The organism is Enterococcus sp. 1001283B150225_161107_E12, from assembly GCF_015556925.1.
In the GTDB taxonomy this organism is placed as follows: domain Bacteria; phylum Bacillota; class Bacilli; order Lactobacillales; family Enterococcaceae; genus Enterococcus_B; species Enterococcus_B mundtii.
Map to the genome: position 1 here is coordinate 1 of NZ_JADNNI010000020.1, position 57671 is coordinate 57671.

At 38.8% G+C, this 57671-nt stretch carries 55 protein-coding genes, 1 pseudogene and 1 riboswitch (1 of these 57 running past the window's edge); of the genes and pseudogenes, 40 read left to right on the forward strand and 16 right to left on the reverse strand.

Annotated elements, in window-relative coordinates; translation table 11 throughout:
• Window positions 1-505 precede the first annotated feature (505 nt).
• Window positions 506-739 (forward strand): type II toxin-antitoxin system RelB family antitoxin, encoded by a 234-nt coding sequence (relB, locus tag I2F89_RS13150; RefSeq protein ID WP_071868045.1) that lies wholly within the window; start codon window positions 506-508, stop codon window positions 737-739.
• Window positions 736-1002, forward strand: coding sequence for a type II toxin-antitoxin system RelE family toxin (locus tag I2F89_RS13155; RefSeq protein ID WP_071868044.1), 267 nt, complete (start codon window positions 736-738; stop codon window positions 1000-1002). Before relB ends, I2F89_RS13155 begins: the two co-directional genes overlap by 4 nt.
• 410 nt (window positions 1003-1412) lie before the next feature.
• Here I2F89_RS13155 and I2F89_RS13160 read toward each other — a convergent pair whose 3' ends face one another.
• A complete protein-coding gene (locus tag I2F89_RS13160; RefSeq protein WP_086335311.1) occupies window positions 1413-2147 on the reverse strand; it encodes an MIP/aquaporin family protein in 735 nt (244 codons plus the stop codon).
• A 433-nt stretch (window positions 2148-2580) separates the two neighbouring features.
• Between I2F89_RS13160 and I2F89_RS13165 the strand changes: the two genes are divergently transcribed.
• The 4 genes from I2F89_RS13165 to I2F89_RS13180 are packed head-to-tail and all read left to right on the forward strand — an operon-like array spanning window position 2581 to window position 5755.
• A complete protein-coding gene (locus I2F89_RS13165) occupies window positions 2581-4110 on the forward strand; it encodes a helix-turn-helix domain-containing protein (RefSeq protein WP_195514500.1) in 1530 nt (509 codons plus the stop codon).
• A complete protein-coding gene (locus tag I2F89_RS13170; protein ID WP_195514484.1) occupies window positions 4100-4321 on the forward strand; it encodes a DUF2829 domain-containing protein in 222 nt (73 codons plus the stop codon). Before I2F89_RS13165 ends, I2F89_RS13170 begins: the two co-directional genes overlap by 11 nt.
• Window positions 4318-5079 carry a 3-oxoacyl-ACP reductase gene (locus I2F89_RS13175; protein ID WP_195514485.1) on the forward strand — a complete coding sequence of 254 codons (762 nt, stop codon included), beginning with the start codon at window positions 4318-4320 and terminating at the stop codon, window positions 5077-5079. The genes I2F89_RS13170 and I2F89_RS13175 overlap by 4 nt, the downstream gene beginning before the upstream one ends.
• 28 nt (window positions 5080-5107) lie before the next feature.
• Window positions 5108-5755 (forward strand): DUF998 domain-containing protein, encoded by a 648-nt coding sequence (locus tag I2F89_RS13180; RefSeq protein WP_195514486.1) that lies wholly within the window; start codon window positions 5108-5110, stop codon window positions 5753-5755.
• Between the two features lie 118 nt (window positions 5756-5873).
• On the opposite strand, the gene I2F89_RS13185 is transcribed toward I2F89_RS13180, so the two are convergent.
• Window positions 5874-6416, reverse strand: coding sequence for a biotin transporter BioY (locus I2F89_RS13185; protein ID WP_071868039.1), 543 nt, complete (start codon window positions 6414-6416; stop codon window positions 5874-5876).
• A 1236-nt stretch (window positions 6417-7652) separates the two neighbouring features.
• On the reverse strand, window positions 7653-8264 hold the full coding sequence (gene rpsD / locus I2F89_RS13195) for a 30S ribosomal protein S4 (RefSeq protein WP_010734406.1): 612 nt from the start codon (window positions 8262-8264) through the stop codon (window positions 7653-7655).
• 323 nt (window positions 8265-8587) lie between these two features.
• On the opposite strand from rpsD, the gene I2F89_RS13200 reads away from it, so the two are divergent.
• From I2F89_RS13200 to I2F89_RS13240, 9 genes are all read left to right on the forward strand, one after another.
• Window positions 8588-9385, forward strand: a complete 798-nt coding sequence (locus I2F89_RS13200; RefSeq protein WP_010734405.1) for a formate/nitrite transporter family protein — start codon at window positions 8588-8590, stop codon at window positions 9383-9385.
• A 33-nt stretch (window positions 9386-9418) separates the two neighbouring features.
• Window positions 9419-10051 (forward strand): DNA alkylation repair protein, encoded by a 633-nt coding sequence (locus I2F89_RS13205; protein ID WP_195514487.1) that lies wholly within the window; start codon window positions 9419-9421, stop codon window positions 10049-10051.
• Window positions 10052-10065: 14 nt separating this feature from the next.
• Window positions 10066-10839, forward strand: coding sequence for an HAD family hydrolase (locus I2F89_RS13210; RefSeq protein WP_071866085.1), 774 nt, complete (start codon window positions 10066-10068; stop codon window positions 10837-10839).
• A gap of 448 nt (window positions 10840-11287) precedes the next feature.
• A complete protein-coding gene (locus tag I2F89_RS13215) occupies window positions 11288-12085 on the forward strand; it encodes a TIGR00282 family metallophosphoesterase (RefSeq protein WP_023518925.1) in 798 nt (265 codons plus the stop codon).
• A 15-nt stretch (window positions 12086-12100) separates the two neighbouring features.
• Entirely contained in the window at window positions 12101-12475 is a 375-nt protein-coding gene (locus I2F89_RS13220; protein ID WP_071866086.1) for a YlbF family regulator, read from the forward strand.
• 13 nt (window positions 12476-12488) lie between these two features.
• Entirely contained in the window at window positions 12489-15077 is a 2589-nt protein-coding gene (gene mutS / locus I2F89_RS13225) for a DNA mismatch repair protein MutS (protein ID WP_373865789.1), read from the forward strand.
• A 17-nt stretch (window positions 15078-15094) separates the two neighbouring features.
• Entirely contained in the window at window positions 15095-17203 is a 2109-nt protein-coding gene (gene mutL, locus I2F89_RS13230) for a DNA mismatch repair endonuclease MutL (RefSeq protein ID WP_071866088.1), read from the forward strand.
• Window positions 17204-17231: 28 nt separating this feature from the next.
• A complete protein-coding gene (locus I2F89_RS13235; RefSeq protein ID WP_195514488.1) occupies window positions 17232-17798 on the forward strand; it encodes a Maf family protein in 567 nt (188 codons plus the stop codon).
• 174 nt (window positions 17799-17972) lie between these two features.
• Window positions 17973-18917, forward strand: a complete 945-nt coding sequence (locus tag I2F89_RS13240) for a tocopherol cyclase family protein (RefSeq protein ID WP_195514501.1) — start codon at window positions 17973-17975, stop codon at window positions 18915-18917.
• 123 nt (window positions 18918-19040) lie between these two features.
• Here the strand turns inward: I2F89_RS13240 and msrB are convergent, their stop codons facing one another.
• Both msrB and treR read right to left on the reverse strand, forming a co-directional pair.
• Complete coding sequence (gene msrB / locus I2F89_RS13245) at window positions 19041-19487, reverse strand: peptide-methionine (R)-S-oxide reductase MsrB (RefSeq protein WP_010734395.1); 447 nt, start codon at window positions 19485-19487, stop codon at window positions 19041-19043.
• Window positions 19488-19876: 389 nt separating this feature from the next.
• Window positions 19877-20590 carry a trehalose operon repressor gene (gene treR / locus I2F89_RS13250; protein WP_071866091.1) on the reverse strand — a complete coding sequence of 238 codons (714 nt, stop codon included), beginning with the start codon at window positions 20588-20590 and terminating at the stop codon, window positions 19877-19879.
• A 232-nt stretch (window positions 20591-20822) separates the two neighbouring features.
• On the opposite strand from treR, the gene treP reads away from it, so the two are divergent.
• The 6 genes from treP (at window position 20823) to I2F89_RS13280 (ending at window position 26245) form a co-directional block, all read left to right on the forward strand.
• Complete coding sequence (treP, locus tag I2F89_RS13255; RefSeq protein ID WP_071866092.1) at window positions 20823-22802, forward strand: PTS system trehalose-specific EIIBC component; 1980 nt, start codon at window positions 20823-20825, stop codon at window positions 22800-22802.
• Between the two features lie 151 nt (window positions 22803-22953).
• On the forward strand, window positions 22954-23556 hold the full coding sequence (ruvA, locus tag I2F89_RS13260) for a Holliday junction branch migration protein RuvA (protein WP_071866093.1): 603 nt from the start codon (window positions 22954-22956) through the stop codon (window positions 23554-23556).
• 12 nt (window positions 23557-23568) lie between these two features.
• Complete coding sequence (gene ruvB / locus I2F89_RS13265) at window positions 23569-24570, forward strand: Holliday junction branch migration DNA helicase RuvB (RefSeq protein ID WP_071866094.1); 1002 nt, start codon at window positions 23569-23571, stop codon at window positions 24568-24570.
• 48 nt (window positions 24571-24618) lie between these two features.
• Window positions 24619-25221, forward strand: a complete 603-nt coding sequence (locus I2F89_RS13270; RefSeq protein ID WP_229078138.1) for a TetR/AcrR family transcriptional regulator — start codon at window positions 24619-24621, stop codon at window positions 25219-25221.
• A gap of 47 nt (window positions 25222-25268) precedes the next feature.
• A complete protein-coding gene (locus I2F89_RS13275) occupies window positions 25269-25739 on the forward strand; it encodes a low molecular weight protein-tyrosine-phosphatase (RefSeq protein ID WP_195514489.1) in 471 nt (156 codons plus the stop codon).
• Window positions 25740-25870: 131 nt separating this feature from the next.
• Window positions 25871-26245 carry a hypothetical protein gene (locus I2F89_RS13280; RefSeq protein WP_019724219.1) on the forward strand — a complete coding sequence of 125 codons (375 nt, stop codon included), beginning with the start codon at window positions 25871-25873 and terminating at the stop codon, window positions 26243-26245.
• Window positions 26246-26540: 295 nt separating this feature from the next.
• Here I2F89_RS13280 and brnQ read toward each other — a convergent pair whose 3' ends face one another.
• The 4 genes from brnQ to I2F89_RS13300 all read right to left on the reverse strand — a co-directional run bounded on the left by brnQ (window position 26541) and on the right by I2F89_RS13300 (window position 31598).
• Complete coding sequence (brnQ, locus tag I2F89_RS13285; RefSeq protein ID WP_071866097.1) at window positions 26541-27905, reverse strand: branched-chain amino acid transport system II carrier protein; 1365 nt, start codon at window positions 27903-27905, stop codon at window positions 26541-26543.
• Window positions 27906-28286: 381 nt separating this feature from the next.
• Window positions 28287-29027, reverse strand: a complete 741-nt coding sequence (locus I2F89_RS13290) for an amino acid ABC transporter ATP-binding protein (RefSeq protein WP_010734385.1) — start codon at window positions 29025-29027, stop codon at window positions 28287-28289.
• Between the two features lie 12 nt (window positions 29028-29039).
• Window positions 29040-30635, reverse strand: coding sequence for an ABC transporter permease subunit (locus tag I2F89_RS13295; protein ID WP_074800068.1), 1596 nt, complete (start codon window positions 30633-30635; stop codon window positions 29040-29042).
• Between the two features lie 212 nt (window positions 30636-30847).
• Window positions 30848-31022, reverse strand: a riboswitch (Lysine riboswitch).
• A gap of 279 nt (window positions 31023-31301) precedes the next feature.
• Window positions 31302-31598, reverse strand: coding sequence for a hypothetical protein (locus I2F89_RS13300; protein ID WP_071866101.1), 297 nt, complete (start codon window positions 31596-31598; stop codon window positions 31302-31304).
• Between the two features lie 176 nt (window positions 31599-31774).
• Here I2F89_RS13300 and I2F89_RS13305 point away from each other — a divergent pair, with 176 nt between their 5' ends.
• The 5 genes from I2F89_RS13305 (at window position 31775) to I2F89_RS13325 (ending at window position 38242) form a co-directional block, all read left to right on the forward strand.
• Window positions 31775-32491 (forward strand): NAD-dependent protein deacylase, encoded by a 717-nt coding sequence (locus I2F89_RS13305; protein ID WP_195514490.1) that lies wholly within the window; start codon window positions 31775-31777, stop codon window positions 32489-32491.
• A complete protein-coding gene (locus tag I2F89_RS13310; RefSeq protein ID WP_086335322.1) occupies window positions 32488-33324 on the forward strand; it encodes a chorismate mutase in 837 nt (278 codons plus the stop codon). The genes I2F89_RS13305 and I2F89_RS13310 overlap by 4 nt, the downstream gene beginning before the upstream one ends.
• 4 nt (window positions 33325-33328) lie before the next feature.
• Complete coding sequence (locus I2F89_RS13315; RefSeq protein ID WP_071866104.1) at window positions 33329-33856, forward strand: transcription repressor NadR; 528 nt, start codon at window positions 33329-33331, stop codon at window positions 33854-33856.
• Window positions 33857-34007: 151 nt separating this feature from the next.
• Window positions 34008-35441, forward strand: a complete 1434-nt coding sequence (locus I2F89_RS13320; protein ID WP_071866105.1) for a hypothetical protein — start codon at window positions 34008-34010, stop codon at window positions 35439-35441.
• 323 nt (window positions 35442-35764) lie between these two features.
• Complete coding sequence (locus tag I2F89_RS13325) at window positions 35765-38242, forward strand: hypothetical protein (RefSeq protein WP_195514491.1); 2478 nt, start codon at window positions 35765-35767, stop codon at window positions 38240-38242.
• A gap of 174 nt (window positions 38243-38416) precedes the next feature.
• Here the strand turns inward: I2F89_RS13325 and def are convergent, their stop codons facing one another.
• Window positions 38417-38980: a peptide deformylase gene (gene def / locus I2F89_RS13330; protein WP_010734376.1), complete on the reverse strand. Its 564-nt coding sequence runs from the start codon at window positions 38978-38980 to the stop codon at window positions 38417-38419.
• A gap of 242 nt (window positions 38981-39222) precedes the next feature.
• Here def and rpsO point away from each other — a divergent pair, with 242 nt between their 5' ends.
• The 4 genes from rpsO to I2F89_RS13350 all read left to right on the forward strand — a co-directional run bounded on the left by rpsO (window position 39223) and on the right by I2F89_RS13350 (window position 44313).
• Window positions 39223-39492 (forward strand): 30S ribosomal protein S15, encoded by a 270-nt coding sequence (gene rpsO, locus I2F89_RS13335; RefSeq protein WP_010734375.1) that lies wholly within the window; start codon window positions 39223-39225, stop codon window positions 39490-39492.
• A 177-nt stretch (window positions 39493-39669) separates the two neighbouring features.
• Window positions 39670-41781: a polyribonucleotide nucleotidyltransferase gene (pnp, locus tag I2F89_RS13340; protein ID WP_071866107.1), complete on the forward strand. Its 2112-nt coding sequence runs from the start codon at window positions 39670-39672 to the stop codon at window positions 41779-41781.
• Window positions 41782-41957: 176 nt separating this feature from the next.
• Window positions 41958-42215: a GlsB/YeaQ/YmgE family stress response membrane protein gene (locus tag I2F89_RS13345; RefSeq protein WP_065096493.1), complete on the forward strand. Its 258-nt coding sequence runs from the start codon at window positions 41958-41960 to the stop codon at window positions 42213-42215.
• A 100-nt stretch (window positions 42216-42315) separates the two neighbouring features.
• Window positions 42316-44313: a KUP/HAK/KT family potassium transporter gene (locus I2F89_RS13350; protein ID WP_115357113.1), complete on the forward strand. Its 1998-nt coding sequence runs from the start codon at window positions 42316-42318 to the stop codon at window positions 44311-44313.
• 137 nt (window positions 44314-44450) lie between these two features.
• Here I2F89_RS13350 and I2F89_RS13355 read toward each other — a convergent pair.
• Window positions 44451-44528: pseudogene (locus I2F89_RS13355) on the reverse strand (putative holin-like toxin); the annotation flags it as partial.
• 193 nt (window positions 44529-44721) lie between these two features.
• On the reverse strand, window positions 44722-44865 hold the full coding sequence (pepG1, locus tag I2F89_RS13360) for a type I toxin-antitoxin system toxin PepG1 (RefSeq protein WP_086335327.1): 144 nt from the start codon (window positions 44863-44865) through the stop codon (window positions 44722-44724).
• A 259-nt stretch (window positions 44866-45124) separates the two neighbouring features.
• Here pepG1 and I2F89_RS13365 point away from each other — a divergent pair, with 259 nt between their 5' ends.
• The gene (locus I2F89_RS13365; protein ID WP_071866222.1) at window positions 45125-46423 is read left to right on the forward strand and encodes a hemolysin family protein; all 1299 of its coding nucleotides are present in this window, start codon (window positions 45125-45127) and stop codon (window positions 46421-46423) included.
• Window positions 46424-46469: 46 nt separating this feature from the next.
• On the opposite strand, the gene I2F89_RS13370 is transcribed toward I2F89_RS13365, so the two are convergent.
• The 3 genes from I2F89_RS13370 to I2F89_RS13380 all read right to left on the reverse strand — a co-directional run bounded on the left by I2F89_RS13370 (window position 46470) and on the right by I2F89_RS13380 (window position 49324).
• A complete protein-coding gene (locus I2F89_RS13370) occupies window positions 46470-47846 on the reverse strand; it encodes an MATE family efflux transporter (protein ID WP_010734370.1) in 1377 nt (458 codons plus the stop codon).
• Between the two features lie 218 nt (window positions 47847-48064).
• Window positions 48065-48388: a DUF960 domain-containing protein gene (locus tag I2F89_RS13375; RefSeq protein WP_071866112.1), complete on the reverse strand. Its 324-nt coding sequence runs from the start codon at window positions 48386-48388 to the stop codon at window positions 48065-48067.
• A 327-nt stretch (window positions 48389-48715) separates the two neighbouring features.
• Window positions 48716-49324 (reverse strand): 50S ribosomal protein L25/general stress protein Ctc, encoded by a 609-nt coding sequence (locus I2F89_RS13380; RefSeq protein WP_195514492.1) that lies wholly within the window; start codon window positions 49322-49324, stop codon window positions 48716-48718.
• Window positions 49325-49645: 321 nt separating this feature from the next.
• Here I2F89_RS13380 and I2F89_RS13385 point away from each other — a divergent pair, with 321 nt between their 5' ends.
• The 9 genes from I2F89_RS13385 (at window position 49646) to I2F89_RS13425 (ending at window position 56270) form a co-directional block, all read left to right on the forward strand.
• Complete coding sequence (locus I2F89_RS13385; RefSeq protein WP_071866114.1) at window positions 49646-50362, forward strand: 16S rRNA pseudouridine(516) synthase; 717 nt, start codon at window positions 49646-49648, stop codon at window positions 50360-50362.
• Between the two features lie 71 nt (window positions 50363-50433).
• Window positions 50434-50640: a hypothetical protein gene (locus I2F89_RS13390; protein WP_229078136.1), complete on the forward strand. Its 207-nt coding sequence runs from the start codon at window positions 50434-50436 to the stop codon at window positions 50638-50640.
• Window positions 50637-51332, forward strand: coding sequence for a YjjG family noncanonical pyrimidine nucleotidase (locus I2F89_RS13395; RefSeq protein WP_074799587.1), 696 nt, complete (start codon window positions 50637-50639; stop codon window positions 51330-51332). Before I2F89_RS13390 ends, I2F89_RS13395 begins: the two co-directional genes overlap by 4 nt.
• An 83-nt stretch (window positions 51333-51415) precedes the next feature.
• The gene (gene udk, locus I2F89_RS13400; protein ID WP_010734363.1) at window positions 51416-52045 is read left to right on the forward strand and encodes a uridine kinase; all 630 of its coding nucleotides are present in this window, start codon (window positions 51416-51418) and stop codon (window positions 52043-52045) included.
• Between the two features lie 331 nt (window positions 52046-52376).
• Complete coding sequence (locus I2F89_RS13405; RefSeq protein WP_010734362.1) at window positions 52377-52979, forward strand: TVP38/TMEM64 family protein; 603 nt, start codon at window positions 52377-52379, stop codon at window positions 52977-52979.
• 25 nt (window positions 52980-53004) lie between these two features.
• Entirely contained in the window at window positions 53005-53493 is a 489-nt protein-coding gene (locus I2F89_RS13410; RefSeq protein WP_177187663.1) for a GNAT family N-acetyltransferase, read from the forward strand.
• Between the two features lie 434 nt (window positions 53494-53927).
• A complete protein-coding gene (locus I2F89_RS13415; protein WP_074799589.1) occupies window positions 53928-55301 on the forward strand; it encodes a hypothetical protein in 1374 nt (457 codons plus the stop codon).
• Entirely contained in the window at window positions 55282-55728 is a 447-nt protein-coding gene (locus I2F89_RS13420) for a YaiI/YqxD family protein (protein ID WP_071866118.1), read from the forward strand. The genes I2F89_RS13415 and I2F89_RS13420 overlap by 20 nt, the downstream gene beginning before the upstream one ends.
• Window positions 55729-55904: 176 nt before the next feature.
• Window positions 55905-56270, forward strand: a complete 366-nt coding sequence (locus I2F89_RS13425) for a DUF2512 family protein (RefSeq protein WP_071866119.1) — start codon at window positions 55905-55907, stop codon at window positions 56268-56270.
• 180 nt (window positions 56271-56450) lie between these two features.
• On the opposite strand, the gene I2F89_RS13430 is transcribed toward I2F89_RS13425, so the two are convergent.
• A protein-coding gene (locus I2F89_RS13430) for an ABC1 kinase family protein (protein ID WP_195514493.1) crosses the window boundary here: on the reverse strand, window positions 56451-57671 show its 3' portion. It continues 525 nt past the right edge of the window; the window shows 1221 of its 1746 coding nt (coding positions 526-1746); its start codon lies off the right edge, out of view; it ends in the stop codon at window positions 56451-56453.

Sequence of the window (57671 nt, forward strand, 5' to 3'; positions counted from 1 at the left end):
TATGTTTTTTAATACCTAAAATGAAAATGGGACTGAAGAATCAATTTTGATTCATCAGTCCCATAAATTATAGAGCCCGATTTAGATGACACTTGGTGGTTTTTCATATATTTTTTGGTTTTACTTCATCGATCATTCCCATTCATTCTTGATCTCCGCTACTTTATTCCACCAATCCTGTCCGGCAACTTCATCGATCGTGTAATCTAGCGATGTATCAGACAATAAGCTGCCAACTTCTTTTTACAATTCACTTGTCTAAATGGACACTTAATCGTTCCTTTGTCTTATTTGTGTCCATAATGAGTTGAATTCTCTCTTTGATGTACAAGCTACGACCCTATTCTACACTTATTTAGGGGGATAGACGATAAGAATATTCTTTGTTTCTCTATGGATGAGTAGATGAAAAATCATCTCGATAAATGAACACAATTGTGTTCTTTCGTTCGAAGGTATGTTATAATTAAAATGCCTATGAATTAAATCAGAGGAGGGGAATATTATGGCAACAATTACAGTTCGTGTGACAGAAGATGAGAAAAAATTTTTGGATGAAATGGCTAAGTTTGAAGGAAAGAGTCTCTCTGAATTACTTAAAACAAAAACATTAGATGCTTTAGAAGATGCGTATGATGCAAAGATAGGAGATTTAGCCTATGAAGAGTATTTGAAAGATAAAAAATCAAATGATTTATCTGTTCTTTTAGAGGAGTATGATATAGGTGAAAAAAAATGAGCTACTCGGTAAGAACAACTCCTACCTTCGATAGGCAAATAAGAAAACTAGACAAATTCGAAGCAACAACTATATTAAGATGGTTACATAAACAGATCGAAGGCACAAAAAATCCTAGATATACAGGTAAGCCACTTGTGGGGAACTACGCAGGTAAATGGCGATACAGAATAGGAAATTATCGCGTCATTACAAAGATTGATGATGAAAAGTTGATTGTTTTAGCATTAGAAGTAGGACATAGAAAAAATATATATCTATAGTAGAATCTACTCCGAAGTGAATAGTTATACACTTCGGTTTTTTGTATTCAAATATTTTTCACCAAGTCAAACCAAAAAGCACCTTATTCAAAAAGGAATGAGATGCCTTTGTATTGAGTTATCTAACCGAGATTTTATTCTTATTTTTGATAAAGATAAAACTTATCACGCCGAACACGAAGAGTACCAAGCCGAAAAGTAAAGTATGAGTCATGCCGATTGGGTAAGGTGCTACCTGGCCTTGATTAAAAACAAGTATTGAAGATATCCGATAAACAAAGAAACTGGCATAAAGATGATTCAAAGGATATTAAGCCAATCAGAGGATGATTTTAGCTTTGAAATCAATAAAAAACGGAAATCTAAGGAATTGCTTCCAAAGATTTCCGTTTTTATAGTATTCATTAATTTTATGCCATAAATAATGCTTTGTAGAGAAATACTGCTACAATACCGGCACAAATCGGTGCCACAACTGGAACCCAAGCGTAATCCCATTGTGAAGAACCTTTATGTTTCAATGGTAACAACGCATGAACCAAACGAGGTGCAAAGTCACGTGCTGGGTTCAATCCAGGACCTGTAGGACCTCCTAGTGAAGCGACCAATGTCCAAACTAAGAAACCAAGAGCTAAGTGAGCTGTTCCTAAGTTATCTTGGAAGAAAGGTGCTTTTGTGATACCTAATGCGCCAAAGAATAAGACGAATGAACCGAAGAATTCGTTGACGAAACCATTGAATTTAGAACCAACACTGTTGATAGTTGAGAAAGTTCCTAAGACATGGTTTACATCTTCAGTTTGATCGTAATAAGGTTTGTAACAAGCGACCACGATCAATTGTCCAAGAGCTGCTCCAAGTAATTGTGCAACGATATAAGGTACGACTTCTGCCCAAGGGAATAAACCATTAGAGGCTAAAGCAATCGTAAATGCCGGATTGATATGATTTCCGCTAATGCCACCAAAAATCATTGCTGGCATCATCACACCAAAACCATAACCAACAGCAATCAGCATCCAGTCACTGCCATATCCTTTTGTTCCTTTTAAATCTACGTTTGCGACAGCACCATTACCTAAAACGATCAATAATGCTGTACCAAGTAGTTCCGCCGCTAGACGGGTCATAAGTGAATAATCCATAATACCCTCCATAAATTTATTGAAATATAAAAAAGAAACAACAACACAGCGGGTGAAGTGTTCCGTAAGAGGTGTACTTCTGTTGTCGTGATAAGTGCAAAATAAAAAACGACTTCTTTATAGAAAGAAATCCGAGCAACAGTCGACACATTGATAAAACCCTATGACACAAAACACCAACCCTAACTATAAATATATCAAAAATAAATAGTGAATTTTATCAAATATTGTCGCTATCAACAAACATTTTTTGAAAATTTCAGAAAAAATGAAACTGAAATGGAACGAATAATCGCACGATGCACTGTGAGTGAATCGTCTACAAAAAGAAGGGAATTACTTTAATTGAATGCCTCCTTAGCTTGTCTGTTTTGGTGTTTCAATAAGGATTATATGCTACAATGAGGAAAATAGTCGATAAGGGGTGAAGTCGTTGTATTTGTCTTCTGAGTACTTAAAACGTTTTGACAAAGACTTATATTACAAAGTGCTCTTACTCGAAAGCTTTGAGGATCAGGTAGGGCACACAGCGGCACAACTTGCACAAAAGGTTCAACTAGACGCACGAAGTGTAACCAGATATTTAGTTGAATTGATCAAAAATTATCAATTATTCAGTGGAAAAGAGCAATCTTTATTCACGAAGAATCATCGATCGGGTTATCATTTTTATGATTCTCTGGATCCTATTGAACGTGAACGCTTTTTGATTTACCTCGTGCAAAGTACGCTTAAATACCAGCTGTTGCACGACATTTTTTTTGAAGAATTTCATACGCTCTATCAATTCTCACAAAAGCATTATATCAGTGAGTCAACTGCTCATCGGAAAATCAATGATTGGAAAGAACAATTTTCGAGGTATGGTATCCAACTCAAAAGAGGAAGCTATATTGCGTGTGGGGAAGAAGAAATCATTCGATTATACCTACATATGACTTTTTGGCAGTTATTTCGTGGTAAAGTTTGGCCCTTCGAAACTATTCCACAACAGGACGTCAAACAAATTGCGGACCAGATTTTACAGTTTTTTGATGTTCGGTTGAATGAGATCAAGAAACGGCGATTAGAGTATATGTTAGGTGCATTTTTCTTACGTAAATCCCAAAAACATTTTGTGGTTTTAAATAATAAAAAACGACAGTTGATTGAAAAAAATCCACTCTTTGAAGCATTTAGTCAGTGGATGGCGCCTTTTTTTCCAAACTATTTCCAAGGGAAAGAAGAATTAGGTGCACTATTTCTAGTGCTGATGACCAGAGAAGAATATTATCAATCGTCAGGAATCCGTCAGCAGATTTTTGCTTTTCACCGAAAACAACAAACAGCTCCTTTTATAGCTCTATTAGAAATGAAGAATGCGTTAGCAGCATACTGCGAAGAAAAGCAGTTGACCGAAGAATCATTCACCAAAGAAGCAGAGAACTATTTGCTTAGTAGTCACCTGTTCGCGTACTTGTTTCCTCATGCGAAGGAAATGGTTGATGGGGAAGGTAGCAATTTTTCTAGACACTTCATTAGTGAAAATGAGTCATTGAAACAATGGTTGCTGAATTTTTTCAATCGAGCAACACAACGTGCAGACGAGTGGGTCTATGAGAATGCGACATTCTTGATGCGAAGGTATCTAACCGTGTTAAAAACGATGCGTGTTTTTGATCGACAATTACCACAAGTCACTATTTTACTGATGACGGACTTTCCTCTTTTTGAAGAAGAATTACTAAAAGAAAACCTAAGGCACTTTTTCAGAGAGGAGTATCAGTTGTACTTTTTACCAGCGGATTATCGAGGAAGAGAGGTCGATCTGTTACTATCCACAAGCAAGATCCATCGCAAACCTTGGGCGGATCTAGACTATTTCATCGTCACAGATGAACTTGAACTCTCGGATTATATCCGTTTATTTGATAAAATCAAAGAAATCAAAACAAAGAAAGAGAGAAAAAATCATGACATTTGAAGAAGTATTGCCACAGTTAAAAACAGGTGCAAAGGTTATTAGAAAAGGTTGGAGTGGATTTGAATTATATGTTGTTCTGGTTTCCGATGATGAATTTGATGGTTGTCCAGTAACGCCTTATTTTCTGATCAAAACGAGCGACGAAGGATTTTCTAGCTTTGCGCCAACCGTTTGCGATATTCTAGCAGAAGATTGGATGATCATTGAATGACGAATCATTATCCGGACTTAGCGAATCAAGTCGTCTTTGTGACAGGCGCCGCTCAAGGAATCGGTGCTGCACAAGCAGAAGCTTTTTTAAATCAAGGAGCGAAAGTATTTGGTGTGGATCTGAAATCAGGTAAGATGGAAGAACTAGCCATAAAATATCCTACGCATTTTATCTCATTTCTCGGTGATATTTCACAAAAAGAAGTGATTGAACAAGCGGTCACTACGTGTCATGAAAAAGTCGGCGATATTTCAATCTTATTGAATACCGCAGGGATTCTTGATGGCTACAAGCCTTTATTAGACACAGACGAAACACTTTGGGATCGGATCTATGAGGTCAACGTAAAAAGTCTCTTTCGATTAACAAAACAAGTGTTGCCTGATATGCTCGAAAAGCAAACGGGAACGATCATCAATATGGCCTCCATTGCAGGTATGGTGGCTGGCGGTGGTGGAATCGCGTATACGAGCGCCAAACATGCAATCATCGGCTTCACGAAACAGTTAGCCCTTGATTATGCCCCGCAAGGGATACGTGTAAAAGCCATCGCACCAGGCGCCATCCAAACACCGATGAATGCAGCTGATTTTGCAGGTGACGGAGAGATGGCCAAATGGGTCGCAGAAGAAACGCCTGTTAAGCGTTGGGCACAGCCGGAAGAAGTAGCAGAATTGACGTTATTTCTTGCGACGCCTCAAGCGAGTTATATCCATGGAGCAATCGTTCCAATCGATGGTGGATGGTTGCTTAAATAGCTGAAAGAAGAATAAGTGGGGGAAACGTATGAAAGTGATCGTTTGGTTGATGCCTCTTGGAATGGTTAGTGTAGTTGCTTATTTTGTACATGTGTTTCTTGGGCAATACCTTTGGGAATCATATGATCCAATCACGACAGACATCAGTTCTTTAACCGCCATTGGTGCGCCAAATGCGAATTTATTGAATATGATCCTGCTTATCTATGGTATAGGCTTTTTACTATTTGTCATTGGAATGGTCGTGACCGCCTTTGAAAAGTATCATGGGCTGACTCGGATCGGTTATCTGATTTTTCTTGTGATGGCAAGCACTACAGTGGTAGGCTATAAACTATTTCCATTGACAGGCGATAAGGCGGATATGAATTTCCAAAATACGATGCATATTGTTGTGACGATCCTTGTCGTATTTACTACTATATCTTCTTTATTCCTTATTGGGTTTGGTTATCTTAAACAAGAAAAACTACGTACGTTAGGAAAAATATGTATTGCTACCGCCATATTGATCACTTTTTTTGGCGCATTGAATCCAATTGGAATGGCACAAGGATGGAATATTTCAGGGTTGATGGAGCGAATGGTGATCTTTCCCCTACAAGCTTTTGTTTTCTTTCTATCTTTCATCTATACGACGAATAATAAGTTGATAGTGAAAAATGAAATGGTATAACTAGATGATTATAGAAGTGTCTGGCTATGAGAATAAGCGATATCCGCCAAAAAATAGTTGCTCTATTTGGCGGATATCGCTTATTTTTAAAGTTTTTCTTTTTTATCCTATTAATTTTTTAAACTAATTTTTGAATGTTGAACCGTAATCTTTTTCTTAAAGTAGTGCCAACATAAGCTGCTCCTGTACTTTTGAGCAACTCTGGCAACAAGAATGGGACGAATCCGCTCAATAGCGCAGTTTGAACTGGCAAATGACTACTAAATGATAACCAAAGCGTACCTACAACTAAAGCAAGAAGAGAGCCGAATAGATTGGCACACCAAGCGTGGAAAAAGCGAGAATTGGTCTTCTCAATCCACCAACCAATGACGAAAGACTGAAGAATAAAACCAAAAAGGTAGCCGCCTGATGGTCCGAATAAGATGCCCATTCCCCCAGTCATGCCAGAAAAGACGGGTAGTCCGATCAATCCTAATAAGAGATACATACAAACAGCGAGAGTACCAGCACGTTTCCCAAGAAATGTGGCGGTCAAGCCAATCGCAAAAGTCTGGCCAGTAAGAGGAACCAAACCTAATGGGATAGTAAATTGTGAGAGGACTGCAATAATTGCTGTAAATTCGGCAACGAGTATAAGTTCTTTTAATGATTTTGTCATCCGTTCTCCTTTTGTTAACCTTTTTTATTTTTGTGGTTAACGAAATTATAGAGGAAGAGAAAATAAATGTAAAGTCTCTTTATGATATATTTTGAAAACGCACATAAGAAGTAAGAGTACAAAAATATTTCCAAATGTGAGAAAAAGTATGAATAGCAAGTGTTTTGATACGTGATATAATTTTTATATAACATAATCAACTATATTTTGGCACATAGAAAAATGAGGATGATCATTCATGATCTTTCTACAGATAGGTGCCCAACCTAGTCAATGAACTGGTTTGTTGGTTGAAACGGCCAGTGAACATTCATCGATTTGCCATGGGTAACTAAAAGCTGTTTGACGAATGAATGTGCCAATAATCAGCAACTGTGAAAGTGACAAGTTAACATGTCTATCCACCATTGATAAAGGGAGAAACTAAGCAGTTGCTTGCTTAAAGGACACATTTCATTGGAAAAGCAATGATGCGAGACAGTTTATGAAATTTGAAGCATCACACTGTAGAGGACATGTTCTTTTCCTCGTCTAAACCAAGTGGGAAGTGGCAGTTAAAAGCTGTATCTTCAGAGAACGATTGAGAACATCAAAAACTTAGCTGTTTTATCACCCAAGTAGCGAATACAAATTGATTTCTCTTGCTATTGTTCGAGTCATGGATACAACTGAACCTGCTAAAGCCAACATAAAAAGATAGCACTCGACTCAACGGAATACGTACGTTGTTTTGAGGTCTATCTTTTTATGTGTGTCCGAGCGAAGAAAAGACACGGGGACATTATTTCTTATTACTTGGAGCTAATCAGCTTTTTCACAACCTCGATAAACGGTGTTCAAAAAGCTGACCTTCAACATTAAGCTAAAAAATCAAAAAATATGAACAGTTATTTTCTGATTTTCTATCTTACTGCTCAAGTCAAAACGCTTCTTTCACAACCTTGATAAACGGTGTTCAAAAGCCAACTCCTACGATAATAAGGCAAGACTTGGAAAAATATGGAGAACTATTTTCCCAGGCCTTGCCTTATTACTTGGAGCTAATCAGCTTTTTCACAACCTCGATAAACGGTGTTCAAAAAGCAACACTTCGGACATAAGCCAAAAAAATCAAAAATGAAACAGCCATTTTCGATTTTTCTGGCTTATGCCTTAGTGCTAAGCGCTTTTTTCACAACCTAAAAAAACCAGCTATCCAAAGGATAGCCGGTTTTTTTTGTACCAAAGTTTTTTGAATTATAGGCTTTGGTTGTAGTATTCAACGACAAGTGCTTCGTCAATTTCTGGGTACAATTCGTCACGTTCTGGTAAACGAGTCAATGAACCTTCTAATTTTTCAGCGTCAAAGCTTACGAATGCTGGACGTCCAACAGTTGCTTCAACTGCTTCTTTTACAGTTGAGATGTTTTGTGATTTTTCACGAACTGAAATCACTTGACCAACTGCAACGTGGTATGAAGGGATATCAACACGTTTGCCATCAACCATGATATGACCATGGTTAACTAATTGACGTGCTTGACGACGAGTAGTTGCAAGACCTAAACGATAAACAACATTGTCTAAACGTTGTTCTAGTAAGATCATGAAGTTAACCCCGTGTTTACCTTCTTTGATTTTGCTTGCTTTAACGAACAAGTTACGGAATTGACGTTCGTTCATACCGTACATATGACGTAATTTTTGTTTTTCAGTTAATTGCATACCGTATTCTGATTGTTTGCCACGGCTGTTTGGTCCATGTTGACCTGGAGCGTAAGGGCGACGTGCTAATTCTTTTCCTGTGCCAGATAATGAAATACCTAAGCGACGAGAAATTTTCCATGATGGTCCTGTATAACGAGACATTAAAATTTCCTCCAATAGATAACTATATTTTTTGGAGTAAAATAATCCGTTAAAAAATTCATAATCGTATAGTTTGTTCTTCAATCTTCACCTTTGCAGCCGCGGTTACGCAATTGAACCCGAAGCGGGGCAACAAACTAGGGACGAGTTATTATTTTTCTGCTGCATTATTTTACACGAATTACAGTATAAGCGATATGACCTATCAATGTCAAGAGAATAAGTAGCAAAAAAGCTTTACAAACCCCAGTTCTGTCTATAGAATAAGAGGGTATATGCCAAAAGCATGAAAATAATTGAACAAATCTTAAAGGAGAAAAGAGATGAACCCAGTATCACCGTTGTTTGAAAAGATTGAGGCATCAATCGAAAAGAAAGTTGATTTGATCGGAAATAGTTACGCCCGTTATGCCGTGCGTGCTTTATTAGCTAGTTTGTTCTTGACACTTGGAACTGCTGTTGCTTTTTCGATTGCTATCAAAGGTGAGCATATTGCTCATGGATTTGGAAAGATACTTTATGCGTTTATGTTTAGTTGGTCTTTAGTCATGATTTTATACATGAATGCTGAACTTGGTACCTCAAATATGCTTTATATGTCGGTCGGGGTCCAACGTAAGCGGTTAAAATTAGGTCTAGCTGCAAAAATTCTGTTTACTTGTATTTTATTTAACTTGATTGGTGGGGTATTATTTGGCTTTTTAATTTCTTTGACGACACCATTCCAAGATCTGCCGATGGATAATTATATGTTAGAGTCGATTGCAGTCAAATTGACGAAACCGACAACAACCATTTTGGTGGAAGCAATGTTTGCCAACATTGTAGTAAATACAGCGGTATTGATTAGTATGCGAATGAAAGATGATGCAGGGAAAGTCTTAGCGATTGTTTTCATTATTTTCATTTTTGCTTTTTTAGGCTATGAACACGTTATTGCCAACTTCCCGGCATTCACATTAGCTTATTTTGTTTCAGGTGGGCAGATGGATGCCATGACTGTTGGTAATGTGATCCACAATCTTTCCTTTGCGTTGATTGGGAATTACGTTGGTGGTGGTTTAGTCATTGGTTTAGGTTATGCATGGTTGAATCAATCAAAATCATCCTATGTTGACTAGTTCGTTCCTTTAAAAATCGAAGGAGGCCATCCCTTGGAGACAATTGTTTTTCCGAATAATAAAGAAAAAGCTCAGCAGATGGAAGCTTACATGAAGCATCATTTCCGATTTGCAGGAGTTCCTAAGCCAGAAAGAGCGTTACTACAAAAGGCTCTTTTAAAAGAAAGCCAGGAGATACCTATTTCAGACTTACTTTTATTAGTAAAAGATTATTATATGCAGGAAGAACGGGAGTATCAGTATTTAGCGATCGATTTAGTCCAAAAGAACGTCAAGCGTCTTTCTTTTGATAACTTAGTATGGTTACTTGAGCTTGTCTCACAGAAGGAATGGTGGGACAGTATTGATTCTTGGCAAAAAGTCTACAGCACGTGGGGAAAACTGCACCAAGAAGTTGATGCGGTTTTCAAATTATTTGAAGGTCAAGAAGACTTTTGGTTAAGACGAATTGCGATCACCCTGCAACTAGGGTTCAAAGAAGAGACAGATGTCGCTCTACTCGAACGAGCGATTGATGCAGATCGTTCAACAAATGAATTTTTTATTCAAAAGGCTATTGGTTGGGCGTTGCGGGACTATAGCAAAACAAATCCACTTTGGGTAAAAGAACAATTGACAAAAGAATTAAGCAAGCTTGCAACGAGAGAAGCAAGTAAGTATTTATAGAGAGGCGAGATAGAATGACACGCAAATTAATTGCTTTTGATATCGACGGCACGTTGTTAGATTCCAACAAACAGGCATTGGACAGTACAAGGGAAGCCTTGGAAAAACTGCGTAAAGATGGACATTTAGTGACGATTGCTACAGGGCGTAGTCGCTTTCACGCACAAGAAGTTATCCGTGATCTAGCATTTAGCAATTATATTCTATGTAACGGTGCAGCCGGATTTTTGGATCATGAACAAGTCTATAAAAATTTGCTGGATCAAGAACAATTACACCAATTTATTCAAGAAGCGCAAGAAAAGGATATTGATACAGCATTTGTTAGTTTAGATTCAATCAAACGCTTTTCATCTAATCGTATCGATATGATGGAAGATGCGATGCATTCATTTGGTGCACACTTACCAGAATTGGACGAATACTTTGTTGAAAAACAGGATGTGTATCAAGCATTAGCTTTCTTTGACCATTCCTATGATCAACAATTCAGCGCTTATGATCGTATTCGGTTTGTGCGTTGGCACGAAAATAGTGTCGATGTGGTGCCACACGATGGTTCCAAAGCGGTAACGATCATGAACCTAGCCAATCGAGTAGGGATTGCGCCAGAAGACGTCATCAGTTTTGGTGACGGACAAAATGATCGCGAAATGCTTCGCATGTCTGGTATTGGGGTGGCAATGGGGAATGCCGTACCAGAAGTTCAAGCGGAAGCAAAAATGGTCACAGATACGAATGATCAAGATGGTATTTGGAAGGCTTTGAAAGAATTAGCTTTGATTTAAATTGCAAAGTTCATACAACAATAATTTTAGTTAAAAAGAGGGCATGCAACAGGATTTTTCTGATTGAATGTCCTCTCTTTTTTTACCTCATTATGATACATAAACGATATGCTATCATATTATCAGATAGTTACTATCATACTTCTTTAAAATAGGAGGTGATATCATGGGAGACATCATCGTAAACGTCGTTTTGGTTTTGAAATTGCTGTTTTGGTTCATGACCTTCATAGGTTTAGCCCTGTCTATTGTTTACTTAGTAAAAAAATTAAAAAATAAATTTTGATCAATTTACATAGTTAGAGAATAAAGTTATAAAAAGCTGTTGCTAGTTAGTTCAAAATACCCTTTCTTGATATTCTAGAAAACAGCTTCTATTACAACCTCTTTCCTTTCTTTACTAAAACACTTATAATATAAGATACGTTAGAAGAGAAGAGGAAATCGTGTGCGGGTATTGTTTATTGGTGATGTAGTAGGTGCGATGGGTAGAGAAATGATCACAGAATATCTCCCTCGCTTGAAGAAAAAATATCGTCCACAAATGACGATCGTGAATGGTGAGAATGCGGCTTCAGGTCGTGGGATCACAGAGAAAATCTATAAGAAGTTTCTGCAAGATGGCGTAGATGTCGTGACGATGGGGAATCATACGTGGGACAATCGTGATATTTTTGAATTTATCGATGACGCGAAAAAAATGGTTCGTCCAGCAAATTTTCCAGAAGGTACGCCAGGGCAAGGAATCGTTTTTGTCAAAGTCAATCAATTGGAACTGGCAGTCATCAATATGCAAGCTCGTTCATTTATGGTTGATTTAGATGATCCATTTCGTAAAATGACCGAGTTAGTCGAAGAAGCTCGGAAAAGAACACCGATCATTTTTGTTGATTTTCATGGAGAAACGACGAGTGAAAAACAAGCAATGGGCTGGTTTTTAGATGGAAAAGTGTCTGCTGTAGTCGGTACACACACGCACGTTCAAACGAACGATGCGCGAATCTTGCCACAAGGAACGGCATATTTGACGGATGTTGGTATGACGGGTCCATATGATGGGATTTTAGGGATGCGTCGTGAACCAGTCATTGAAAAATTTTTAACGGCTTTACCAAAGCGTTTTGAAGTGGTGGAACAAGGTCGTGGGCTTTTAAGTGGTTGTATCTTGGACATCGACGACCAGACAGGACAAGCAAAAGATATCCAATTGATCCAAATCAACGATGACCGCCCTTACAGAGAATAGAAAGCGAGAGGGAATGTGCAGGACAAAACGACGATCCAATTAGAAGTCGACCAATTGGCGACTCTTTTAAAGAAGAATGAAACGATCACACGTTATCAAGAATTGGAACATAAAGTGAAACATAGTCGTTACTTGAATCAACAAACAGAAGCATTGAAGCAAGCGCAAAAAGATGCAGTACAATATGCGCATTATGGACAAAAAGAAGCAGAAAAAGAAGCAATCAAACGGATCGAAGTCCTGACACAATCTATCGACGACTATCCTTTAGTGATTGCTTACCGCCGTCAACTGGTGGAGGCAAATGAGTTATTGCAACACTTGACTCAAATGATCCAAAATGAAATCAATGAGTATATAGAGGAGGAGCATAATGCCTCAAAAAACTAAGAACACTCCAATGATGGAACAATATCTAAGCATCAAGGCACAATACCAAGATGCTTTTTTGTTCTATCGTCTCGGAGATTTTTATGAATTATTTTACGAAGATGCTGTCAAAGCAGCACAAATCTTAGAACTGACATTAACTAGTCGAAATCGTAATGCGGATGATCCAATCCCGATGTGTGGGGTACCGCATCATTCTGCACAAGGATATATCGACAGTCTGATCGAAAAAGGCTACAAAGTAGCGATTTGTGAACAAGTCGAAGATCCAAAGACGACTAAAGGAATGGTCAAACGAGAAGTCGTGCAATTAGTGACTCCTGGAACAGTGATGGATAGTAAAGGATTATCAGCCAAAGACAACAACTTTCTGACGGCGGTGGTCAATCAAGGTTCCGCTTTTGGGTTTGCTTATGCCGATTTGAGTACAGGCGAATTAAAAACAGCCCGCTTACTTGACGAAGAAGCTGTCTTGAACGAAACCTCTGCGTTACAAACAAAAGAATTGATTCTAGGTACAGAGATCAGTGAAACGTTATATGAACAACTAAGCACAAGACTTGGCTTAGTCTTCTCAAAACAAGAAAGTGTAGAAGAAAATGCAGAATTCAATTTTCTAACGAGTGAGTTGACGGATGAATTAGAGAAGGAAGCGACTGGAAAGTTACTTACTTATTTAGCAGTCACCCAAAAAAGAAGTTTGGCACATATCCAAAAAGCGGTCGAATACCAACCAGATCATTTCTTGAAGATGGATTATTATTCTAAATTCAATTTAGAATTAAGCCAGTCGATCCGTACTGGAAAAAAACACGGCACACTTCTATGGTTATTAGATGAAACCAAAACAGCAATGGGAGGACGTTTGCTCAAACAATGGCTTGATCGTCCGCTGATCCAATCCCATCAGATCAATGCTCGGCAAGAAATGGTGGCATCGCTGATCAATAGTTATTTTGAACGTCTTGATTTACAGAGTGCGTTGACTAAAGTCTATGATTTAGAACGTTTAGCTGGACGTGTCGCATTTGGTAACGTCAATGGTCGAGATTTGATCCAGTTAAAAACATCATTGCAACAAGTACCGATGATTCGCGGGCTGATCGAAGGTATCGATCAAGGACAATGGTCAGAGTTATTAACAGATATGCAGCCAATGGATTCATTAGTTGAGTTGATCGAACAAGCGATCCAAGAAGATGCACCTTTACAAATCACTGAAGGAAACGTCATCAAAGACGGCTTCAATGAACAGCTAGACACCTATCGTTCTGCGATGAGAAATGGCAAACAGTGGTTAGCAGAATTAGAAGCGCGCGAACGCCAAAGTACAGGGATCAAAAATTTAAAAGTTGGGTTTAATCGAGTGTTTGGTTACTATATTGAAATCACGAAAGCGAATTTGATGAATGCCGAACTGGAAAAATATGAACGTAAACAAACGTTAGCCAATGCAGAACGATTTATCACTCCTGAATTAAAAGAATTAGAAACACAGATTCTAGAAGCGGAAGAAAAATCAGTCGATCTAGAATACCAACTCTTTTTAGCTGTTAGAGAAGAAGTGAAAAAAGCAATCCAGCCATTGCAAACCTTAGCAAAATCATTGAGTACTGTAGACGTCTTACAAAGTTTTGCAACGATCAGTGAGCGTTATCAATATGTTCGTCCAGAATTGACGAACCAAAAGACACTAGTGATCGAAGAAGGACGTCATCCGGTGGTAGAAAAAGTGTTAGGGCATCAAGAATATATCCCAAATAGCGTGATCATGTCGGAAGAAGAAATGATCTTGTTGATCACTGGTCCTAATATGTCTGGTAAAAGTACGTATATGCGACAGTTAGCATTGACGGTATTGATGGCTCAGATGGGCTGTTTTGTTCCGGCGCAAAAAGCAGTGCTGCCGATTTTTGATCGGATCTTTACCCGAATCGGTGCAAGTGATGATTTGATTGCGGGGCAAAGTACCTTTATGGTGGAAATGATGGAAGCCAACCAAGCGTTGCGTCATGCGACGCCGAACAGTTTGATTTTATTTGATGAACTCGGTCGAGGAACAGCAACTTACGATGGAATGGCATTAGCACAAGCCATCATCGAGTACATTCATCAACACGTCAAAGCCAAGACGTTGTTTTCTACGCACTACCATGAGTTGACGGTGCTTGATACAGAATTGCCGCAATTGAAAAATGTTCATGTTGGCGCAGTCGAAAAAGATGGCGATGTGGTATTTTTACACAAGATGATGGACGGTCCGGCAGATAAAAGCTACGGGATACATGTAGCTAAAATCGCGGGTCTACCAGATGAATTATTGTCACGTGCCTCTGCGATCTTAGCCTTTTTAGAATCAGGAGAAACGACACACCATGTCTCTGCACTTGAAGCATCTGTCACGAAAAAAAGCGACTATCCTAAGTCACAAACCAACCAACCAAGCCATCAGGTCAATGAAGAGAGTCAACAACTATCTTTATTTGGTGAAGTAACGGAAGCTGAAACGCAAATCATTGCTGCATTGAAACAGTTGAACCTACTAGAAATGACGCCAATGGATGCGTTGAATAAATTGTACGAACTGCAAAAACAATTATAGGAAGAAGGTGCTGATCGATGGCGAAGATCCAAGAATTATCCGAACGCTTGGCCAATCAAATCGCCGCAGGAGAAGTCGTTGAACGACCCGCTTCTGTGGTGAAAGAACTTGTTGAAAATGCCATTGATGCCCATAGCTCTCAAATCGATATTCTCGTAGAAGAAGCCGGTTTACGAAAAATCCAAATCATCGATAACGGTGAAGGAATCTTAGCAGAAGACGTTGAAAATGCGTTCAAACGTCACGCAACGAGTAAAATCCATAACCGTGATGACTTGTTCCGCATTCGGACATTAGGGTTCCGAGGGGAAGCTCTTCCTAGTATTGCTTCTGTCTCTGAATTGACGATCGAGACAGCCAATCAAGATGAAACACAAGGGACCTATCTTGAATTAAAAGGTGGGGAAGTGTTGACACATCGTCCTGCTCCATTGAGACAAGGAACGAAAATCACAGTGAGCAATTTGTTTTTCAACACGCCTGCACGGTTAAAATACGTCAAGACATTACAAACGGAATTGGCGAATATAGGCGATATCGTCAATCGACTAGCGTTGAGTCATCCCGACATCGCCTTTCGCTTAGTCCATGATGGCAACAAGATGTTAGCAACAGCTGGTAACGGAGATTTGAAACAAACAATTGCCGGAATCTATGGTTTGGCGACAGCGAAAAAAATGTTGAAGGTTGAAGCAAAAGATCTAGATTTTGAAGTTTCTGGTTACATTTCTTTACCAGAAGTCACTCGTGCGAGTCGTAATTATCTTTCAACGATCATCAACGGTCGTTTTATCAAGAACTTTTCCTTGAACAAAGCAATCGTGGCAGGTTATGGTTCTAAACTGATGGTTGGTCGTTTTCCAATTGCTGTTTTAGAAGTCAAAATGGACCCGTTGCTTGTCGATGTGAATGTCCATCCAACGAAGCAAGAAGTTCGTCTATCGAAGGAAAAAGAATTGACTGAATTGATTGCACAAGCGATTCAACAAGCACTAAGTCAAGAAAATCTGATTCCTAGTGCAGCAGACAATTTACGTTTCAAGAAAAAAATCGCCGATCAACCTAAAACGGAACAAATCGAAATCGATCTTTCTTATGCGTTTGAGGAACCACCAAAGAAACCCCAAAGTTTAAATTTCGATCGCCAGACAGGTACATTTTACGTGGAAGAAAATCCACAAAAATCAACCTATCCTGTTGATAAGTCTGTGGAAAATGTTGAAAACTCTTCTATTTTTTCTGAAGATACACTGAATTATCCAGAAAAAGAGGAAAAAACGGTGGATAACTCTGGTGAAATTGTTGATAACTTTGTAGAAAAACCAGTGGATAACTTTCAGCAAAATCATTTATCCACTGTTGATAACTACTCAGTACAAGAAGAACGAACAGCATCAGTAGAAGAGAAAAGCATAGAGGAAGAATCAAGCTTTGAGCAAGAAGAAAGCAAGTTGCATCCCGAGTTTGACATGAGTCACGATAGCCGAATTTTGGAGAAAGCAATCAGTAAAGTCGAGCAGGAAGTACCAACACAACGTTTCCCACATCTTGAATATTTTGGCCAAATGCATGGGACCTATCTATTTGCCCAAAGCAATGAAGGCTTATACATCATTGATCAACATGCTGCGCAAGAGCGGATCAAATATGAATATTTCCGTGAAAAAATCGGCGATGTTTCAGATGATTTGCAAGAATTACTCGTTCCTTTTGTTTTAGACTATCCTAATAGTGATGCAATCAAGCTAAAAGAGAAGAAAGAACTATTAGAAGAGGCAGGCATTTATCTGGAAGAATTTGGTCAGAATAGTTTTATCGTAAGAGCGCATCCGACATGGTATCCAAGTGGGGAAGAAGAATCGATCATTCAAGGGATGATCGACATGTTATTGACAACTGGTGAAGTGAGTGTGAAGAAATTCAGAGAAGCCACAGCAATCATGATGAGCTGTAAACGCTCGATCAAAGCGAATCACTACTTGAACGAAGCACAAGCGAGGGTCTTATTAAAAGACTTAGCAAAATGTGAGAATCCGTTCAACTGTCCTCATGGTCGTCCGGTATTGATCCACTTTACGAATTCAGACATGGAACGAATGTTTAAACGAATCCAAGATCCGCATTGATCCGCGAGATTCGGAAAGGAAGTTTTTGATGAAAATAGTATTGGCTTCACAGTCGCCTAGAAGAAAAGAATTGCTCGGAAGATTAGTGCCAGCATTTTCGATCCAACCGGCAGATATCGATGAAACGCCTAAGCCAAATGAGGACCCGCTTGCATACGTCCAACGCATGGCAGCAGAAAAAGCGGAGGCTGTGCAAAAAGAAAGCGAAGAAACGTTAGTTATTGCTAGTGATACTACCGTAGTTCTAGGAAACGAAATCCTTGGCAAACCAGAGGATGATGATGAGGCAAAACGGATGTTACGCAAATTCAGTGGTACGACACACGACGTCTACACAGCCGTCGTAATAACTGATGGGACTCAAAAAGAGTGCATCCTTTCCCATGCATCAGTCACTTTTTATGAATTGACCGATGAAGAGATTGAGCGCTATCTAGCAACTGGCGATCACCGTGATAAAGCTGGGGCGTACGGCATTCAAAGTTACGCAGGGGCTTTCGTAGAGTCGATTTCTGGCGATTACTATAGTATTGTCGGCTTTCCGATCGGCGCAGTCAATCAGGCGTTGAAAAAATGGCCAGATCTTTTGTCCTAAAATCGCGGACATCTGTATCTAGGTGAATAAAATCAAAAACACATGATCCGAGTAGCAAGAAACGGATCATGTGTTTTTTCTAATTATATTAGTTCATGACCTGGATTCAAGCGTATCGGCTAGAAGCTATAAAAAAACATGGTAAACTTAATTTATCTGAAGGGAGTGGACGAGGTGATTACAACGGATAAGTTTTATCATGGTGAAACGAAAAAAGCGCCGTTCTTTGAAGGTTGGTATTTTAAGCATCAAATCGGCGATGAAGTCTACGCATTTATTCCGGGGTACTCCATTGGAGAACAAGGCGAAAAGTGCCCGTTTATCCAAGTGATCAATCATGAGTCCTCGGAAGTCTTTCATTTTGATCGTGAAGTCTTCATGGCAAGCGAAGATCGTTTGTTTGTGAAAATCGGTGAAAATACATTTAGCGAGGAAGGAATCACACTAGCTTTACGTAGCCCCTCGTTGACGATCGAAGGAACGATTTCTTACGGAGAGTTTACTCCGTTAAAAAGGAGTCGCTATGCCCCGAGTATCATGGGACCTTTCTCTTATTTATCTTTTATGGAATGCTATCACGGAATTTTAAGCATGAAGCATTCGTTAAAAGGATCGTTGAGTTGGAACGGTCAATTGATTGATTTTACAAATGGAATAGGGTATTTAGAAAAGGATTGGGGAAGTTCATTTCCCGCAACCTATTTATGGGTCCAATGCAACCAGTTTACTGGTTCAGATGCTCGTTTTTTCTTTTCCGCAGCTGAGATCCCGTTTTTAGGTTTCCGTTTTTTAGGAATCATTTCGGTTTTACAAGTCGGTGAAGAAGAATATCGCTTATCCACCTATGATGGAGCCAAAACTTCGGAGATTTTCCGTGAAGAGGACCATCTGATCATTCGAATACAGCAAAAAAATATTGAACTAGAAATACAAGTGTTAGCAAAAGAAGGGCATGCGTTGATGGCGCCACAACAAGGTCAAATGAGTCGGATCATCCGTGAAAAAGCGAGTACAGAGATGACCTTGATTGTCCGAGAAAACAAGCAAGAGATCTTTCATCAAAAGGGGAAGGCTGCTGGGTTTGAAGAAGTGGGCAATCTCCAAGGGCATGAGTATTAAGAATCTTGATCATATAAAAGTTCTATCGCACCTTCAAAAATAAGCCTGAACCTCCAGAAATTAGAACAATTTCCGGAGGTTCAGGCTTATTTTTCGTAGCGATGTGATTTGATCACATTCGACTTATTCGACAATTGATTTATATTCACTGTAACCAGCAGCATCCATTTCTTCATAAGGGATAAACTTCAAGGCAGCAGAGTTGATGCAATAGCGTAAGCCACCTTTATCTGCGGGTCCATCATTAAAAACATGTCCAAGATGGGAGTCGGCTTCATTACTTCTTACTTCGACTCGGTGCATCCCATGAGAAAAATCCGCTTTTTCTTTGACGTCTTTTCTGCTGATGGGTTGGCTGAAAGCTGGCCAGCCACAGCCTGCATCATATTTCTCTGCAGAACTGAAAAGCGGTTCGCCGCTAACGATATCGACATAGATCCCTTTTTCATAAAAGTCGTCGTATTCTCCAGTAAATGGACGTTCTGTCGCATTTTCTTGTGTCACTGCATAAGAAATCGGAGATAATGTTTCTTTTAAGTCCTCTTTGTTTGTGTCGGTTGGTTTACTCATTGATACTGCCCCCTTTGTCTCCTAATCATACTGCCATCTGAAATAGAAGCAAACAATCTGCTTTTAGGAGGGGGATAGCCAAGCGATTTAGCAGAATTTTAAAGAATAGGACTTACTTGCTACCTAATTACGTCGAGCTACTGGGCTTTCTTACAACCTTGATAAACGGTGTTCGAAAAGCTGAGCTTCAACACTAAGCTAAAAATTTTGAAAAATATGAGAAGCTATTTTCTCACGTTCCGTCTTACTACTCGGAGCTGAACGGCTTTCTCACAACCTAATAAACGGTCTTCGAAAACCAACTCCTACGATAATAAGACAAGGCCTGAAAAAATATGGGAAACTATTTTCTCAGGTCTTGTCTTATTACTTGGAGCTATCCGGCTTTCTCACAACCTTCTTCTTCGTGCAAATTCCACGAACCGGAATTTGTCGAGGCGGTGGATCGATTCGGTGTATTCGAAGCATTCGGTATTCTCTAAATAGACGAGTCCGCGAACAATTACGACATAGGGATCGTCGTGGAGGTCCATTGATTCTGAAATACTATCATCGATCGGTTCGACGGTGATTTCTTTTTGAGCATAGGCAATGGAGAGATCTAGCTCATTTTCAAAGTATTCATAAATCGAATTCGCTGCTTGTTCCTTGGTCAAAGTAGGAATGGTTTCTTTTAACAAATAGTCTCGATCTAAAATGACGACTTCGCCATTGATTTTCCGTTGGCGGACTAAATGCCAGACAGGTGTATTGACTGGCCAGCCAGTTACTTTGTGTAATTCGTTGTCGACTACTGTTTCTTCAAGTGTTTGCACGATCGTTTCACTAGGGATATGTTGGTTTTCTTGAAGCTCTTTATAGCTTGTCAATCCAGCAATAGGAAAATCAAAGCGGTTACGGTCTAAAACGATCGATCCTTTTCCTTGTTTCTTTTGGATATATCCTTCTGTTGTCAATAGATTAAGTGCTTTACGAATTGTTTCCCGTGAAACACCATAGATTTTGATCAATTGATTTTCACTAGGTAGTAAAGTATGAGGAGGATACTCTTTGTCTAAGATTTTCTTTTCTAAGTCTAAAAAAATTTCATTGAATTTGTTCATCGTTCCTCTCCTTTGGGCAATCGTTCGTTCTTCGCTTATAAACTATACTACAGCTATATGTAGATTTCAAACTGGACTTGGATAGAAGATAGATGTTTCTACGACAAGGATAATAACGATTACAAATTATTTATCTTTTTGGCATAAAACGCTTGCAATCTGCTAAGAAAAACATTATAGTGTGAGTACAAAGTAACTTGTATAAACAAGTCAAATGAAAGGGGTTTATGTTATGGGGAAATATCAAGCAGATGCCGAGAAGCTGTTAAAAGGAGTCGGCGGGAAAGAAAATATCTCTGCGGTTAGCCATTGTGCGACACGAATGCGCTTTGTTTTAAATGATCCTGCAAAAGCAAATGAAGCTGAGATCGAAGAGATTGACAGTGTGAAAGGAATGTTTACCAATGCTGGTCAATTCCAAGTAATCATCGGGAACGATGTCTCAACATTTTATAACGACTTTGTTGCGGTATCAGGAGTTGAAGGCGTTTCAAAAGAACAAAGTAAAGCTGCTGCGAAACAGAATCTTAATCCATTGCAACGAGCAATTGCAGTTCTAGCTGAAATCTTCACACCATTGATTCCAGCAATCATTGTTGGGGGATTGATTTTAGGGTTCCGTAACGTGTTGGAAGGCATTCAGTTCGAGAGTTTAGGTGGAACGATTGCAGAAAGTTCGACATTCTGGAATGGAGTTAATTCATTCTTATGGCTACCTGGGGAAGCGATTTTCCATTTCCTACCTGTAGGGATCACTTGGAGTATTGCAAAGAAAATGGGAACGACACAGATTTTAGGAATTGTTTTAGGGATTACTTTGGTTTCACCGCAATTATTAAATGCCTATAGTGTCGCCTCAACTGCCGCTGCAGATATCCCATTTTGGGACTTTGGCTTTGCACAAGTACAAATGATTGGTTACCAAGCGCAAGTCATTCCAGCGATGCTTGCCGGGTTCTTACTTGCTTATTTAGAGATTTTCTTCCGTAAGTATATCCCACAATCGATCTCAATGATTTTTGTCCCACTGTTCTCACTATTACCAACAGTTATCGCTGCTAATGTAGTGTTAGGTCCAGTCGGTTGGGCAATTGGTAACTGGATTTCATCAATCGTGAATACTGGATTGACTTCATCAATCAGTTGGTTATTCAGTGCGTTATTTGGTTTCTTGTATGCCCCACTGGTTATTACGGGATTACATCATATGACAAATGCAATCGATATGCAGTTGATTGCTGACTTTGGTTCAACCAATTTATGGCCAATGATCGCATTGTCAAATATTGCGCAAGGATCTGCCGTACTTGCAATCATCTTCTTGCATCGCGGCAATAAAAAAGAAGAACAAGTTTCTATTCCAGCGATGATTTCTTGTTATCTAGGAGTAACGGAACCAGCTATGTTTGGGATCAACTTGAAATATGTGTATCCATTTGTAGCTGCAATGATCGGTTCTGGTGTGGCGGGGATGTTTGCGAACTTGATGGATGTTCGAGCAAATGCGATTGGTGTCGGTGGCTTGCCAGGAATCTTAGCAATCCAAGCACAAACGTGGTTACCATTCACGATTGCAATGATCATCGCAATCATCGTACCATTTGGTTTAACTGTAGTGTTTAGACGTAAAGGGATCTTGAACAAATTAGATCCAGTCAATCCAGAAGAAGTAAGTGTTTTACAAACTGCGGAAGGCGTATCTATTCCTACACAAAACTTTGAAGCCGCAGGAACAACTGCTGTAGCCACTGCCAATGAAGAGTTATTCGCCGTTGCAGACGGACAAATCAAAGCAATTACAGAAGTGAATGATCCAGTTTTCTCACAAAAAATGATGGGTGAAGGCTATGCGATCATTCCTGACAATCAAAAAATCTATTCGCCAGTAAATGGTAAAGTAACTAGTGTATTTGAAACAAAACATGCAATCGGTATTCTGAGTGAAGCCGGTGTGGAAGTTCTTGTTCATATGGGACTTGATACTGTTGAATTAAAAGGTGCACCGTTCAATGTTCTTGTGAAAGAGGGCGATCAGGTCTCGCCAACTACGCAACTCGCAGAGATGGATCTCAGTGCCGTTGAACAAGCAGGTAAACAAACAGATGTCTTAGTTGTTCTAACGAATACGGACAAAGTGGCTGATTTCTCATTAAGTAAATCAGGCCAAGTACAACATGAAGAAATGATTGGTCAAGCCTCTATCAATCGCTAATACACAGAGAAAATATGCTACGAGTTTGGGTCTTTATCAAAGACCTAAGCTCGTAGTTCTGTTTTTGGGAACACTTTTTTTAAATCGCAAAGTATGCTACAATGGATAGAAATATGGGAACGTATGTGTGCGAAAGAAAGAGGAAATTTCAATGTATGAATATCTAAGAGGCATGGTGACTTTTATCAGTCCGTATTATATCGTTGTAGAAACGCAAGGGGTGGGCTATCAAATTGCGTTAGGTAACCCTTATCGCTATAGTAGTAAGTTAGATAAAGAAGTAAAAATCTATGTTCATCAAGTCATTCGTGAAGATGCCCATTTACTATATGGGTTTGATTCACTCGAAGAGAAACAATTGTTTTTACGATTAGTCAGTGTTTCAGGGATCGGACCGAAAAGTGCATTAGCGATCATGGCGAGTGATGATCATTCCGGCTTGATCCAAGCGGTGGAAACTGGCGATGTCACTTACTTGACGAAGTTCCCAGGTGTAGGTAAAAAAACAGCACAACAAATGATCTTGGATCTAAAAGGCAAGTTTGGCGAGTTGAGTATCGATACGCCATTTTCTTTATTTGATGAAGCAACGGTGCAAGATGCAAGTGCCTTGTCAGAGGCAATGGAAGCTTTAGCCGCTCTCGGCTACAGTGAGCGTGAAATCAAACGAGTAGAGAAACAACTAAAAGAAATCGACAATCAGACAACGGATGAGTATCTAAGGCAAGCATTGAAATTGATGATGAAAAAGTAAGGAGGATTCTTGATGACAGATGAATATCTTCTCTCACCAGAACCCGGTGAGAATGAATTGAGTTTAGAAAAATCTTTACGCCCTCAATTGCTTGCGCAATATATCGGTCAACATAAAGTAAAACAAGAATTGAGTATCTACATCGAAGCGGCACGTAATCGTGAAGAACCGCTAGATCACGTCTTGTTATACGGTCCTCCAGGTTTGGGGAAAACAACGATGGCTATGGTCATTGCAAATGAGATGCAAGTTAATATCCGTACGACAAGTGGACCAGCCATCGAGCGACCAGGAGATCTGGTAGCAATTTTGAATGAACTAGAAGCAGGGGATGTCTTGTTTATTGATGAGATCCATCGCTTACCTCGCGTGGCAGAAGAAATGCTTTATTCGGCGATGGAAGATTTCTATGTAGATATCATGGTAGGACAAGGGCCGACCGCTCACCCCGTTCATTTTCCGTTACCACCTTTCACGTTGATCGGTGCAACGACTCGAGCAGGGATGCTGTCTGCACCTTTACGTGACCGTTTTGGAATCATTGCGCACATGGAATACTATGAAGAAGAAGATTTAAGAGAAATCGTTTTACGATCTGCCGATATTTTTCAAACGGAGATCATCACCGATGGGGCTTTAGAAATCGCACGACGTTCTCGTGGTACTCCGCGGATCGCCAATCGTCTATTGAAACGAGTGCGTGACTTTGCCCAAGTACAAGGAGATGGCAAGATCGATCAGTTGATTGCTGACCGCGCATTGACACTCTTACAGGTCGATCAAGCGGGATTGGATTATGTCGATCAGAAATTGCTACGTACGATGATCGAACTGTATGGTGGGGGCCCAGTAGGTCTAAGCACATTATCCGTTAATATTGGAGAAGAGCGAGAAACAGTCGAAGATATGTATGAACCTTTTTTGATCCAAAAAGGCTTTTTGAAACGGACTCCTCGTGGTCGGATCGCTACCGCCTATGCGTATGAACACTTTGGCTATGACTACCAAGTGTGATCACTCTTTTCTATTGAAAGAGCAAATAGTAGAATATTGATTGAAGAGATGGGAGGGATCATTGTGGGAGAGGCGTCACATACGAAACAAATGATCAAAAAAGTCTTGGTGTCGCTTTGCGAAACACAGCCTTTTCGTAAAATCAGTGTGCAACAGATCGCACAAGAAGCAGGCATCAACCGACAAACATTTTATTATCATTTCACCGATAAGTATGATTTATTGTGTTGGGTGTACTATGAAGATTCGTTACATTACCTAAAAACAGAATCACTTTCTCTCGACAATTGGGAAGAGCAAGCCTTGCTGATGTTAAAAGCCATTGCCGAAAATAAACAGTTCTATTCAAGTACCGTTAGTTCAGAACAGGAGATTCTGCAAAAGCAATTTTCTGCGTTGATCCAACCCTCATTTATTAAAATCTTTGAGCAAATGGATGAAGAAAAACAACTAACTTCCAAAGATAAATTATTTTATGCTCGTTTTTTCTCTTATGGCTGTAGTGGAGTCTTAGTCAATTGGATCACACAAGGTTATACAGAAACACCCTTAGAAGTTGCAATGCAGTTCTTTCGTTTAGCCAAAGATACTGAATTGTATTCGTATCGGTTGTACGCATTGGAAGAAGAACAGGAAATAAAAGACGAATGACCTTTTTTCATTGATTCCAAAATAGGAATACAAAAGGAGAGAATGCTATGACGAAAGTATTATTTGTTTGTTTAGGAAACATTTGTCGTTCACCTATGGCAGAAGGGTTATTAAAAAAGAAAGTAGCAGAACAGGATCTGATGGATTCCTTCGTCATTGATTCAGCTGCAACAAGTACCTATGAGGTAGGTAGTGCCCCTCATCCAGGTACACAAGCAATCTTGGCAAAAGAACATGTTGATACGCAAGAAATGATTGCTCGCCAAATACGTCAAGAAGACTTCCAAAAATTTGATTGGATCATCGGTATGGATCAGTCAAATGTGGCTGACTTAAAGCAACTTGCGCCGATTGAAGCGCAAGAGAAAATCCAACTATTTTTGAGTCCAGTCATTGGCAAAAAAGTACAAAATGTACCTGATCCATATTACACGAATAACTTTGAAGAAACCTATCGATTGATCAATGAAGGCTTAGAAAAATGGCTTGAATTATGGATGAAAAACGACTTAAAATAACACGTGTATTGTTTGGCGGTTTTAGGTAAAAGTTGGTATAAAATAAACTATATTCTTGTTTTTTTAAGAAAAATTGGATAAAATAGGAGTAATTAAGTAACATATTCTTGGCTAGGGGAGGGGTACATTCAATGGATGAAGAAACAGTATCACCAATGAAGAAACTGACAAAGTTAGTGACTAATACTTCGTTTCAACTTTTTGATTCATTTGTGAATGACACAGAAGAAAAAGCTGAGAATGTACGGTTACAAGGGGAGTTCATTCTTGAACTCCAAAAAGCTGCAGCTCAGAATAGTTTAGTGATTCTACAAGTGCGCGAGAATCCACTAAGCAATAAGTACGAAACCTTTTCCGGTTGGGTAGCAACGAAAACAGTTGAACATGACCGAGTGATGATTCGCTTGCAAAATCAAGAGCAACAAATCCGAATCGTCCCAATTGAACAAATCGAAAAAATCACTAGTCTGTCACCTACGGGAGACCAAGAGCGATTATCTAAATAAGAATAAAAGCTATGAAAAAGTAGATTGCTTTTTCATAGCTTTTTTATATGTTTTTCTTACTAGAGAGAGAGGATCTAAAGATTCTCAAAGAACTTGATGTGTGGTATATGTATAAATAAAAAAAGGACCTGCTAGCCGGGGAGCTAGCAGGAAAGGAGTTAAAAATGAAAAAGTGTTGTTAGGGTTGTTTGTTGGTATACTTATATATTAAAGGTGAGTTGTGAATATTTTGTGACGAAAGTTTACCAAAGTTGTTAATTTTTTTATACAAAAAGTTAAACATCTCTTTTTTTTGTTAGCTAACAATCAAGTCAGGTTTTTTTTCATTTTTGAAGAAACTCCAGAGTAATCCGATGATAAAGCCAATCAATGCTGGTGTGATCCAGCCCATTCCTAATGAGAAGAATGGGAGATAGGAATCAGCGAATGTTAAAATGCCTTTGACGACACTTGTTTGCTTGATTGAATCAGGACAAGCATTCAGTCCATCTACGATGGAAGCGAGTAATGTGAAATAAGTGGTCATTCGATAAACAGAAGTACGTTGTTTAAACAATGGGCCAAACAAGACAAGTAAGATCAAGGTCATTGCCAACGGATAAATAAACATCAAGACCGGTAAAGAGATCTGAATAATATTCGTCAAGCCCACGTTTGCAACTAAACATGCCAATAAACTTGTTCCTGTTACAAAGAATAGATAGCTTCTTTTAGGAAACAATTCAGTGAATGTTTCTGCGAATGCAGTAATCAGTCCGATACCTGTTTTTAAACAAGCAAGAATCACGATAAAGGCTAATAGGATACTCCCGTAAGTTCCTAAATAGTGATCAGCGATTTGAGCCAAGGCGATACCACCATTCGCACTCATAGGAAATGTTCCTAGACTCATTGTTCCTGCATAAGAAAGTAGGGTATAGATGATCCCCATCAACACGATGCTGATCGCGCCTGATTTGATCGTATCTCTTGCAATATCAGAAGGCTTTGTGACACCCATGCCACGAATCGTCGTGACGATAATGATCCCAAAAGCTAAGGCAGCTAACGCATCCAACGTATTGTATCCTTGTGTAAAACCAGTGAAGAATGCTTGGTTTTGGTAGTGAGGTTGTACAGGCGCATCCGCCACTGAGCCAAGTGGGTTGATAAAAGCAAGTAATAGCAAGATGCCTAGTAATACTAAAAATGCGGGATTCAAAAATTTACCAACATAATCCAATATTTTAGTTGGACGTTTGGATAACCACCAAGCAGCTAAAAAGAATAAGAAACTAAAAATAGCTAAAAATAATGTTTGATTTTCTGCTGGAATAAAAGGTGCTAAGCCAATTTCAAAAGAAGTAGTTGCCAAACGTGGTAAGGCAAAAAATGGACCAATGACTAAATAAAGTAAGACAGTAAAAATAAGTGCATAAGTTTTATTGATCCGTTGTGCTAATTCGTAGACACCAGAGGTCTTTGAAACACCGATCGCAATGACACCTAAGAATGGTAAACCGATCCCTGTAACTAAAAAGCCAAGATTTGCCCAGAAGATATCCGCACCAGCTTCTTGCCCCATATGGACAGGAAATATAAGATTACCAGCTCCAAAAAATAGGCCAAATAGCATGGAACCGATGAATAGATTTTCTTTGAATGATAATTTTTTTGACATAGAAAACTCCTTTACTTTTTTGTATTTTGTTAAAAGTAACAAATTATGTGATGAATTGCAACAATTTTCTGAAAATTATCGAATTCTCTAGAATGATGCTACACATTGACGAAACGACTGCTAACCCTGTGAGAGGAATAAGTAGCGTGTTTTCTCTGCCTCGAAAAAATGTTAGTCAAAAGATCACTCCATTACCTGAATCTTCTTAATTGAAGTGGTTTCTCACAACCACATGTTACGTGAGGTTGTGCAAAAGTTCAACCGATAAAGCAATCGGAACAAAAACATTGAATAAAAAGAAGAACCGCAACTTTTTGAGTAGGGTGACCTTGCTCAATCAAGTTGCGGTAGTTTGAATACTAAGGGTGATTTGATACTTTATTAGTTATTCAAAATGCGTGACAAGAACTCTTTCGTACGTGTTTCTTTTGGATGAACGAAGATATCTTCAGGACTTCCTTCTTCCGCGATCACACCTTTATCCATGAAGATCACTCGGTCAGATACCTCTTTCGCAAATTCCATTTCATGGGTTACGATGATCATTGTCAGTCCAGTATGGGCTAGATCTTTGATCGTATTCAAAACTTCACCGACCATTTCAGGATCAAGGGCAGAAGTTGGCTCATCGAAGAGCATCACATCAGGGTTCATTGATAGAGCACGAGCGATAGCGACCCGTTGTTTTTGACCACCAGATAGTTGAGAAGGGCGAGCTTCGATGTATTGTCTCATACCGACTTTTTCTAAGTTTTCGATTGCTACTTTACGGGCATGCTCTTTCTCTCGTTTTAAGACAGTGGTTTGTCCAGAAATACAGTTTTCTAAAACATTCATATTATTGAAAAGATTGAAGGATTGGAAAACCATACCGACATTTGTCCGATATTTTGGTAAATTATATTTTGGTGCTAAGACGTTTTCGTTGTTGTAAATGATCTCGCCGCCCGATGGTTTTTCTAGTAAATTGATACAACGTAAGAATGTTGATTTACCTGAACCAGAGGAACCGATGATGGTCACGACTTCCCCTTTATTGACGGTCATGCTAATATCTTTCAGCACTTCATTGTCGCCGAATTTTTTACTTAAATGATTGATTTCGATGATATTCTCACTCATAGGACTGCCTCCTTATTCCTGTAGGTTCGCGTTGTTGACTTCTTCAATTTTTGTATACGCAGTAGGTCCGTCGATTTTCTTCTCAATCACACGTAGGATTCTTGTGATCGTGAAGGTCATGATCAAGTAGATAATCCCAACGATCGTGAATGTTTGGAAGAATTGGAAGTTTGCACCAGATGCGGAGTTTCCTTGGAAGAATAAATCTGCTACACCAATGACACTTAATACGGCGGTGTCTTTGATATTGATGACAAACTCATTTCCAGTAGCCGGCAAAATATTTCTCAATACTTGCGGAATCACTACTTTACGCATCGTTTGACTGTGGGTCATGCCGATCGCTTGGGCGGCCTCAAATTGTCCGCCATCTACTGCAAAAATCCCACCACGTACGATCTCAGTCATATACGCACCAGTGTTGATCGAAACGATGAACAACGCAGCAATCGTGCGATCCAGAGAAATACCAAAGGCTAGAGCCAATCCATAGAAGATGACCATGGCTTGAACCATCATTGGTGTACCACGGAAGACTTCGATATAAACAGATAACAAGAAATTAGCAACTTTTTGGAAGAAGCGTGTCACTTTATTATCAGATTCTGGAATTGAGCGAAAGACGCCAATCAATAAACCTAATGTCGTTCCTACAACTGTACCGATCAATGCGATAAACAGTGTCAAACCAGCTCCGCGTAAGAACATGTTGCCATATTGATCCCAAATCGTCTTGAAATCTTGGAGCAAGCCAGTTTCTTCTGCATCTCCATCCGTTGACGCAGGTTGGTCTTCAATGGCTTGGTCCATGATGGCAATGCGATCATCATGAGAAATGCCGCTTAATATTTGGTTGACTTGTTGGAGATCAGGATCACCTTTGCGCATTCCTACAGCGATTTGGACATCTTCGGGATTTGTTTGAAAGCCATTTGCTTCATCTAGTTCGAGCATTTTCAAGGCTGGGTTGACGCTTGTGGCTGTTACCCCTTCTGGACGTTCGCTGACGTAACCGTCGATCATGCCAGAAGCTAGTGCTGTTCGCATGGCTGAAAAGTTATCCATTGCTTGTTGCTTGTCCACTCCTGGGATCTGATCGATCACATTATAGTGGAATGTATTCAATTGTGCAGTGATTTTTGCGCCAGAAAGATCTTCTAAGCTAGTCGCATTCGCAAACTTACCATCTTTTTGTACGACGATCACAAGTTCTGATTCATAGTATGGATCAGTAAAGTCGATTTCTTTTTGGCGTTCAGCCGTCGGACTCATGCCGGCAATGATGGCATCGATCTTTCCAGATTGAAGGGCAGGCGGTAAACCGTCCCATTTCGTTTGGACAATGACTAGTTCTTTACCTAAACCTTCGGCTACCTTTTTGGCAATTTGTACATCATATCCGCCAGCAAAGCTATTTTGGCCTTGAATTGGATAGGCATTGTTTGCATCTGTTTGTTGAGACCAGTTAAAGGGCGCATAACCAGCTTCCATTCCGACACGAAATTGATCGCTCGGGGTTTTATCATCTGCATTAACCAAAGTGGTCAAGCTAAAGATCGATAGAATAAACGTAAAAATTAGAGTGAGTGTAACTGAATTTTTTTTCATCTGTCTTCTCCTTTTTGTTTGTTCACGTACGTGGTCCTTCAGGCATATACTGATAAGACCAACGTTCGCTCAGCTTCTTTGGCTGATAACCAAAGCGCCTTGACACGAGTGGTCGAATACATGCATTGCAGTTGCTTATCAAGGAGAAATAAAAAACGACCGCTTTGTAGGTACAAAAGGGCCGCTAAATTTCACAGAGTGATAAACCTCTCACAAAACATAGCGCAACTTAGCATCACTGCTAAGACAGTCCGTAAGCTGTTAACTTACGTCCCAACATACTTTTTAAGCAAAAAAAAGTACATTTCGGCGATCCTCCCTAGCCCTGCTTCCACATGTTTGCTTCACTCCACAGGTTTAATGATTCTCGCGACCTCTACCTCATTGATTGAGGCATCTCGTATTCAGTTATTTATACAAAAAATAGTCTACGATAGAGTAGCCACTTTGTCAATGAGAAACTACATTTTTGCAGAAAAAAGTTGATAAATAAAGAAATATACTGTTTATTTAATTTCTTTCATGAAAAAAGGAAAAGAGAATGTTTTCAAAAAAAGAATAATTATACATTTTATGCAAAACTTAAATGATAGTAAAATAACGAAAAACAGACTGCAAAATCACGCAGTCTGTTTCCTTTTTTATCTAATTTTATCTAAAAGTATTTTAAGCTGTAGCTTTCTTAGGTTCACGACCAAGAATGGCTTGTAAAATAACTGTTACTCCATAAATAGCTAAAACGAGATAGATCAAACTAGAGTATTGTGTGATCCCCCAGCCCCATGTGCGATAAACAACTAATGTAATTGCTAGAACAATTGCTGCCAATACATTGAAAAAGGCAAACGCCCATAGATTTCCATTTTCTTTACGTGCTAAATAGAAGATAGAGAAATAAATACTTAATGCTAACCAAGCGATACATGCTAAAATAACGCCCCAATAAATTAAGAATGCAACCATATTGATTCACCTCATTTCATACTCAAAATATACAGATCATTGGTATTGTAGCACGTTTTCATTGTTTTGTCAGTGATGTTTGTGAGTATTTTCTCAAAAAAAATCTCTGAATTTTCATTCGATTGAGGGTATGTTTCATTTTATTTCGATTATAATAGAAGAGAGGTGAGTGATAAATGTTGGAACAAACAATTGAAGAAGCAGCGACAACGATGATTGAAAGTCAAAAACTGACCTTTCTAACAGGGGCAGGTGTGTCCACACCTTCTGGAATACCCGATTACCGTTCACTAACAGGTGTTTATCAAGGGATGGATCGCCCAGAATATTTATTGAGTCATCAAGCGATGGAGGAAGAACCACAAAAATTTTATTCGTTTCTCAAACATCTTTATCATCCCGAAGCACGCCCGAATATCATCCATCGAGAAATCGTAGAGTTGGCTAAAGAAAAAGAGGTATGGGTCGTTTCACAAAATATCGATGGGTTACATGAAAAAGCTGGAAGTAAAAAACTAGTTAATTTTCATGGGACTCTGTATCATTGTTATTGTCGAAACTGCCATCAAGCTGTTGACTGGCAAGATTATCTCAGCAGTGACAAGCATCAACTATGTGGTGGTCAGATTCGCCCAGATATTGTGTTATATGGAGAAGGGTTCCAAGATGAAGTATTAGAGCAAGCAGCTTTTGCTGTAAGTCAGGCCGACTTGATCGTGATCGTAGGGACAAGTTTTCAAGTCCATCCCTTTTGTGATTTGATCCAGTTTCGCTCACCACAAGCGAAGCTGTTAGTCATCAATCAGACCCCTGTCTATCTATCAGAGGCGTATCGATTTGTCCAAACAGATGGAACGAAGGTGTTCAAAAAAGTACAGGAGAGTGTAAAATGACAGCTAAAACAGAAAAAGAAAAAATGATTGCAGGCGAACTTTATTTTGCGGGTGATCCAGAATTATCAGCCGATAGAAAATTTGCTCGAAGTCAAAGCCAGATCATCAACCAAGCGGAAACAAGTGAACTTCGCAGTCAATTACTTAAAGAAACGTTTGGCGCTACCGGCGAAAAGATTTATATGGAACCGACGATCAATTTTGATTACGGCTATAATATTTACGTAGGTGAGAATTTTTATGCGAACTTTAATTGTACATTCTTAGATGTTAGTACGATCAAAATTGGCGATAACTGCATGTTTGCCCCTAATGTCCAGCTTTATACTGCCACACATCCGCTACATCCAGTGAAACGAAATAGCGGGTTAGAGTTCGCTAAACCAATCGAGATCGGCAATAATGTGTGGCTAGGTGGTGGAGTGATCATCACCCCTGGAGTGACTTTAGGAGACAATGTCGTTGTCGGGGCGGGAGCAGTCGTAACCAAATCATTCCCAGATAATGTAGTGATCGCAGGGAATCCGGCACGGATCATCAAACGAATCGATGAACCAATGCCTGAAGAGTCATTGGAGGAGTTGAGACAATCGATTGATCAAATCGATCACCAATTAGTAGAACTACTTGAAAAAAGAATGGCTACGGTCACGAAGATCGGTGACGTCAAACGAACAACTAACCAAGCAGTTTATGATAAAAAAAGAGAACAACAAGTGTTGGATAAAGTTGCTAGTTGGTTGAAAACACCAGAATACAGTGAGACGATCTTAGCTACTTATGCAGATATCATGAAGCACTCACGAAACTATCAAAATAAACGAATGGAGTAGATAAATGATTGAAGGAGAAACTCGCCGAAAAGAAATCATTGAAACGCTAGTTGATGCAGAGAAACCTGTCAGTGCCAGTAAGTTTGCTACTCGTTTTGGTGTCAGCCGCCAAATCATTGTAGGAGACATTGCGTTGCTACGAGCGGCAGGAGAAGCGATCGTGGCGACGGCCAGAGGATATCTTTTGGAAGATGAACAAGACAAAAATGGGTTCATCAGTAAAATCGCGGTACAACATCAGAGAGAACAAACAGAGGAAGAACTACAGTTGATCGTTGCTCATGGTGGCGAGATACTAGACGTCATCGTTGAGCATCCCTTGTATGGCGAACTGACAGGGATGCTTCATATCAAGACAGTAGAAGATGTTCGCTCATTTATGAAACGTTATCGGAAAAGCCAAGCTTCGTTATTGTCTGAATTAACGGATGGGATCCATCTGCATACGATCCGTTACTCACATAAGGAAGTATTGCAGCAAATCAAACAAAGCTTGGCAGAAGCAGGCATCTTGTTCGAAGGGAACCAATAATTTACTTTATGAGATGGAGATAGGAGTGTTTTTACTTCTATCTCCATCTCATTTTTTCTTTATTTATAAAATAATTGATTTATGCTATGGCAAAACTTTAACTATACTGAACAGAAATGCTACAAATACTTTTATTGAAAGAGGGAGAAAAATGCTTCGAGGAACAAATCAAAAAACAATTCTTTGCTTTGGAGCAGCTGAAAGCAATTTGGAACAACAGTTGAATGATAGAGAACTCAGGAAAAAAACAAATCCGTATGACCCATTGGTTTATATGGAAGAGTTAGTCGACTATCTCATTCAACAACCTTTTGAGAATTTCTCTCTTCAACCCAAAGAGTTGATTGACCAAATAAAAGAAGGCAGCAAATATCCACTCTGGGAAGATATTCAAGCCATCATGATGGAGGACCCAAGGTTTCAATTACACAGGATCTACTCGGAGCCGTTTCTTGAGGAGTATCAACAATACAAGGAAACAGGACAATTTGCCAATCACTCAATGAAAGATACTTTAACTTATAGTCTACGAATACAATTGTTAAAAAAAACAGAATTATTAATGATTGAAGTTGCAAAAAAACGAAGTGATCTTATCATCTGGATACCTTTAGATTCTTATGATGGGGATTTTGTAACGACGATCCAAGGGAAGCAAAATAGATATAAAGATTTTACGTTACGCAGTTTATACCATGAAAAAGATAAGCTCAAAGCATCAATTGTCTTTTGGGAGCATGGACAAATCGTCGCAGCTCCTTGGGAAAGAAATGCTAGATTATGGAGAAATTGTGTGGAAAATGATTTGAGAAAATCATCGGCTATTTCCCCGTCAGAGAGCCATCTTCTAATCTACGGATTACGGGTAGCACGTATCCACTTTAACTATGAAGATCAAGTTTTGCTAAAACATTTCCAATATAAGGACATAAATGATTTTAATATCGATAAGTATAATGATATTTTAATGGAAAGTATTTTTGAACATATAAAACATTGTCCTACAGAAAAAAGTAGAGACGAATTTTTTAGTCATTGGATTGATTACCTCCCCGAAAAGGAACGCTATTTACCATTGTGGGAAACATATTATCATGTCACACAAACGATTGAAAAATTTCAATTGAAAAACATCTTTAAAGAGGTCATTTCAGAAGACGATACCCAATTTGATCGTCCAGAGATCAAGCAACACTTCATAAAAAAAGGCTGTAAAATAGGGATAGAACTCACTTTGTTGTCTCAACATGTCACAATAGTCTTTCTATTAGACGAACTTTGTGACCTAAGAGTAGTAAAAAAAGTCCCCGGCATTACTGGAAGTGAACTACGCTATATGTATCGAAACTGGGAACGGTTTAAGCAGCGAGTCGTTTTTATTGAAAAGAAAAAATTTGTTTCTCCACCTTGGGAATCTGATCCTGAATTTTGGGCAACCTATCAGCCTAAGTCAAAGAGCATGGCACAACCAGAAGGGTATACGCTTAGTGATAAAAAAGAATTTAAACAGTTGAAAACCTACGCAAAGACGAATAGCCAATCGCAAAGTAAACAAAGAATCAGACAGATGGAACATTGTCGCTGACTGAATCATAAAAATACATACTGACACACCATTGAGACGAATAGATAAAAAATAAGACGATTGGGAGGTCAACTATGATAGATCAAACAATGAACGAATTCAGAAAAAAATTAGATATATTAGCTTTATCTTTATCACTACAAGAAAATATCAATCATTTTGGTTTAAATAAAGACTATCAATTATTATTCTCAACATATATTCAAATGATTCGTGAGGATCAAGACAATTTTTTTATTGAAAAGGAACGAAAAGAAAATATCATGGAATCGCTAAAGCGAACAAAAGATTTTTATGATTTTGAGAAAAAAGAACAAGTGCAAATGATCTTTGAAAAACTGAGAAATGATGATCCAACAGATTTCATGCTTATTCCCTCTTCATTTTATCCAGGAGAGTATGGGGCAGTATCACCTCATACATGTGGATTAACAGTCTATAAAAAAAATGATTCTTTTATAATTATGAAGGTGGATAAAGAAAAAAATTTCGATGATCACACGGTTTCTTATTTTGAGATTCCGCCAACAAAAATTTTGGAACTAAGTGAACTGTTTCTTAAAGAGCGATTTCATGAAGTTCGCAAACCATATTTTATATTGAGAAGGTTAGCAACTCTTTCAATCCAAAACGAATCAATCGGTATACCAGCCATCACGATGAAAGAACAAAAGAGTGGGAATTGTTCAGTTAGCGAAGTTGATGCTTCGCTAAAAACAATTTTATTCAATTGTAGGAAAGATATCTTTTCTTTAGAGATGAATAATCAAGTGACACCTAAATGGCATTCAAAACATGCTGAACCGTCTTTGGAAATGCACAATAGATTTCTTAGTGCTTTGAAAGAAAAGAATCCAGATTGGAATCGGCAGCTCGATTATATCTTTATTTATTATTTATATAAAAAAGGCCAACTTAAAAGTGAGTTTTTAAAAAATATTGATACAAAAAAACGTCGATGGCATCTACAAATCCAGTTTCTTTTTAAGGAAGATCCATATATTTCAGCAATATTCAATCATCCTGGCCAACTTCCAACTATAGATGAAAACTTGATCCAAGAAAAATCCAGCAATATCATTCAATCACTAGGTATTCATACCACAAGTAAGCTTGCAGAAATTTCTTCTGGTGATTTAAAAGAATATCTCTATCAGCAAAAGTCCATAACCGATACAATAAATGGTCGTTTACCATTTATACAAGTTACAATAGCTAAGGAAATGATCCAGCGAATGTTATCTAGCTTAGAAAAGAAAGAGCATGAAGTAACGGAGGAATTACACCGACGAAAAGTATTAAAAGAAAAAAGGAAAGAAATAAGGTTGGAGCAGAACTTGAGCAACCCTGCATCTATTCATTATCAACCGGAGACGATTTTTCCAATAGAAAAAAATGTCGAGAAGTTAAAACATGTATTGATTTTTGGTGACGAACAGGATAGAAAAGGCTTAATGGAAAAATTGGATCATTTAGATCCTAGACAAAAAAAGATACCCCATGATTCGAAAGTTTACATAGAATTGATTTTTCACGCCTTAAGAAAACGTTCAATTAATTCCAAGAATTTAGAAAGAGCAATACAGAACAATCCTCTACTTAATGAAATCATTCAAGTAATAAGAGATAGCATAGATTTGAACACAAACGCTGTTTATCCAATGCAATCACTGGGAGAGAGGCAAGAGTGTACACAAACAATAGAATATACTAATCAAGACTTTGAAGAGATTGCAGATGCGGGGAGCCAAAACCCCTTGATCCACCGTTCTGAATTGATCCTGATTGAAGCTGTTAAAAAAAGAGAAGATGTTGAGCTATGGGTACCATTAGATTCGCTTCGCCATCAAATGGATCAAACAATTGACAGTTTTAGAAATGATGTGTTCGATCATGCGCTGCGAGTCTTGTATCTTCAAAGAAATCAACTACAAGGTAGATTTGTTTTTTGGGAAAATGAGCAAAGAGTAGTGGCACCATGGGAGCGTGATCCAGAATTATGGGCAAATCGTGTACCAAAATCAGTTATCAAAAATGAACCCTTTCCTATAGAGGATTCACATACAGCGGCAACTCAAAAAGCAACCATAGATGTGCTTCCACCGTTAAATGAACAGGCAAAGAGATTTGAACGAACATTTACTTCGCTAGATAAGATCGAACCACAAAAAGCTAAGGTAGTAGTCACTGATAACCTTAAAGATTTCAAGAGTGTCGTTACCCACTTAAGCACGGTAGTAAAAGAAGGCCAAGTTATAGTAGCCTCAATGAATGCAAATGAAAAGATAAATGAATTGGCTAGTGTCAAAAGATGTTTATCTGGTAAAGAAACTTCAAAAAACAAGGAAGCTGTTATAAATGCCTCTTTGGATGAGCTTAAGTTGTGTAAAAATGTAAGTGCTCTATTTAGAAGGACAGCATCCAATACAGGAGTGGAAATGGAACTAGATCCACCACACAAAGCAATAAAACGATTGGTTGATCAAGCAACCGATCAATTAATTCAAAGAAAAGGTCACTCGTATCACACAAGAATTGCAGGAATGAATGATCGAAGTACGAATACTAGTGAGAACGCTAGAAATAAGACCCATTGCTTTAGTAGTGTTGTGTCTCGGTTCAATAATGTATTTGAAAAAGGGAAAAACACTCCAGTAGAAAATGTGACTACCAAACCAACCAATACAGAAAAAGTTACGATGACTAAATTGTTAACTGGTTTTCGATCAACAAAATTTGGACAGAATCTCGGAATGCATCAGACAACAAAACACCAGCAAAAAACATTGACGGAACGTTGAGTTATCTTTAAGAGAAGAGTAAAGAGTGTTTCGTACAAGAAACAATCATTTATTGTTATCAACTTCTATAAAAATGTTGGAACAAGATCAAGATGAGTTTTTACTGTAGAAAAAATGAACAGAGGAAAGCAGATGAAGCTGCTACTCTCTGTTCATTTTTGTGATTATCCATGATTACTCAATTACCAAGACGCCTTCTTTTAAGGCAAAAGGATTTTGATCATTGATATGGTCATAGAACATTACGCCATTGATATGGTCGATTTCATGTTGTACTACGATGGATTCATAATTTTTTAAACGGATTTTTTGTTTCTCACCGTTTTTGTCATAATACGAAAGCGTGATTTTTGCATGGCGCACAACATACCCAGGGACTTCACGATCGACAGATAAACAGCCTTCACCTTCGCCTAAGCAAGCATTCTGGACGGAATGGCTCAGGATTTTTGGATTATACATGACCGTACTCAACGTCGGTTCTGTGATTTCTGGATCTGGATTTGGTACGTGGACCGCAATGATCCGTTTTGAAATATCAAGCTGAGGCGCAGCTAGGCCGACACCACCACGTAAATTTAATTCTTCTGCTTTGATTGGATCTTGGCTATTTTTAAGAAATTCCAACATTTCTTCTCCTAATAAGAGATCTTCCTCACTGAGTGGAAGAGCGACTTCTTGCGCTACTTCACGTAATGTTGGATTGCCTTCTCGAATAATGTCATCCATTGTGATCATGGAATATGTACCCCTTTCTTATCAAACACTCTCTTTTCGGTTAATAGTTTACCATAAATTTGAAAAAGTAGTAGCCTGATTGTTTAATCAACTAGATTTTCTTAAGGATTCTACACTTGATTTATTAGGAAGATTCAGGTAAAGTATAGCTGTATGTTTAAAGCATATGTCCTGTTACTTGGTTAAACGAATCACCAACGTTTTACTCAGTCACAGGGGAATAATTAAACGAGGTGAAAGAAATGGCAATTTCAAAAGAACGCAAAAACGAAATCATCAAAGATTACGCACGTCATGAAGGAGATACTGGTTCTCCAGAAGTACAAATCGCTGTATTAACTGAAGAAATCAACCACTTGAACGAACATGCACGTGTTCACAAAAAAGATCATCATTCATACCGTGGTTTGATGAAAAAAGTTGGTCATCGTCGTAACTTGTTAGCTTACTTACGTAAAACTGACGTTCAACGTTACCGTGAATTGATCCAACGTCTAGGCTTACGCCGTTAATTTTTAACAGAAAGTGGGGTTCGCGTGAATCTCACTTTTTTACTTTAAACTATCAAACATTTCTGTGAATCAGCTCGATGGACTCCTACTAACCAAATGAAAGGTGCAAAAGATCGCTTTCGCGGTTTTCATTTGTTTAGTAGCGTCTAGCGTTCACGAGAAGGAAAAGGAGTATTTATGTCAGAAAAACAAGTTTTTAAAACGACATGGGGCGGACGTCCCTTAGAGATCGAAGTTGGCCAATTAGCCAAACAAGCCAATGGAGCAGTATTAGTTCGTTATGGGGATACGGTCGTATTAAGTGCGGCAGTTGCTTCAAAAGAAGCCAAAGATACAGATTTCTTCCCATTGACGATCAATTATGAAGAAAAAATGTATGCAGCTGGTAAGATCCCAGGAGGATTTATCAAACGTGAAGGTCGTCCAAGTACGGAAGCAACCTTGACTGCTCGTTTGATCGACCGTCCGATCCGTCCAATGTTTGCGGAAGGTTTCCGTAATGAAGTCCAAGTCACAAATATCGTGATGAGTGTGGAAACAGATTGTTCTCCCGCAATGGCAGCAATGTTAGGTTCTTCACTAGCTTTATCGATTTCAGATATCCCATTCGATGGACCAATCGCAGGTGTTGAAGTTGGCCGTGTCAATGGCGAGTACATCTTGAACCCAACAGTTGAACAAGCAGAGACTACCGATATCGAATTAAGCGTAGCTGGTACAAAACAAGCAATCAACATGGTTGAAAGTGGCGCAAAAGAAGTTTCTGAAGAAGATATGCTGGGTGCATTATTATTTGGATTTGACGCAATCAAAGAATTAGTCGCATTCCAAGAAGAAATCGTTCAAGCTGTCGGCAAAGAAAAAATGGAAGTTTCTTTATTACAAGTCGATGCTGACTTGAAAAAAGAAATTTTTGATGCATCATATGGCACGATGAAAGAAGCGGTCATGACAGAAGAAAAATTAGCTCGTGAAGATAATATCGACCAAGTGAAAATCGATATTCGCGAAGCTTATGCAGAGAAATTTGCGGGTCATGAAGAGGAAGCGCAATTACTAAAAGAAGTGAAACAAATTACGGAAGATCTTGAAAAAGACGTCGTTCGTGAGTTGATCACGATTGACAAAATCCGTCCTGATGGTCGTAAATTAGATGAGATCCGTCCTTTAGCATCAGAAGTTGGCTTGTTGCCACGTGTTCATGGTTCTGGATTATTTACTCGTGGACAAACTCAAGCACTATCATCATGTACATTGGCACCTTTAGGGGAACACCAAATCATTGATGGCTTAGGTGTAGAAGTCAGCAAACGATTCATCCACCATTACAATTTCCCACAATTTTCTGTGGGTTCAACTGGTCGTGCCGGTTCACCAGGTCGTCGTGAAATCGGTCATGGTGCATTAGGTGAACGTGCATTAGCACAAGTGATCCCTTCAGAAGAAGAGTTTCCTTACACGATCCGTCTAGTGGCAGAAGTGCTTGAATCGAATGGTTCATCTTCTCAAGCAAGTATCTGTGCAGGTACCTTAGCATTGATGGACGCAGGTGTGCCAATCAAAGCACCTGTTGCTGGTATTGCTATGGGATTAGTATCTGATGGTGAAAACTACACGATTTTAACAGACATCCAAGGTCTAGAAGACCATTTAGGCGACATGGACTTCAAAGTTGCCGGAACAAAAGATGGAATCACAGCACTACAAATGGATATCAAGATCCAAGGTATCACGGAACAAATCTTAAAAGAAGCACTGGCACAAGCAAAACAAGCACGTATGGAAATCTTAGAAGAATTGACTTCAACGATCGCTACACCACGTGAAGAGCTTAGCCAATATGCACCTAAAATCGAAATGATCCAAATCGATCCTACGAAAATCAAGGATGTCATCGGTAAAGGTGGCGATACGATCAATGGAATCATTGATGAAACAGGCGTGAAGATCGATATCGATCAAGACGGTAAAGTAAGTATTGCTTCTTCTGATAAAGAAATGATCCAAAAAGCAATCAAGATCATCGAAGACTTGACAAAAGAAGTCAAAGTTGGCGAAGTCTACCTTGGTAAAGTTGTTCGTATCGAAAAATTCGGTGCATTTGTCAACTTGATCAAAGGGAAAGACGGCTTAGTCCATATCTCTCAATTAGCGAATGAACGTGTGAACAATGTAGAAGACGTTGTGAAACTAGGCGATGAAGTGTTGGTGAAAGTGACAGAGATCGACAAACAAGGTCGTGTGAATCTTTCAAGAAAAGCAATGTTGAACGAAGAGGACAAGAAGTAATTCCATCGTTTTAAGATAAAAGTTTTTTAATAAGCGTACTACTACGAAAATAATTTTATATTTTCAAAAGTAGTACGCTTATTTTTTTAAAATCGTTAAAGTAAAACGCATAAAGGGTCAATTTATATTTTCTTAATAAACACTTAGTTATTTAAAGTGCAAAAGGAGGAATGGAAATGATCCATTTTTTATTCTCATTGATTGTAGGTGGCGTATTAGGATTCGTTGCTGGAGCTGTTCTTAATGAAGATGTTCCAGGGGGCGTCACTGGAAATATTATCATTGGTTTCTTTGGAAGTTGGTTAGGTGAATTTGTGTTAGGCGATCTAGGTCCATCAATCAGTGGCTTTTATCTTATCCCATCATTGATCGGGGCACTCGTTTGTTTGGCTCTTTACTCCTTTACAGCCGATTATTTAAGAAGACGTCGATGAATCGGTTATTTTTAGCTGATTTATTGACACCGACGTTGAATACTTGGATAATTAGGTGGAATTTAGGTCAATCATAGGATTGGAGAAATGAGGGGGAACAGTGACAACAAAGCATAACACAAAAAAAATCTCGATGGCTGGGTTATTAGTCGCCATGGGGGTTGTTTATGGAGATATCGGTACCAGTCCGCTTTATGTAATGAAAGCAATCGTAGAAGACAATGGCGGCTTGCGGGGGATCAACCCAGATTTTGTTATCGGAGCAGTCTCCTTGATTTTTTGGACTTTGACATTATTAACGACGATCAAATATGTCGTGATTGCTTTAAATGCAGATAACCATGGGGAAGGTGGGATTTTTTCTTTATATACTTTGGTTAGAAAAGGCGGTAAATATCTGATCATACCTGCAATGATCGGTGGCGCAGCATTATTAGCAGATGGGGTACTGACCCCCGCTGTAACGGTTACGACCGCTATTGAAGGATTGCGTGGGATTCCACAATTCTTTGACCGTTTCGGCAATGACCAGAACATCATCGTCATTATTACTTTAGTTATTATTTTTGTTTTATTCATGGTCCAACGATTCGGTACAGAAGTTGTCGGGAAAGCATTTGGACCGATTATGTTTTTATGGTTCACCTTTTTAGGCGCGATGGGCTTGTTTAATTTCAGTCAAGACTGGACAGTGATCCGTGCCTTAAATCCTTATTATGCGATCCAGTTGCTATTTAGTCCTGATAATAAGCTAGGTCTATTTATTCTAGGAAATATCTTTCTGGCTACTACTGGGGCAGAGGCGCTTTATTCTGACTTAGGACATGTCGGAAAACGAAACATTCGTTTAAGCTGGCCATACGTTAAAGTATGTTTGGTATTGAATTATTTTGGGCAGGCAGCATGGCTGTTGAATGTCTATCAAAATCCAGAAACCCAAGCGATCGAAAACTTGAATCCATTTTTCAAAATGATGCCGGCTAGTTTTACCGTCATTGGGGTCATATTTGCAACGATTGCGGCTGTTATCGCTTCGCAAGCGTTAATTACTGGGTCATTTACTCTAGTTTCAGAAGCAATCAAATTGAAATTATTGCCTCGGTTGAAAATCATGTATCCCGGAAGCAGTATCGGGCAAATGTATATTCCAGCAGTAAATTTGATTCTATGGATTGCTTGTTCACTGGTTGTTGTTACCTTTAGAACCTCACACCATATGGAAGCTGCGTACGGGTTGTCCATTACCGTAACGATGTTGATGACGACTGCCTTACTTTATTTCTATTTGCTCCAAACTGGCTATCCGAAGTGGTTAGCTCATACAATTACCTTTTTCTTTGGGGCAATCGAAGTCGTCTTCTTTATTTCAAGTATCGTGAAGTTCTTCCATGGCGGTTTTGTCGCTGTGTTGATTGCTTTAGTCATTCTAGCAGTCATGTTTGTTTGGGAACAAGGAAATATCATTCGTGAATCGGTCGCAGAAGAAGTGGCATTAAAAGAATATATTCCACAACTTCAAGCATTGAAAGAGGACAAATCCTTACCAATGTATCAAACGAATGTAGTTTTCTTAGTGCCAGATATGGCAGATGGGAAGGTTGGTCGTCAGTTCGTGTATTCCATTTTAGATAAACGACCAAAGCGGGCGAAGGTCTATTGGTTTGTCCACGTAGAAGTAACCGATGAACCCTATACGAAAGAATATCAAGTGGATATGATGGGAACCGACTTCGTTGTTCAAGTGAACCTGTTCTTAGGATTCCGCGTACAACAAGAAATCAATGTCTACGTTCGACAAATCATCCACGATTTAATGAAACAAGGACGTCTACCAAAACAACCACAGACGTATTCATTGACTCCAGGAAGAGAAGTCGGCGATTTCCAATTCATCTTGATCGACGAAGTAGTTTCCAATGTAACAACTCTTGGAAAATGGGAACGACAAATCATGCAAGCCAAACTTGCCATCAAGAAAATCGCTACGACGCCAGAAACATGGTTTGGTTTAGAATACAGTGAAGTCAAACATGAAACAGTACCTTTGCTGATTGGTGGAACAAGAAAAACGTGGTTGAAAGAACGAAAAAGTAAGTAGATAAAGAATTAGTTTATGCTATACTAAAACTGGAAAGAGGAGTTGCGATAACAACTCCCCTTTGACAGTACCGCTTAATTAACAGCGGCATATTTCAACTTATTTTTTACAAAATAACCGTCCTTAGCCGAGGACGGTTATTTCTTTTTGTCGTCGCTAAGCAATGCTACAACCAACGTAATCAGAGCGATAGTAAACATACCAAAGCTGAGCATCAATTTAGACTAAATGCCCAACTGACAGAGGATCTTCCCTAGAACTTAATCTAGTAAGCATGTAGATAGTATGCTATACTAAATACGAAAAGAGGAGTTGCATCAACAACTCCCCTTTGACAGCGTTGTTTAAAAAACAGCGGCATAGGTTTAGTTAATTGTTATAAAAATAACCGTCCTAAGCCGAGGACGGTTATTTCTTTTTGTCGTCTCTAAGCAATGCTACAACCAACGTGATCAGGGCGATGGTGAACATACCAAAGCTGAGCATCAATTGGATTGTATCGAGTGCCGACAAAAGGCGTCTCCTTTCGTAAGATTTAGAAAGTATGTGCATACGCACCACCTCGCTTTCGAAGGATAGCCACCGTCATTAAACTGTACTGTCACGTAATAGCATAGCACATGCGCACATTTTAAACCTTAATTTATAAATTTTCTTGTTATTGAATAGCTGTTGAATGCTAGTGATACAAGTGAATAAATCCTCCCATTATTTAAAGTGATCTCGTGGGAGAAGCAGAAATCAAAAGCCTCCTAGTTATACTCTTTTTATGAAAAGTTGTACAATTGAAATGAAAAGTGAGGCGAAACAAATGGTATTAAATTTTGTCATATTATTTTTTATGATAGCAATCACTGCTTTTTTTGTTGCGAGTGAATTTGCTTTGGTAAAAATCAGACGTTCCCGTTTAGAGCAATTGGAAAAAGACGACGTGAAGAACGCCAAACTAGCGCTGCATGTGACCCATCATTTAGACGATTATTTATCTGCAAGTCAGTTGGGTATCACATTGACAGGCTTGATCATTGGTTGGGTTGGTGAAGGTTCTGTGGCAGCATTGTTGGAACCTTGGATCGGTCAGCTTCCGATCGGACGGGGAATAAGTGCAACGATCTCTGTCGCATTAGGGTTCATTCTGGTGACGTATGTCGACGTTGTGGTGGGGGAACTTTTGCCGAAAAGTTATAGTATCGTCAATACGGAACAAGTTGTGTTATTCGTAGTCAGACCCTTGCATTATTTTTATCTGGCGATGTTTCCTTTCATCTGGGTATTGAATCATTCGGCAGCAAGCTTAGGTAAATTGCTAGGCGTGAAACTAGTATCAGAAGGTGAAGAAACACTCTCGCAAGAAGAATTGACTTTAGTTGCCCTCAATTCTTACCAGCAAGGTGAGTTGACAAAGGATGAATACCAGTACTTAGAAAATGTCTTTGAATTTGATGACACACTGGCAAAAGACATTCAAGTAGATCGGACATCGATGCAAGTATTTGATGCGTCAGATACAGTCAAACAAGCCATCAAGGAATCGATTGAACGTGGGCATACGAGATATCCTGTCATACTGGAATCCAAAGATAATGTGTTAGGATACGTGACATTACCTGCGTTGATCAAACAATCTTTAGAAGATGACCAGATAACGGTGGAGTCTCTGATTGAAGAACCAATCGTGACAGCAGAAACTATCCCCATCAAAAAACTATTGACGATCATGCGAAGAAAAGGAAAACATATAGCGATCTTAAAGGATGAATATGGTGGGACAAGTGGACTTGTCACGATCGAGGATATTTTAGAAGAGATCGTCGGTGAGATTCGAGATGAAACAGATGTGGACCAAGCATTGATTGCGAAACAAGCAGATGGCAGCTATATTGTTTCAGGTAAATTGACACTTGATGATTTTGAGCGCTACTTCAATGAGGATGTTCCAGAATTTGAAGAAACGAATTTTATCACTCTGGCTGGCTTTATGTCAAGCTATCAAAAAGAGATCGAACCAGGTACAGTGATTACGATTGGACAATTCAAATTTACAGTTTTGGAATATGATCATGCACATATCGACTATTTCAACTTGGTGATTTTACCAACGAATCCATAGAAAAAAAGTGTTCTTCCCGTAGTATAGGAGGAACACTTTTTTTAATCTAATAACTGATTTCAGCATCTTCAATTGAAAATTGCTGTTGTTCGGCGTCTAGCTGTTTCAAATGTTTCACAGCGCGGATATAAGAGTAAAGCAAGACAATGACAGAACCAGCCCAAGCGAGTGGTGAAGCAAGAGCAGCACCTGGATAGCCCCAGATTCCAGTCAGAATGATTGCAGCGAAAGAACGCATGATCAGTTCCATCATCCCTGCAATCGTCGGTACTTTACTTTGACCAAGTCCTTGTAATGTGTAACGTAAGATAAATAGGATAGCTAAGATCCAGTAAAGGGAGCCGTTGATGTTGAAATACGTTTGTGCCAAATCAAAAACGACAGTTTCATTTGGGCTGACAAACAAGCTCACCAATGGTCGACCAAGGAAAATGACAATTGCTCCGGCTAAGAAACTAAAGCCGATACTCATCACTAATGTTTGACGAACGCCTTTTAAGATACGCCCATATTGTTTCGCTCCATAGTTTTGTGCTGCAAAAGTCGCCATCGCAATCCCAAAGGACATCATAGGTTGAACAGCAAATTGATCGATTCGACCAGCTGCGGCTTGAGCAGCTACGACATCTGTACCTAAGCTGTTTAATGCAGATTGCAAGACGATTGCACCAATCGCAATGATCGAAGATTGGAAAGCCATTGGTAAAGCAACATTCAAATGCGTACGGATCTCTTGTTTATCGAACGAAAAATCTTTTTTACGTAATTGAAGCATTGGAATCTTTTTCTTGATATAGACGATACATAATAGACTAGAAGCAATTTGCGCAATCACTGTTGCAATAGCAGCACCTTCTACTCCCATACCGAAGTTGATAATAAAGATCAAATCCAAGACAACGTTGATAATTACCGCAACGATCAAAAAGAGTAAAGGCGTTCGACTATCACCAAGTGCGCGAATAACATTTGACAATAAATTGAAGCTGACGGCAGCAAAGATTCCCCATAGGATGATCACGATGAATGTTTGTGCTTCATCAATGATATCTGCAGGTGTTTGCATCAACTGGAGCATCGGACGAATAAATACTAAGCTAAGGACAGTTAAAATCACAGTAACAATGACACTAATCATGACACTTGTAGCAAAACTTTTTTTCAACCCACGGAAGTCTTTCGCACCATATCGTTGTGCTGTAATAATGGCTAAACCAGCGGTTAGACCTTGAGCAAAGCCAATAATCAAGAAAGTTAATCCACCGGTAGCTCCTACAGCCGCTAGTGAGTTTTTCCCTAATGTCTGCCCAACGATGATCATATCGACCATGTTGTAAAACTGCTGAAAAACATTGCCTATCAATAAAGGGACAGTAAATAGCAAAATCAGTTTGGCTGGGCTTCCTTTTGTTAAATCGCGCATCTTGTAAACTCCTTATTTCTTTTAAAATTTAGTTAGTAGTATATAGTGTTTACCCTTGGAATACCAATTAGAATCTGATGATAAATAAATAGCTAAAATGCTTTATGTTTTCTGAAAATTTTCAGAGAAGATCATCATAAAAGTAGCCAAGAAGTGAGTCTGCGATGAAAATCAAAGAGTCAACTTACTTGGCTATCGTGCAAAACAAAGGGTTTTTTTTAGTATTGTTTAATTTCACTTGGGAGAAGAATGGTTTCTCTGGTCCCATCATCATAGGCAAATACTTGCGCCGGATACTGTGGAGAATAAGGGAATGGTAAATCGATCCCCATCTCGACGGTACTGCCTGCTTGAGAAAAATGCAAGGTTACTTTCCCATGATTGTTGATTAAATCAAAAGCTAAAATATTATCTAATGGAATAACACCCTTAAGGTCTAAATCAATAACGAACCAGATACTATCGATCAGTTCATCTGGTAAACTTGATACCACACCTAGTGATGCGTATCGATTACGGCTATTATCAAAACTTTCAAACATCGGCTTAGCCTCCTTTGTCTAAAAAACCGAAATGACGAGAACAACATATTATTATCAGGATAAACGAGTTATACTTTTTTAACGTTGGTTCATTCTAATAAACATTTATACAAAATGCAACAATATTTGCATACTTTTTTTCAAAGTATAAGAAACTTTTAAGAGGACTTCAAGAAACCTTACTATATAAGGGTTTTTGCGCTTATCAAAAAAACAAATAAGGGTTGATAATAGGAATATACCATTCTTAAAACAATTTATTTTTAAGTGGGAATTAAAAAAAACGAAGCAATGACACAAGTCACTGCTTCGTTGATCAAAAGACGTTTATTCTTCAGTTGAACCAATCACTTCTGGTTGTGCTGCTTCACCAGTTGATTCTTCTTCTTCTGTTGGTGCAACAACTGCGGCGATTTGTTCTTCTCCATCAGTAATGATCGTGTATGCGTCATTTTTTGGTAGATCCGCTACAGTGATCGAATCACCTAATGCTAAATCAGTGATATCCACTTCGATGTTTTCTGGTAATTGATCTGGCGTAGCAGAAACAATCACAGTATATAGGTTTTGAGCCAATACACCACCAGATTTCACACCAGTAGATTCGCCAACAAGGACAATTTCTGTTTCGACTTCTGTTTCTTCTGTCATATTAACAGATAGGAACTCCACGTGTTCTAATTGGTTGGTAAATGTGTTTGATTGGACTTTATGAACAAGTGTGTTGACTTTTTTTCCTTCAATATTCATTGTGATAACTGTGTTTGCGGCATTCTCACGCAATACTTTACTAAATGTCGCACGATCAAATGAAATTGGCGTGCTTTCTACATTGTAGCCATAAACGATTGCAGGAACTTTTCCTTCATGACGCAATTTGTTTCTCAATGAACGGGGACGTACTTCTCTTTTACTTACTTCTAATGATACTGACATAACCAAAATTCCTCCTTAAAATGTGACTGTCTGCTTTGGTGTCAGACAGATTTTATTTAAGTGAATGTCACATGGTCTCTTGCACATTATCAGGTAGCGCGAAAAAACGCAAAAAGACAGATGCGCGCATCTGCCCTTAAAAAGTCAGGATTCAACTTTTCTCCACCAGGTCATTACGCTGTGTATGAGAAATCCAATTCACTTTACTCTTCAACCGTAACGCGAATTTCTAAGTAAGTCAAGGAAACAACTTAACGTTTCCATTTTGCATGATGTACGATTCAGGTTATAATGCGTATGTAGCTAGGAAAGGAAGCAGTTATGCGGTTAGATAAATTAATAGAAAAAGAATTAGAAACATCACGTAAAGAGATGAAACGACTTTTTGCGATGAAACTTGTACGTATCGATGGTAAAGTGGAACAGAAACAGAATCGTAATGTGGATAGTTTGCTCCACTGTATCGAAGTGGATGGCGTAAATCTACATACAAATGAAGTATACTTTATGCTGAATAAACCCAAAAAAGCTGTAACAGCGGTGACAGACGTTCACAAAACGACCGTTATCGATTTGTTGGCTTCAGCCGACCGCACCCAGCCTTTGTATCCAGTGGGGCGATTAGATCGTGATACAACAGGGTTATCGCTAATCACTTCAAATGGACAATTAGGCTATGAAATGTTACTGCCTGAGAAGAAAGTGAAGAAAACATACGTAGCAGTTGTCAATGAACAAGTGACAGAAGCTGATCAAGTTGCTTTTGAAAAAGGGATCATCTTTGATAGTGGCTATCAGTGTTTGCCAGCCCATCTAGAAGTCTTGGATATCCAACAAGGTCAAAGTATCGTACGCCTGACGATCCAAGAAGGAAAATTCCACCAAGTGAAAAAAATGTTTTTGGCTTGTGGGAAAAAAGTGACAGCATTACAACGCATCAGCATGGGTCCATTACAGTTAGATCCACATTTAGCTGAAGGTTCATATCGTTCATTGACGTTAGACGAACTAAAAAAACTAAAAAAATATTTTAAATAATAAAAGTGAATTGGGTATTTCATTCGATGGATTTGTATTACACTCCTAATAGGAGTAAGAGGTGATGTTCTATGTCTGGAATCGAAGGAAAAGACAAAATTAACGAAAAAAAGAAAGTTCAAGTGAATATCAATAAGAATTTAGCTACTGACGTCGAAATCATTTTAGATTCATTAAGAGTAAATCCATCTATCGTAATCACTGCTAACAACCTAACAACCCACGAAAATGCAAATAAACGAAACATTAAATATAGAAGAAATAGGAGAATTAGATGAAATATCATACATTATTATTCGACGTAGATGATACGTTATTAGATTTTCAACAAACAGAAGCAGAAGCCTTGCACCAACTCTTTGCGGAACAAGGCATTGAACTGACACCAGAGATCAGAACAAGTTATAAAGCATTGAATCATCATTTATGGCGAGAATTTGAAAAAGGGCAGATGACAAGAGATGAAGTGACAGGCAACCGCTTTGGTCTGTTGTTCCAACAGTTCGGCAAGACAGTAGATAGCCAAGCAATGGATCAACGTTATCGACATTATTTGAATCAGGGCCATCATTGGATTCCTGGAAGCCATGAATTACTGGAAGCAGTGTCAAGTGAAGCTGAACTTTATATAGTGACGAATGGGGTTTCTCAAACCCAACATCGACGATTAACAGATGCTCGGATGATCCATTATTTTCGAGAAATTTTTGTTTCAGAAGCAATTGGCGCACAAAAGCCAATGAAGGCTTTTTTTGATCACGTGTTTGCTAATATTCCTGAGTTGGACAAAGAACGAACGGTGATTATCGGTGATTCACTGACTTCGGATATCAAAGGTGGAAATGAAGCAGGGATCGATACGATCTGGTTCAATAAAAATAAGTTGCCTGAAATACCAGAGATCCAACCAACCTATCGGATTGATTCTTTAGAAGAACTTTACCCGCTCTTGGAAATCTCACCTCATTAATTTTCAGAAAAATAGTGCATTTTCCTTTTTTTTCGCTATAATAGATTAGAATGAAAAAACGGATATGAAAGAGGTTTTAGTCAATGACAAAAAGCAAGCCAATTATCATTGGTGTGACGGGCGGATCGGGAAGCGGAAAGACAAGCGTCAGCCGAGGGATTTTTAGTCACTTTCCAGACCACTCCATCATGATGCTTGAACAAGATTCTTACTATAAAGATCAAAGTCATCTTAGCTTTGAAGAACGGTTGAATACAAACTACGATCATCCTTTTGCCTTTGATAATGAACTGCTGATCCAGCACGTTGAAAAACTACTGAACTATGAAGCCATTGAAAAACCAGTCTATGATTATGTTGCCCATACGAGAAGTCAAGCAACAATCATCCAAGAACCAAAAGAAGTGATTATTTTGGAAGGTATCTTGATTTTAGAAGACGAGCGTTTACGTGATTTGATGGATATCAAGATCTATGTAGATACAGACGATGACATTCGGATCATTCGCCGCATCAAACGTGACATGGAAGAGCGCGGCCGTACCTTAGATTCTGTGATCGAACAATATTTAACAGTCGTTAAGCCGATGTATCATCAGTTTATTGAACCAACAAAACGTTACGCTGATATTATCGTTCCAGAAGGTGGCGAAAATCACGTAGCTATCGACTTGATCACAACGAAAGTTGCTAGTTTTTTGAATCACCAGTAAAAAGTTAAGAACAGGTGTTAGAACTGAAGTAGTCGTTATGCCTATCTTCTAAAACCAAATAAACGGCGTTTTATAAGTAACTTCTGCGGGTAATCAGTCATAAAGAAGTGCTCAAATCCGAGAAATAAGCGTGAAAAACCGAAAATTTTTCTTCAAATTTTTGGGATTTCACGCTTATTTCTGAAGGAGCTTCTTCACGTTGTTTATTCGGGCTTAGGAGGCACAAGAGGATCAAGCTTCTGTTGCACGAAGTTGCATACGACGATTTTGTAGTTGTTCATTACTTGTTCTTTTATGAAACATAGAAAAATGAAAAGTGTAGGAGAAGCGTATGGCTGAGAAGAAAACATGGGTACATAGAACCATCCAAGTCGCACCACTCGTTGGATTAAGTATTTTTTTCATATTGATCATGTATGGCTATCGACATGGCATCTTTCAATCGGCAGATTCTTTGCAACAATTCATGCAACAATTTGGGAGCTATGCGATCATTTTATTTATTCTTATCCAAATCATCCAAGTGATCATTCCGATTCTGCCAGGAGGGATTTCTTCTGTTGCAGGAATGTTGATGTTTGGAAATGTCTTTGGGTTGCTGTATAGTTGTATTGGCTTGATTATTGGTGAAGCAATCGGCTTTTTATTCGTGCGTTATTATGGTACGAGTTTTGTCCGTTTTATCTTATCACCAAAAAAATTTCAAAAATTTGAACAGCTAGTCATTGAAAAAACAAACAATATCAAAAAGGTATTGATCGTTACTTTACTTTTGCCTTTTGCGCCAGATGATTTGATTTGTCTCGTCGCTGGGTTGACGAAGCTTTCATTTAGAGAATACATGCAAATCGTTATTCTTTTAAAACCTTGGTCGGTCGCTGTATATAGTATGATCATGTTGTTTTTATTCCAACAGGCACAAGGGCATTTTTAGTTCATTGAACGGGGGAGAGTAAATGTTGGAGAAAGTAATAGTAACTGAGAAAGAACTCGATGAACTCGTGGCAGTTATCCATGACGTATGGCCAGAAGCCTTTACGCCGATCATCGGTCAAAAGCAAGTCGCTTATATGTTGGAAACATATCAATCAAAAGAACAGATTGAAAAAGAATGTGCAACAGGAGTCAATTATTTCTTATTGAAGCTAGATGGGCGGACGGTTGGCTATACTGCTTATGAAAAGATGGGTTCTTCGATCTATTTAAGTAAACTCTATATTCTTCGAGAAGTACGAGGGAAAGGTTTGACCTCTGAAATTTTTCGTTGGTACGAACAACTAGCAAAAGAAACAGAAGCACAGGAGATTTTCTTGCGTGTCAATCAAGGAAATCAACAAGCAATCGCAGTCTATCAACATCAGGGATTTGTCATTGAGGGAGAATTGATCAGCGATATCGGCGAAGGATTTCAAATGGTTGATTATAAAATGAAAAAAAGACTCGCATAAAATGGTTGGTTGTGTTAAAGTATACGTTATGCGACGGGTCGAGAAGATCTCTGAACGTTAGAGGTCTAATTGATTTTGGCGGCACATGATCCACGGATCACCTACCGGATGTAGGCGTGCTGGACAAGACTTTTGTGGAGAAGGGCTTGTCTGTCTGAATCTTTCAGGCACCAGTGAGTGGCGAACAGAAATGTTCAACACTCAAAAATAAGCAGGGATTCCCAAATTTGCTAGTCAAATTTTGTGGGGTTCCTGCTTTTTTTTCTATCGGTTGACTGCGGATCAGTGTGCTGCTTTCACAACCTCTATAGGGTGTTGACTGCTTTGCTCCTATGGTATAATCAGTTTTGTACCTACAGACATGTGGGTATGTCTATAGAGATGATGCGTTGACATGACAAGTCACTCATGTTTAACACGTAAGGAGTTTTTATATGATTGATAAAATCAAACGATTTGGGCGGAACTTTACCCAGACGACACCTTTTATTTTGAGTAATACGGTTATCTTGGTGCCGTATCTTTTATTTTTAAGTTTGAGTGATGGGAACCAATGGTTATCGATTTTACCCTTCACTTTGTTCTATACCTTTCGCATGACAGGTCTGTTTTTAGTTAGTAGTATTCGCTTTGGTCTGGATAGCTATACCTTGTTGATGATTTCTTTATTGATGGGTGGTGCAGGTTCGTTGATCGGGATTTTTGGTGTCCTTTATTTCCCGTTGTATTATCTATCAAGTGTACTTTTAGGACTAAGTGCGGCATGGCTGATCCCCACAAATATCACAGTGAATTACCATGAAAAACAACAGGGATTCACGAACATGTCAGCAAATAAATTTCCATTTGCGATTTTGTTGTTGCTTCTTTTGTTTCGGGTGATCGAGCTTCCTGGGTCAACACAAGTCGTCATGACGTTAGCTTTATATACATTGTTCTATATTATGGCATACCATACGGTCAGTCATTATCCACGCTACGAATTAGATTTTAAAGAGATGAAGTCGAATGTGGTAGTTACCAAAGAGTTGCTTTTATTTATCGGCTTTTTCGTTTTGTTGTTTCTTTTGAGAAATGCTCGTTTGTTGATTGACCCTGCGTTATTTGATGTGGCAATCTATGGATTTATGCTGTTGTTTCTATTTGCGGCTTTTTATCTTGGGAGAGCGAGAAAGCATTGGAAATTACCCACTTGGTTGAATAGTTTTACTTTTTTGAATGGCATGTTAGGCAATTTTCTTTTTTTATTCGGGACACTTTATATCGGTCGTATCTATGGTTTCGACTATTTGGGCGTGTATATGTATTTACCTTATGTTGCAGGGATGGTGTTAGCTAAAATCATTGGCAATCAAGTGATCCAGATTCCGACGATCGAACCAGTCCTCATTCAACTAGCCGGAGTATTTAGTTCGTTGATGGTACTGTTACTTCCACAAATCGGTTTTGTGGTTGGCTTATTCTTATTAAGTTTTTGGCATGCGATAATAGGCAGTTGGTTGAATCGTACGTATTATGAGATCGACGCAGAAATACCGATGGATAATCGCGTGATCAAGAAGTTTACGACGCAAAACAAAGGAAGTGTGACCCATCAATTCTTATTGATGTCATTGATGTTGTTGATGGCACAATGGTTGGACAAACCTGTGAGTGTATTGCTCCAACTGACTGGTAGTCTGAGCGTGCCAAACGCGATGATCCAATTGTTAGTTTACGTAAAATGGATAAATGTCAGTGTATTGCTCCTTGGGGTAACTGCTGTTTATCTTTTATGGAGGAAAGAACATGCGAAAAATATTCATTGATGGTGACGGCTCTCCAGTGAAAAATGATGTGATTGAAATTGCGGCATCTTTTCAATTAGAGGTAATGATCGTGACAAGTGTCGATCACTATACTAATAAAGAGTATCCAAGTTATGTACAGTTTGTTTATGTCGATAAAGGGGCAGACAGTGCAGATTATAAAATCGTCGGGCTGATCAAAAATGGTGATTTTTTGATCACTCAAGATTATGGCTTAGCTTCACTGGTCTTACCTAAAGGTGTTAGAGTCTTTCATCAATCGGGGAAAGAGTTTGATACCACGAACATTGACGGATTATTGGAACAACGTTACCAAAGCAGTAAGTTGAGAAAAGCGGGTATCCGGACGAAAGGGCCGAAGCCTTTCACTCACGAAGATCACCAACGGTTCAAAGAAGCGCTGATCCGAGCGCTTAAAGAAAGTTGAATAGAATATAAAACAGGTGAACATTGTTTCTAACTAAACAGAAGCGGTGTTCATCTTTTTTATTGCTAAAATAAGTACGATATCTTTGATTGATTCTATAACAAAAGATATAATTATGAAGATTATTTAATTATATAATCATATATTTTTAACCAAAAAAGAAGGGAGTGCAGAAAATGAAACATGTGAAGGCGTTGGTGGTAAAAGCAATCATGATTTGGGCAATTTTGTGGATCGTTTTAACGGGACTGTATGGTGTTAGTTTCATGGATTCAACGATTGTCGGAGTAATCATTGTTGTCATGATCTATGTATTAGGTGATTTGGTGATTTTACGAAAAGTAGGAAATATCGCGGCTACAATTGCAGATGCTGGTTCAGCTGCAGTCATTCTATGGTTATATCTTTATTTTATGAACGATATGACGGATATTTGGATGAAGGTTTTAATACCTGCGTTATTGATCGGGATCGCTGAATGGTTCTTCCATAAGTGGTTGTTGTCACAAAGAATCGTACCAGATGAACGAAAAATGAAATAATCAAACAAAAAAAGCTGAAATTATCAAATAGATAGCGAGCAAAAGGCTACAGACTAAAAAACAGGAATAGTGTGTATCCTTAACTCTAATCATCAAGCAATGAGGTTGTGTCAAAAGCACACAGCTTAAAAAATAAACGAGAACATCCGAAAATAGTTTCATATTTTGGGATGTTTTCGTTTATTTCCGTCGTTTTTTATAATAGTTGATCAATGTATCGATGGCTAAAAAGAGAATGACTACAGCTGCGATCGTATACGTGAATATACCTAATAGTGTAATAAAATTGATTTGATCGTCTGGTGCAGCTTGGACGAGCAGCGAAGAACCGACGATCAATGCGGCGAGTATCACACCAAATACTAAGCGGTTCACCATACTTTCGATCCGGTTCATCAGTTGGTCTTGTTTCTTTAGTTCCAAATTGATTTTTCCTTGTCCAGAACGCCAAGTTTCTAGAAGATGGTAGACTTGCTGTGGGATTTTCGGTACGGTTTTGATACCATCGAGTATATCTAAGCCCGCTTGCTTCAATGTATCTTCGACAGAGAGATGTGCCAAGAAATAACGTTGTGCAATAGGTGTAGCGACTTCCATCAAAGAAACTTCAGGATCAAGGACACGAATCACTCCTTCTAATGTGCTAAACGCTTTAAGCAATAACGTGATATCACGATCGATTTGTAAGTTGTTCTGGTGGCAAATCGAGACGATCTGCGCAAAGACTTCTTGCAAGTCGATTTCTTCAAGGGGGAGGTCTAAATATTGCGTCAAAAAGCTAGCGAGTTGTTGATGGAATTCACTTTCATCAAAAGGCCCTTCTTGTTGACATAAGTTGATGACGGCTTTTTCAATACGGTAAATATCTCGTGCATAAATCGCTAAAACGATTTCCATCAGCTTTTGTCTTAGCGAAGCGGAGAGACTACCCATCATACCGAAATCAATATAACTGATTGTATATGGTTGCAATGGTTCAGTGACAGTAGCAGTCGTTTTGAAAGAAATCGCGCCTAGTTGTTTTTGGTGTTCTTTTGTGTCTGTCGTTACATTTTCTGAAAGTTCTTCAACGCTTAAAGGATGGAACAATAAATTCCCAGGATGTGGATCGGCATGAAAAAACCCATCGTCAAAGATTTGCTTCATAAAATGTTCAATCAATCGTTTAGCCACTTGTTGTTTCAATTGAGTATTCGTAAGTGTCTCAATGAGACGTTCATCCGTTTCTTCAAGATTCATCAATTGGTTGAAGTTCTTTCCAGACATTTCTTCCATCACAATGACTTTTTTTGTGCAAAGTGCCTCATAGATTTTAGGGGATCTAATTTCATACCAATGGTTGTTTAGGTCATAGAAACGTGCGCCATTTTGACTTTCTTTGTAGAAGTCCAACTCGTTTGT

Excerpts from the sequence above, each read along its gene's own strand:
- I2F89_RS13235 (WP_195514488.1), top strand. The coding sequence starts at position 17,232 with ATGAAAATAGTATTGGCTTCACAGTCGCCTAGAAGAAAAGAATTGCTC.
- udk (WP_010734363.1), top strand. The coding sequence starts at position 51,416 with ATGACAAAAAGCAAGCCAATTATCATTGGTGTGACGGGCGGATCGGGA.
- relB (WP_071868045.1), top strand. The coding sequence starts at position 506 with ATGGCAACAATTACAGTTCGTGTGACAGAAGATGAGAAAAAATTTTTG.
- pepG1 (WP_086335327.1), bottom strand. The coding sequence starts at position 44,865 with ATGCACATACTTTCTAAATCTTACGAAAGGAGACGCCTTTTGTCGGCA.
- I2F89_RS13310 (WP_086335322.1), top strand. The coding sequence starts at position 32,488 with ATGACAGCTAAAACAGAAAAAGAAAAAATGATTGCAGGCGAACTTTAT.
- I2F89_RS13375 (WP_071866112.1), bottom strand. The coding sequence starts at position 48,388 with ATGTTTGAAAGTTTTGATAATAGCCGTAATCGATACGCATCACTAGGT.
- I2F89_RS13175 (WP_195514485.1), top strand. The coding sequence starts at position 4,318 with ATGACGAATCATTATCCGGACTTAGCGAATCAAGTCGTCTTTGTGACA.
- I2F89_RS13315 (WP_071866104.1), top strand. The coding sequence starts at position 33,329 with ATGATTGAAGGAGAAACTCGCCGAAAAGAAATCATTGAAACGCTAGTT.
- I2F89_RS13275 (WP_195514489.1), top strand. The coding sequence starts at position 25,269 with ATGACGAAAGTATTATTTGTTTGTTTAGGAAACATTTGTCGTTCACCT.
- I2F89_RS13185 (WP_071868039.1), bottom strand. The coding sequence starts at position 6,416 with ATGACAAAATCATTAAAAGAACTTATACTCGTTGCCGAATTTACAGCA.
- I2F89_RS13200 (WP_010734405.1), top strand. The coding sequence starts at position 8,588 with ATGAACCCAGTATCACCGTTGTTTGAAAAGATTGAGGCATCAATCGAA.
- ruvB (WP_071866094.1), top strand. The coding sequence starts at position 23,569 with ATGACAGATGAATATCTTCTCTCACCAGAACCCGGTGAGAATGAATTG.
- I2F89_RS13425 (WP_071866119.1), top strand. The coding sequence starts at position 55,905 with ATGAAACATGTGAAGGCGTTGGTGGTAAAAGCAATCATGATTTGGGCA.
- rpsO (WP_010734375.1), top strand. The coding sequence starts at position 39,223 with ATGGCAATTTCAAAAGAACGCAAAAACGAAATCATCAAAGATTACGCA.
- I2F89_RS13305 (WP_195514490.1), top strand. The coding sequence starts at position 31,775 with ATGTTGGAACAAACAATTGAAGAAGCAGCGACAACGATGATTGAAAGT.
- rpsD (WP_010734406.1), bottom strand. The coding sequence starts at position 8,264 with ATGTCTCGTTATACAGGACCATCATGGAAAATTTCTCGTCGCTTAGGT.
- I2F89_RS13270 (WP_229078138.1), top strand. The coding sequence starts at position 24,619 with ATGGGAGGGATCATTGTGGGAGAGGCGTCACATACGAAACAAATGATC.
- I2F89_RS13415 (WP_074799589.1), top strand. The coding sequence starts at position 53,928 with ATGATTGATAAAATCAAACGATTTGGGCGGAACTTTACCCAGACGACA.
- I2F89_RS13290 (WP_010734385.1), bottom strand. The coding sequence starts at position 29,027 with ATGAGTGAGAATATCATCGAAATCAATCATTTAAGTAAAAAATTCGGC.
- I2F89_RS13170 (WP_195514484.1), top strand. The coding sequence starts at position 4,100 with ATGACATTTGAAGAAGTATTGCCACAGTTAAAAACAGGTGCAAAGGTT.
- I2F89_RS13365 (WP_071866222.1), top strand. The coding sequence starts at position 45,125 with ATGGTATTAAATTTTGTCATATTATTTTTTATGATAGCAATCACTGCT.
- I2F89_RS13405 (WP_010734362.1), top strand. The coding sequence starts at position 52,377 with ATGGCTGAGAAGAAAACATGGGTACATAGAACCATCCAAGTCGCACCA.
- I2F89_RS13385 (WP_071866114.1), top strand. The coding sequence starts at position 49,646 with ATGCGGTTAGATAAATTAATAGAAAAAGAATTAGAAACATCACGTAAA.
- I2F89_RS13180 (WP_195514486.1), top strand. The coding sequence starts at position 5,108 with ATGAAAGTGATCGTTTGGTTGATGCCTCTTGGAATGGTTAGTGTAGTT.
- I2F89_RS13210 (WP_071866085.1), top strand. The coding sequence starts at position 10,066 with ATGACACGCAAATTAATTGCTTTTGATATCGACGGCACGTTGTTAGAT.
- ruvA (WP_071866093.1), top strand. The coding sequence starts at position 22,954 with ATGTATGAATATCTAAGAGGCATGGTGACTTTTATCAGTCCGTATTAT.
- mutL (WP_071866088.1), top strand. The coding sequence starts at position 15,095 with ATGGCGAAGATCCAAGAATTATCCGAACGCTTGGCCAATCAAATCGCC.
- brnQ (WP_071866097.1), bottom strand. The coding sequence starts at position 27,905 with ATGTCAAAAAAATTATCATTCAAAGAAAATCTATTCATCGGTTCCATG.
- I2F89_RS13295 (WP_074800068.1), bottom strand. The coding sequence starts at position 30,635 with ATGAAAAAAAATTCAGTTACACTCACTCTAATTTTTACGTTTATTCTA.
- I2F89_RS13395 (WP_074799587.1), top strand. The coding sequence starts at position 50,637 with ATGAAATATCATACATTATTATTCGACGTAGATGATACGTTATTAGAT.
- I2F89_RS13420 (WP_071866118.1), top strand. The coding sequence starts at position 55,282 with ATGCGAAAAATATTCATTGATGGTGACGGCTCTCCAGTGAAAAATGAT.
- I2F89_RS13155 (WP_071868044.1), top strand. The coding sequence starts at position 736 with ATGAGCTACTCGGTAAGAACAACTCCTACCTTCGATAGGCAAATAAGA.
- I2F89_RS13320 (WP_071866105.1), top strand. The coding sequence starts at position 34,008 with ATGCTTCGAGGAACAAATCAAAAAACAATTCTTTGCTTTGGAGCAGCT.
- I2F89_RS13280 (WP_019724219.1), top strand. The coding sequence starts at position 25,871 with ATGGATGAAGAAACAGTATCACCAATGAAGAAACTGACAAAGTTAGTG.
- treR (WP_071866091.1), bottom strand. The coding sequence starts at position 20,590 with ATGAACAAATTCAATGAAATTTTTTTAGACTTAGAAAAGAAAATCTTA.
- I2F89_RS13300 (WP_071866101.1), bottom strand. The coding sequence starts at position 31,598 with ATGGTTGCATTCTTAATTTATTGGGGCGTTATTTTAGCATGTATCGCT.
- I2F89_RS13390 (WP_229078136.1), top strand. The coding sequence starts at position 50,434 with ATGTCTGGAATCGAAGGAAAAGACAAAATTAACGAAAAAAAGAAAGTT.
- treP (WP_071866092.1), top strand. The coding sequence starts at position 20,823 with ATGGGGAAATATCAAGCAGATGCCGAGAAGCTGTTAAAAGGAGTCGGC.
- I2F89_RS13160 (WP_086335311.1), bottom strand. The coding sequence starts at position 2,147 with ATGGATTATTCACTTATGACCCGTCTAGCGGCGGAACTACTTGGTACA.
- pnp (WP_071866107.1), top strand. The coding sequence starts at position 39,670 with ATGTCAGAAAAACAAGTTTTTAAAACGACATGGGGCGGACGTCCCTTA.
- I2F89_RS13345 (WP_065096493.1), top strand. The coding sequence starts at position 41,958 with ATGATCCATTTTTTATTCTCATTGATTGTAGGTGGCGTATTAGGATTC.
- I2F89_RS13370 (WP_010734370.1), bottom strand. The coding sequence starts at position 47,846 with ATGCGCGATTTAACAAAAGGAAGCCCAGCCAAACTGATTTTGCTATTT.
- mutS (WP_373865789.1), top strand. The coding sequence starts at position 12,489 with ATGGAACAATATCTAAGCATCAAGGCACAATACCAAGATGCTTTTTTG.
- def (WP_010734376.1), bottom strand. The coding sequence starts at position 38,980 with ATGATCACAATGGATGACATTATTCGAGAAGGCAATCCAACATTACGT.
- msrB (WP_010734395.1), bottom strand. The coding sequence starts at position 19,487 with ATGAGTAAACCAACCGACACAAACAAAGAGGACTTAAAAGAAACATTA.
- I2F89_RS13325 (WP_195514491.1), top strand. The coding sequence starts at position 35,765 with ATGATCTTTGAAAAACTGAGAAATGATGATCCAACAGATTTCATGCTT.
- I2F89_RS13380 (WP_195514492.1), bottom strand. The coding sequence starts at position 49,324 with ATGTCAGTATCATTAGAAGTAAGTAAAAGAGAAGTACGTCCCCGTTCA.